A 56,962-nucleotide genomic window follows, 5' to 3' on the forward strand; every position below is an offset into this window, starting at 1 on the left:
GGTGGGGCGTTGCATGAACGCCGGTCGCTGCGGCCTCGCCGATGCGAAGACCCCGATATCGGTCGCGCCCGGAGCTGGGTTCGAATGTTCGCAGTGCCGCAGTGAATTGACCATATTCGGGCCGAGCGTGAAGCTGCCAAAGCCGGAAGTGACCCCGCGCAAGCTGTCCTGGCGCCTGATCGGGTTGACGGCAGGTGTCGCCGTACTGATCGTCGCCGGGCTGTTCCTTGGCCTGTTCACCGGGTCGGGGGGATTTCGGGACGACAATGCCGAACAGAGCGCGTTCGGCGCGATGTCGGCGACGATCCTGCGCGTCGGCGATACCGCCGGCGCCGGCGAGCGGCTGGCATCGGCGTTGGTCGCCGGATATCTGCGCCGCAGCGGCTGTGCCGAGCCGCAGGTCCGCAGCGATACCGGCCACCGTGCGGTCTATGGATGTAGTTTCGGCGATCGCGCCGTCAACATCCCGATCGCGGCGCCGGGATCGAGCGTCGCCATCGCCGGGCTGGTCCAAGACGACGTCGATGTCGCGTTGATGACGCGGCGGTTGAACGACACGGAGGTCGAAAATCTGCGCGCGCGCGGTGGCGATGACATGCTGTCGGCGGTCAACGAGCAGGTCATCGGTATCGATGCCATTGCCATCATCGTGCATCCGTCCAACCCGATCGCGCGGCTTTCACCGCAGCAGCTGGCGGCGGTGTTCGATGGCCGGATCGACGATTTCGGCGCGATCGGCGGCCGGCCCGGCCCGATCCGCGTGGTGGCGCCGTTGCCGGGGATGGCCGACGACGACGCACTGGCCGCGATGGTCCTGGGCGGCCGCATGTTGACGCGTGATGCCCGGCAATATGGCAGCGCGGCGGAGATCGCAGCGGCGGTGGCCGACGACCCGGCGGCGATCGGCGTCGTCGACCCGGTCATGCTGCTCGGCACGCGCGCGGTGCCGATCGGGCCGGAGGACGGGTTGGCGGTGCTGCCGACGCCGCTGGCGATCGCGAGCGGTGACTATGTCCTCGCGCGGCCGCTGTACCTGTACCGCCAGCCGCACAGCGTGCTGCCCGATGTGCCTGAATTCATGGCCTTTGCCGGGTCGGCCGCGGGCCAGGAAATCGTTGCGTCGGCGGGGTTCCTGCCGCTGGTGATCCGGCGCTATGCCGACCCGCTGCCGCCGGGGGCGCCGCCGGAATATGTCGGGCTGGTCATCGATGCCGAACGACTATCGGCGAATTTCCGGTTCAAGCCGGGAAGTATGGATTTCGAAAGCCGCAGCACCGGGGATCTGGACCGGGTCGCGGCGCGGATGATCGGCGAGCGGGTAACGGCGGATCGCATCGTGTTGATCGGGTTCGACGATACGCCGCGCGAGGCCGGCATGGACATGACGCGGTCGACCGGGCTCGCGCGGCAGGTGGCGACGGCGCTGGCCGAACGCGGATTGCGCGTTGGGCTGGTGCGGGGCTTCGGCGGGGCGCTGCCGGTGGCGAGCAATGCGGAAGCGGCGGGACGGAATTATAACCGGCGGGTGGAGATCTGGGTTCGGCGGTAGGTGTTCGGGGCGATGTCTGCTGCTTGTGGTCGGGGCGGTGGGTCCCTCGACTTCGCTCGGGATGAGCGAACTGATCCTGAATGCGCGGGATCAGCGAAACAGGATCGAGCCGCTGGGGCTTGCGAGCGGGGGCTCTGGCACTGCGGGGGACCACCCCCACCCGGGCCGCGTGAAGACGCGTCTCTCGCCTCCCCCCTCAAGGGGAAGGATAAGCTAGACCAGCCGGCTTTGCCGGACTGCCGCGGCGATGAAGCCGGCGAACAGGGGGTGGGGGTCGAAGGGCTTGGATTTCAGTTCGGGGTGGAACTGGACGCCGAGAAACCAGGGATGATCCGGCCGCTCGACGATCTCGGGGAGGAGGCCGTCAGGGGACATGCCGGAGAAGATCAGCCCCGAAGCTTCGAGCTGGTCGCGGTAGTGGACGTTGACCTCGTAGCGGTGACGGTGGCGCTCGGAGATCTCGGTGCTTCCGTACAGGCTGGCGGCGACGCTGTTGCCGTCGAGTTTCGCGTCATAGGCGCCGAGCCGCATGGTGCCGCCGAGATCGCCGTCGGCGGCGCGGGTCTGCAGGCCGGCGGCGCTCATCCATTCGGTGATCATGCCAACGACGGGTTCCGCCGTCGGGCCGAATTCGGTGGTGCCGGCGCCCGTGACGCCGGCCTGGTTGCGCGCTGCCTCGATGCAGGCGAGCTGCATGCCGAGGCAGATGCCGAAATACGGCACTTCGCGATCACGAGCGAAATGCACCGCGGCGATCATGCCTTCGGTGCCGCGCTCGCCGAAGCCGCCGGGGACGAGAATGCCGTGCATCGGTTCGAGCTGGGCGATGATGTCGGCGTCGGGGCTTTCGAACAATTCGCCCTCGAGCCAGCGGATGTTGACCTTGACCTGGTTGGCGATGCCGCCGTGGACGAGCGCCTCGGTCAGCGATTTATAGGCGTCCTTCATGCCGGTGTATTTGCCGACGACGCCGATGGTGACTTCGCCTTCGGGATTGTGGAAACTATGGGTGATCTCCTGCCATTTGGTCAGGTCGGGACGCGGGGCATCGGTGATGCCGAACGCCTTGAGGACTTCGTCGTCCAGCCCTTCGGCGTGATACTGCATCGGCACGTCGTAGATGCTGGCGGCATCGAGGGCGGCGATGACGGCTTCCTTGGCGACGTTGCAGAACAGCGCGATCTTGGCGCGGTCGCTGTCCGGCAGCGGGTGTTCGGAGCGGCAGACCAGCACATGCGGCTGGATGCCGATGCCGCGCAGTTCGGCGACGCTGTGCTGGGTCGGCTTGGTCTTGAGTTCGCCGGCAGCGGCGAGATAGGGCACCAGCGTGCAGTGGATATAGACGGCGTTGGTGCGGCCGACATCGGCGGATAGCTGCCGGATGGCTTCGAGGAAGGGCAGCGATTCGATGTCGCCGACGGTGCCGCCGATCTCGCAGAGGACGAAGTCGAGGCCATCGGTTTCGGCGAGGGCGAACTGCTTGATGGCGTCGGTGACGTGCGGGATGACCTGGACGGTGGCGCCGAGGAATTCGCCGCGGCGTTCCTTGATGATGATGTCCTGGTAAACGCGGCCCGAGGTGATGTTGTCGGTCTGCCGCGACGCGACGCCGGTGAAGCGTTCGTAATGGCCGAGATCGAGATCGGTCTCGGCGCCGTCGTCCGTCACATAGACTTCGCCGTGCTGGTACGGCGACATCGTTCCAGGATCGACGTTGAGATACGGATCGAATTTGCGGATGCGGACAGTGAAGCCGCGTGCCTGGAGGAGGGCCGCGAGCGAGGCGGCCATCAGGCCTTTACCAAGCGATGAGACCACGCCGCCGGTGATGAAAATAAACCGGGTCATGGGAGGATAGCCTTAGCCGCGGTTGGGGCAGCGTGGCTAGGGGGGGGTGGCGATTTTGGTGGGGATAAGGTGGGATTCTGGGGCGGGGTGGTGCTTGTGTTTGGACGGGGAGACACCCCCACCCGGGCCGGCCAAGGGGCCGTCTCTCGCCTCCCCCCTCGAGGGGGAGGACAAGTCAGGTTTCGATTTTGCTGTGTTTCTTGGTGTCGGGGAGGAGGTAGGCGGCGGTCAGGGCGACGGCGCACATGATACTGACATACCAGAAGAAGCCGGATTCGTGGCCGGCGGATTTGAAGGCCAGCGCGACATATTCGGCCGAGCCGCCGAAGATCGCTACGGCGATGCCGTAGGGGAGGCCGACGCCGAGCGCGCGGATGTTGGCGGGGAACATCTCGGCTTTTACCAGGCCGGAGATGGCGGTGTAGCAGCTGAGCACTGTCAGCGCGGCCATGATAAGGATGAAGCCCGACAATCTGTCGGTGGCGCCGCCGATGGCGTGCATGGCGGGGACGGTGAGAATGGTGCCGAGGACGCCGAAAATGATCAGCAAGGGCCGGCGGCCGATGCGGTCGGAAAGCGCGCCGACAAGGGGTTGCAGGCACATGTAGCCGAGCAGCGCGAACGCCGAGATGCGAGTGGCGTCGATCTTGCTCCAGCCGGCGGAGAGGACGAGGTATTTCTGCATGTAGGTGGTGAAGGTATAGAAGGCGAGGCTGCCGCCGGCGGTGAGCGCGAGCACGGTTAGCAGCGGGCGCGGGTGGGCGAGGAGCCGACGCATGAGGCCCTTGTGCTCGGCGGCGGTGACGGCCTTGAAGGCGGCGGTTTCGACGAGGCCGCGGCGCAGGAAGAATACGACGACCGCGCACAGGGCGCCGACGACAAAGGGTACGCGCCAACCCCAGTCCATCAGCTCGGCCTCGGTCAGCACCGCCTGCATGACGATGAGCAGGCCGAGCGCGAGGAGTTGCCCGGCAATGAGGGTGACGTACTGGAAGCTGGCGAGGAAGCCGCGGCGGCGTTCCTCGGCGACTTCGGACATGAAGGTTGCGGACGCGCCGTATTCACCGCCGACCGACAGGCCCTGGACCAGCCGGGCGACGAGCAGGATGATCGGGGCGCCGATGCCGATCTGCGCATAGGTCGGGGCGATGGCGATGAGCAGCGAGCCGGCGCACATCAGGGCGACCGAGAGAGTGAGGGCAGCCTTGCGGCCTTGCCGATCGGCGTAGAGGCCGAGCAGCCAGCCGCCGATCGGGCGCATCAAAAAGCCGATGAAGAAGATGCCGGCGGTGTTGAGTGCCTGGGCGAGGGTGTCGCCCTTGGGGAAGAAGGCGGGGGCGAAATAGAGCGCGAAAGCCGAATAGGCGTACCAGTCGAACCATTCGACGAGGTTGCCGGCTGCGCCGCCGGCGATCTGCCTGATCTGCGAGGGAGCCCCGTCGGCCACCTAGCGGGCGAGCGGGACGCCGGTTTCGACAGGCGGCGCGACTGGGGTCGGCGTCGCGGGCGCGGTACGCGTCGGGATCGAACCGGCAAGGCTGGTGTCGACGGCCTTGGGCTTGTTGGTCCCGGCGGCGAGGACGGCGAGAACGATCGACGAGACGATGAACAGAGCCGCCAAGATGGTGGTCGAGCGGGTCAGCAGGTTGGCTGCGCCGCGCGCCGACATCATGCCGCCACCGGTGCCGCCGCCGATGCCGAGCCCGCCGCCTTCCGACCGCTGCAGCAGGATGACCGCGACCAGCGCAATGGCGATGAGCGTGTGGACGACGAGCAGGAAGGTGATCACGGCGGAACTTTCGGGCGCGGAATGCGGAACTATGGGCGCGATGTAGCGATACGGGGGCGGAAGGGCAACTGCGGGGGGCACAAGCTGATCATATGCCGGTTTATCATTCGAACATTGTTCTGTGATCGAATTTTACTACGGTTCGGTAACCGGCGGATGTCATTGTCCTGACAATCGAACCACCCAGTTGTCGGACTGTGGCGTCGATGATGGACTGTCCCAATCCATCGCGCTTGTTCGGGATTTTAGGTTCGATAGCCTCGACGCCATTGTCTTGCACCGTAAGCAAATACATGCCCTCGGCGGACAGTTCTCCGGCAATTACGATGCTGCCGCTCGTGTCCTTGAACGAGTGCTTTACGGCGTTGGCGATCAGTTCATTGATTATCAGCCCGATAAGGGATGCGACCTTCGCGTTGCTGTCGACATCCTCGAACCGGCCCGTGACGCCGATGGTCTTTGGCACAACGCCCTTCAGCAGATCGGTAATTTCACCAAGGTAGCGACCGAGATCGATCTGCCCCGCGTCGTCGCTGTGAGCGAGCAGCTCGTGCAAGGCGGCGATCGTTCCGATCTGCTGCTCGATGCCGCGCAGCGCCGACACGGTCTCCGGGTTGGCCGATGCCGTTCGTTCGAGACGGACGTACGCGTTGACCGTCTGCAGCGAGTTTTTGACGCGATGGTCTATTTCGCGGCGCAGGATAATTTCGTTCGACAGGGCAGCACGAAGATCGAGCTGGGCGACGACCTGGGATGCCAGAACGCGGAGCGCCTGCCGCTGCACCGTGTCGAGAACACGCGGCTGCATGTCGAGAACACAAAGCGTCCCGACCGGGTAACCGTCATCGCTGCGGAGCTGAATGCCCGCATAAAAGCGCACATGCGGGGGGCCCGTACAAACAGGATTGTCGCGGGTCCGCACATCTTCTCGCAGGTCGGCAATTTCGACGTAATCGTCTTCCAGGATGGCATGGGCGCAGATCGAAACGGTGAGCGGCAGCTCCTGCACCCCGACGCCAACCTCGGCTTTCGACCATTGGCGGACGCTGTCGATAAAGTTGATCTGCGCCGCCGGCGCCGCGCACAATGCGGCCGCGAGCGCGACGATATCGTCGAAGTCCTGCTCGCGCGGCGTGTCGAGAATGGCGTAGTCCTGCAAAGCGGCAAGTCGTGGATGCTCGCGCGGGTGAACAGGCGCTCTCATCGTCCGGTCAACTCAGATGCTCTCGTTGACATCATAGACCTTGATCGCCCGCTTCAAGTCAGAATTGCCCAATTTGCGCGCCTGCCATGCACTATCGCCAGCTACTACAGACAGGGAACGACGCCGTATACAGCCTCGGTGGCGGCGCGTGGGTCTCTACTGGCGCATGGGGCTTTCCTCGAAGGGTACCGCCAAGCCGGCACGGCCATGGCCTGTCGCGAGATGAAGGGGATCTCCGGCCCGGCGGGACAGCGTCGACGGGGCAAGCCTTTTCCGCCGTTGACGATCACCTTGAGGCCGAAGGCTGGGAGAGGACGTTCAGGCGCTTGCTGCTGCAGCTATGGCGAGGAGGCTGGTGGCGATAAGGCTGGCGCCGCCGACGAGGGCGCCGCCGACGTTGGGCTGGCCGAGCAGGAGTGCGGCGTTTTCGGGTTTTACCGAGCCGCCGTAGAGGATGCGGGCGCCCTGCCCTGCTTCGCCGAACCGGGCGACGAGGTTGGCGCGGATATGGGCGTGCATGGCGGCGACGTCTTCCGGGGTCGGGGTGCGGCCGGTGCCGATTGCCCAGACGGGTTCGTAGGCAATGATGATGTCGGTGAGGTCATCCGGGAGCGAGGCGTCGAGTTGCTCGGTGACGGTGGATTCGTGGGCGCCGGCGTCGCGCTGGGCCTCGGTTTCGCCGACGCAGACGATGACCGTCAGGCCGGCGGCGCGGGCGGCGATGGTCTTGGCGCGGACTTGGGCGTCGGTTTCGTGATTGTCGGTGCGGCGTTCGCTGTGGCCGGTGATGACGAATTTGGCGCCGCTGTCCGCGAGCATGGCGGCGGAGATACAGCCGGTGTGGGCGCCCGATGTGGAATGGTGGCAATCCTGGCCGCCGATGGCGATGCGGCCGGCTGCCAGTGAGACAGCGCGGTCGATGAGGGTGAACGGCGGGGCGATCCAGATCTCGGTTTCGGGCCTGGCTTGCGACATGCCCCACAATTCACCCAGTGCGGCGACAAGACCGTTCATCTTCCAGTTTCCGACGATCAGCGGCTGCATTGGGGGGGACATTGAGCGCTCCGGGGGACTATGTTCGCGGTGCCTTGTGACAAGCCCGCGCCGCCGTTACAACCCGCGCACAGCTTCACTGTCTTTGTGTCCGGATATCCATGATCTCTTTCATTCGCCGCTGGTTGACGAGCTGGCCGGTCATCGTCCTGCTCGGCTTGGTGGTGGTCGCTTTTGCCGTGACCGGCGTTGGCGATCCCTTTGGCGGCGGGGCGCCGCAGGGTTCGGTCGCCAAGGTCGGCAAGAAGACGATAACCGAGACCGAATTGCTGTCGGCGTTCGAGCGGGTGTCGCGGTCGGCGCGTGAACGCAATCCGGCGATCACCCAGGCCGAACTGGCGCAGCAGGGCGGCGTCGATGCCGCCGCCGGCCAGCTGATCGGCCAGGCCGCAATGGAACAACTGGGCGCGCAGGCAGGCCTTTCGGTGTCGAACCGCGCCGTCGGGGCGCAGATCGCAGCGATTCCGGCGTTCCAGGTCGGCGGCAAGTTCGACGATGCGACGTATCGCCGGGTGCTGGCGCAGCAGCGGATCACCGACCGCGAATTGAATGACGGCATCCACGGCGACCTGGTGCGCCAGCAGTTGCTGACCCCGGTAACAGCGGCGCTCGGCGTGCCGGCGGGGATGGCGCAGCCTTATGCACAGCTGCTCGTCGACGAGCATCGCGGTGCCGTGGCGCTGGTGCCGCTGGTCGCCGGCCCGGCGCCGACCGAGGCCGAAATCACCAAATTCTATGCCGATAACAAGGGCAAGTTGATGCTGCCCGAGCGCCGGGGCTTCCGACATGCCTTGATCGACAGCGCCGCTGTTGCCGCCAGTGGCGTAGTAACCGATGCACAGATCGCCGCTGCGTTTGCAAAAGATCCGGCCAGATACGGCGGCGCCGCGACCCGGCGTCTGCAGCAGGTCGTCGTGCCCGACGAGGCCAAGGCGCGCGCCATCGCGGCGGCGGCGGCAACCGAGGGTTTTGCCAAGGCGGCCGAGCGGCTGGCGGGTTTCGGCACGGCCGACATCACGCTCGGCGAGCAGTCGCAGTCGGGCTTTGCCCAGGCGACAAGCGCGGCGGTTGCAGCGGCAGCGTTCGCAGCGCCGGCGGGCGGCATCACGGCGCCGATCAAGAGCGATTTCGGCTGGCACGTCGTTCGCGTCGAAAGCGTCGGCGCGGCAGGCAAGTCGCTGGCGGCAGCGCGTCCCGCGGTGGAGGCAGAACTGCGGACTCGCGCCGGCGAGGATGCCGTCGCCGCATTGGTCGCAAAGATCGAGGACGGGGTCGAGGCGGGCAAGAGCTTTGCCGATCTCGCCAAGGAAAACGGGCTCGTGGTGGTGTCGCAGGCGGCGGTTGCCAAGGACGGCACAGCGACCGGTGCTGCGCCCCTGGCAGGGCCGTTGGCGCTGCTGGCGGATCGGGCTTTCCGGCATGAGCCGGGCGAGGGCGCCGCGGTCGAGGACCTGGGTGAAGGCCGGTTGGCGGTGATCGAGACGATGCAGATCCTGCCGTCGGCAGCGCCGCCGCTGGCGCAGGTGCGCGAACTCGTGACTGCGGGCGCGGCGCGCGACAAGGCGTTGAAGACGGCGCGGGTGAAAGCCGATGCCATCGTCGCCGCGGTGAAAAAGGGCGGCAATTTCGCCGAGGCCGTCGCCGCGCAAGGCCTGCCGCCGGCACAGCCGTTGGCGGGTCGCCGCATCGACGTGGCGCAGCAGCCGCAGGTGCCGCCGGTCGTGCAGGCGTTCCTGAGCACGCCTGCCGGGACGGTCAACGTGCTGCCGAGCCCGCAAGGCTGGGTGATGATCCACGCCGATACGGTCACCAAGGGCCAGCTGGCGGCAATCCCGGGGCTGGTCGAAGCCGGCCGCCGCGAGATCGCCAGCCAGCTGCCCGACGAGTTCGCCAGTGCCTTTGCCGCCGCCGCCGAGCGGACGGTGGGCTCGCGGCGCAACGAAGCGGTGATCGATGCCGTGAAACGACGCCTGGCCGGGACCGATGTTGCCCAGTAAATTCGGCGCGATTTCGCCCGACCGCGCGCATTTTACCGCGGAACTGGCGCAGGGCCGCGCGCAATTGGTGTGGACGCGGATCGTCGCCGATACCGAGACGCCCGTATCGGCGATGCTCAAGCTGGGCGCTGCCGAAAGCGGCAGCTTCCTGCTCGAATCGGTCGAGGGCGGGCAGGTTCGCGGGCGACATTCGCTGCTCGGGCTTGATCCCGACCTGGTGTGGCGGGCAGAGGGCGACAGCTCGCAGATCAACCGGCAGTGGCGGCATGATCGCGATGCTTTCGAGGACGTGCCAGGCGGGGCGCTGGCGGCCCTGCGCGCGCTCGTTGCCGAGGCGCGTGCCGAGGTGCCGGCCGAGCTGCCACGGGCGCTGGCGTGCCTCGTCGGCTATATCGGCTATGAGGCGGTGCGGTTGACCGAGGCGTCGGTGCCGGCGAATGCGCCCTCGCCGCTGGGGCTTCCCGACATGGTGTTCGTGCGGCCGACGCTGATCCTGGTGTTCGACCGGTTGAAAGACGAACTGTTCCTGGTGGCGCCGGTGTTCAGCGGCGGCAGCGACGAATATGACGCGGCGGTCGAGCGGATCGAAACGGCGCAGGCGCGACTGGCGCAGCAATTGCCGGGCCGCGTCGCCGTTGCAGGTCCCCTGCCCGATGGCGTGCCGGTGCCGGTTGTCGGCGCCGAACGCTATGCGGCGATGGTGGCGCGCGCCAAGGACTATATCCTTGCCGGCGACGTGTTCCAGGTCGTGCTGGCGCAGCGGTTCAGCGTCGAATTTCCGTTGCCGCCGTTCGATCTTTATCGGGCGCTGCGGCGGATCAACCCGTCGCCCTTCCTGTATTTCCTCGACTTGCCAGGGTTTGCCATCGTCGGTTCGAGCCCCGAGATTCTGGTGCGGGTGCGCGATGGCGACGTTACCATCCGGCCGATTGCGGGGACGCGGCCGCGAGGCAAGGACGCCGTGGAGGATGCCGCGAACCGGGCGTCGCTGCTTGCCGATGCCAAGGAACAGGCCGAGCATCTGATGCTGCTCGATCTGGGGCGGCACGATACCGGGCGGGTCTCACTACCGGGCACGGTGACGGTCACCGACCGGGCGGGAGTCGAATTCTACAGCCATGTCATGCACATCGTCTCGAACGTGCGCGGGCGGCTCGATCCGCGGTTCGACGCCGTCGATGCCTTGCTGGCGGGGTTTCCGGCGGGGACGGTCAGCGGCGCGCCCAAGGTGCGGGCGATGCAGGTCATCGCCGAACTCGAGCCGGAGGCGCGCGGGGCCTATGCCGGAGGGGTGGGCTATTTTTCGCCCGACGGCGCGATGGATTCGTGCATCGTCTTGCGGACGGCGGTGGTCAAGGACGGCGTCATGCACGTCCAGGCGGGTGCGGGTATCGTTGCCGACAGCATCGCGGAATATGAGCAGCGCGAGTGCGAGGCCAAGGCGGGAGCCCTGATCGCGGCGGCAAAGGAAGCGCTGCGCGCGGCGGCGGGGGCCGGGTTCGGGCAATAGGGTTTGCTGACGTAAGGGTGCGCTGACGTGGCCGCTGGCCAAGCGGGCGCGGCCGGCGCAGGAAGGCGTCAAACAAACAGGAGTGCATCATGCCGAAAGCCATCTGGAACGATATCGTGCTGGCCGATACCGACGACACGGTGATCGTCGAGGGTAATCATTATTTCCCGGTTTCGGCGGTCGACCCGGCGCTGTTGAAACCGAGCGCGACGACGACGGTTTGCGGCTGGAAGGGTCTCGCCAACTACTACACGATCGTCGCCGGCGGCGCCGAGAACGTCGATGCGGCGTGGTATTACGCCGAGCCCAAGGACGCCGCGGCCGAGATCAAAGGGCGTCTGGCGTTCTGGAAGGGCGTCAAGGTCGTCTAGGTCTTCGCGAAATAGCGGACGCCGGGCAGGCCGTCGAAATCGGCGTCCTGGGTGTAGAGCATGGCGTCGAATCGCCGGGCGATGGCATAAATGATGCTATCGGCCATTGGGAGTTTATGGGCCTTCGAGAGGCGTGCCGCCGCCAGTGACAGGTCGATATCGAGTTCGACGACAGTGGCAAGGCGCATAACCGAGACGGCCTGAAGCGAAAGATGTTCGCTACGCTGCGCCGACAGTCGTTTGTACACTTCGTAGATCGAAATGGTGGGCACGATAAGCTTCGCGGAATTCTCTATCGCCGACGCGAACCGATCACCGCCGGACCCCGTACCGAAATATTCGAGCCAGCCGCTGGAGTCGACGACGTTGAAGTCGGTCATATTTCGCGATCTGCCTCGCTGGCGATGTCGGTTTCGATGTTGCCGAGAAAGCCTCGCGCGGCCTTGACCGACAGCACCAAGACGAGCTCGATCACCCCGTCACGCTCATACATGTCGAGGCGCTGCCCCACCTTGATCCCAGCACGCTCGCGAAGGCGTTTGGGGATCACGACCTGGAACTTTGGCGAAACTGTCACGAGCTCGGGTTTCTGCATGGACATACTACTTCCTTATCGATAGCCATTTCGTAGCACGAATGCGGCGATGCCGCAAATTGCGAGGCGGGTGACGGACGGGCGATCAGGCGCTAAAGCAGCGCACATGATCCTCGTCATCGACAATTACGACAGCTTCACCTTCAACCTGGTGCATTACCTGCTCGAGCTCGGCGCCGAGACGGAGGTGGTCCGCAACGACCAGATCACGGCGGCAGAAGCGATCGCTCTCCGGCCGCAGGCGGTGTTGCTGTCGCCGGGACCGTGCACGCCGAACGAGGCCGGGATTTGCCTCGACATGATCACGGCTGCGGCAGAGGCGCGCTTGCCGCTGCTGGGCGTTTGCCTGGGGCACCAGGCGCTTGGCCAGGCGTTCGGCGGCACCGTGGTGCGCGCGGCGCAGGTCATGCACGGCAAGACCAGCGCGATGACCCACGACGGGACGGGGGTTTTCGCGGGGCTGCCATCGCCGTTCGAAGCGACGCGTTACCATTCGTTGATAGTACGCGAGGATGACCTGCCGGTTTGCTTTGCCGTCAATGCACGCAGCCCCGATGGCATCGTCATGGGCATGCGCCACCGCGACCTGCCGCTCCACGGGGTGCAATTTCATCCGGAATCGATCGCCACCGAGCATGGCCATGAATTGCTGGCGAATTTCATGCGGATCGCCGGGATGACGCCGAAATCATTGGCTCCGAAGGTTTCCGCAGCCGCGTGAATACTGCCCTGCCCGATCCGTCGGCATCGCTGTCCGCGGATGCCGCCGACGAAGCGTTTGCAGCGATCCTCGATGGCCGGGTCGCGGACGATGTGCTGGCGCGGTTCCTGACGGTGATGGCCGATCGCGGCGAGACGGTGGCGGAGATCGTCGCGGCGGCGCGGGCGCTCAGGACGCGGCAAAGCTTTGCCCCGCACGCCCCCAATGCGATCGACGTGTGCGGCACCGGCGGCGACGGCCAGCACAGCCTGAACGTGTCGACGGCGGTGTCGCTGGTGGTCGCGGCGTGCGGGGTGAAGGTCGCCAAGCACGGCAATCGCGCCGCGTCGTCGAGCAGCGGTGCGGCCGATGTGCTGGCGGCGTTGCAGGTCCCCGAACTGCCGGTCGAGCGACTGGGCGCCTGCCTCGAGGACGTCGGCATCACCTTCCTGCACGCGGCGCGGCATCATCCGGCGATGGCGCGGGTGGCGCCGGTGCGGCGTGCGCTGGGCCGGCGGACGATCTTCAACCTGCTGGGGCCGCTTGCCAATCCGGCGGGGGTCAAGCGCCAGCTGGTCGGGGTGTTTTCGCCGGCGTGGACGCGGCCGATGGCGGAGGCGCTGGCAGAGCTCGGGTCGGAGCGTGCAATGGTCGTCCACGGCGATGGTTATGACGAATTGGCCGTTTCGGGCGAGAGTGGCTTTGCCCTTGCCGAGGACGGCGGCGTGACGACGGGTACGGTTACCCCGGATGCGGCCGGCGGCGGGATGCACCCATCGGAGGCGCTGCGGGGCGGCGACGCTGCCTATAATGCCGGGCGATTGCGGGCGTTGCTGGCGGGTGAAACCGGCGCCTATCATGATATAGTGGTGCTCAACGCGGCGGCGGCGCTGCGCGTCGCCGATCCGGCGCTGGGCTGGCCGGCGGCGGCGGCGCGGGCGCGGACGGCGCTGGCGCAAGGCGGGGCGGCGGATATCCTGGCGCGTTGGAGCGATTTTCGATGAGCGATACACAGCGATGAGCGACACACTGGCTGAAATCATTGCCTACAAACGTGAAGTCGTCGCGGCGGCGCGGGCGCAGCGCAGCCTCGGCGATCTCGAGGCTGCAGCAGCGGCGGCATCCCCGGTCCGCGGCTTTGTCCGCGCCATCGATGCGGCGCACGCGGCGGGCAGGTTCGCGCTGATCGCCGAGATAAAGAAGGCCAGCCCATCGAAGGGCCTGATCCGCGCCGATTTCGTGCCGGCGACGCTGGCGCGGGCCTATGCCGCCGGCGGTGCGACGTGCCTGTCGGTGCTGACCGAGGATCGCTGGTTCCTGGGGTCGGACGCCTATCTGGCCGAGGCGCGCGCGGCGTGTGCCCTGCCGGTATTGCGCAAGGATTTCATCATCGATCCATGGCAGGTGATCGAGGCGCGGGCGATCGGGGCCGACGCGATCCTGCTGATCATGGCGGCGCTTTCGGACGGACAGGCGGCGGAACTCGAGGCCGTGGCGGAAACGCTGGGGCTCGATGTGCTCGTCGAGGTGCATGACACCGAGGAGCGTGATCGCGCCCTCAAGCTGCGGACGCCGTTGCTGGGCATCAACAATCGCAATCTCAAGACCCTCCAAGTCGACCTGAAGGCGTCGTTCGAGATGGCCGACACGCCGGGGCGGACCTTGGTGGCGGAAAGCGGCTTGTCCGATCCCGATGACCTCACACGGTTGGCGGCTGTCGGAATTCGCACCTTCCTGGTGGGGGAATCGCTGATGCGGCAGGCCGATGTGACGCGGGCAACGCTCGACCTGCTGGGAGCGGCGGGGTGAGCCTGACCCATCTCGACCAGGCCGGCGCAGCGCGAATGGTTGACATTTCGGCCAAGGCGGCGACGCGGCGCGAGGCGGTTGCGGAAGGGTATATCGCCATCGGCAGCGCGGCGCTGACGGCGATCCGCGAGCAGGCTGTGGCGAAGGGCGACGTGCTTGCGGTGGCGCGGATCGCCGGCATCATGGCGGCCAAGCGCACCGCGGACCTGATCCCGCTATGCCATCCCCTGCCCATCGATGCGGTAACGGTCGACCTGGTCATCGAGGACGCCGGCGTACGGGTGACCGCCATGGTGGCGACGACCCACGGCACGGGCGTCGAGATGGAGGCACTGACTGCGGTCACCACGGCGCTGCTGACGATCTATGACATGGCCAAGGCGATGGACCGCGGCATGGTGATCTCGGGCGTGCGGCTGCTGCGCAAATCGGGCGGGCGCTCGGGCGAATGGGTCGCCGGGTAATGGCCGGGCTGCTCGATGTCGACGTCGCCCTGGCGCGATTGCTCGACGGCGAGGTGTCGTTGCCGGCGGAGACTGTCGATCTCGGCGCGGCACGGGGCCGGGTGCTTGCCGGCGATCTTGCGGCGTTACTGACCCAGCCGCCGTTCGCCGCGTCGGCGATGGATGGATATGCGGTGCGCTGGGACGATCTGCCTGGGCCATGGCGCGTGGTCGGCGAATCGGCGGCCGGGCGCGGCTGGAGCGGGACGGTCGAGGCGGGCGAAGCGCTGCGGATCTTCACCGGGGCGCCGTTGCCGGTGGGTGCGGATACCGTCGTCGTGCAGGAGGAAATCGAGCGCAGCGGCGACACGGCTCGACTGTCGGGCGAAGGGCCGCCCCGGCTCGGCGCAAATATTCGCAGGGCCGCCCAGGACTTTTCCATGGGCGATGTGCTGGCGGCGACGGGCGAACGGTTGACCCCGGCGCGGATCGGCTTGCTGGCGGCAGGCGGACACGGCTCGGCGCGGGTCGTGCAGCGGCCACGGGTGACACTGATCGCCACGGGCGACGAACTGGTGCCGCCGGGGACGATGCCGGGTGCCCACCAGATCGTCAGCTCGAACGGCGTCATGCTGCGGGCCCTGTTCGAAAGTGTCGGCGGGGCGGTCGATGATCCGGGGATCGTGCCGGACCGGCGCGAAGCGTTGGCGGCGGCGTTGTCGAAGGCGCGGGGCGACGTGGTGGTGACGATCGGCGGCGCTTCGGTGGGTGACCATGACCTGGTCGTGCCGGTGCTCCGCGATCTGGGCGCCGAGATGGATTTCTGGAAGCTGGCACTGCGGCCTGGCAAGCCGATGCTGGCGGGGCGGCTGGGGTCGAAGCGGGTGATCGGCCTGCCGGGAAACCCGGTGTCGGCGTATGTGTGCGCGCTGTTGTTCGTGGTGCCGCTGCTATGCCGCATGGGCGGGCGCGCCGAAGGTTTGCCGACGCGGCGACTGCCGTTGGGCAGCGCGTTGCCGGCCAATGGGATGCGACGTGACTATATGCGCGGGCAGGTTACCGATGGCCGGGCGGACGCATTCTCGTCGCAGGATTCGGCATTGCTTGGGCGGCTTGCGGCTGCACAGGTATTGATCGTGCGATTGCCCGGCGCGCCGGCAGCGGAACCCGGTGAAATAGTTGATTGCATTGCGCTTGACAGTATCGGAGACGTTCCCTAGACGTTCTGCATGTGTTCCCTGACGGAAGGACCGCGATGCTGACGCGCAAGCAACAGGAACTGCTTAGTTTCATCGACACGCGGCTGCGCACCGATGGTGTCTCGCCGTCCTTCGAGGAAATGAAGGACGCGCTGCAGCTGCGTTCCAAGTCGGGCGTCCACCGGCTCATCAATGCCCTCGAGGAACGCAATTTCATTCGCCGCCTGCCCAACCGGGCGCGCGCACTCGAGGTGCTGCACCTGCCCGAAGCGATGCGCGGCAAGCCGGCGCTCAAGCTGGTGCCGCCTGCTGCTGCGCATGCGGCAGCAGCGCCGCGCCCTCCGGTGCAGGCGATGATTGCCGCCAACGACACAATCATCGTGCCGCTGCACGGGCGGATCGCGGCAGGCCTGCCCGTCGAAGCGCTCGAAAGCGATCGCTCGCTGTCGGTACCGGCGGCATTGCTTGGGCCGGGCGATCACTACGCGCTCGAGGTATCCGGGGACTCGATGATCGAAGCTGGCATCTTCGACGGCGACTATGCCCTCATCAAACGCTGCGAGGACGCCCGGGACGGCGACATCGTCGTGGCGCTTATCGACGAGCAGGAAGCGACGCTGAAGTATCTGCGCCGCGAGAAGAACATCGTGCGGCTCGATCCAGCCAATTCGGCGTATGAGCCGCAGCGGTATCCGGCCAATCGGGTGCGGGTGCAAGGCAAGCTGGCGGGGCTGCTGCGGCGGTATCATTGAGGGACACGGGCTGGTCGAGCCTCAGCGCCAGAATTTGGCCGCGCCTTGGGTCGAGCCTAGTTACACTGCTGCAAAATGGGGTCTGGGGCCAAGGCCCCAGCCGTCCGAGGCCCTGCCCTCAACGCCGTATGAAAAGCGCAATCGAGAGAACATGGTTCACGCGCAGGTCGGCGTTGGGGCGGTTGATGGCCTGGTTGAGGTAGCCGGCTTCGATGGTGGATCTGCCCTGGATGGGGATTTCGACGCCGACGAAGCTGCGAAGCTGATCGAAGCCGCTGCGGGCGCCCCAGTCGGTGGTGTTGAGGTTGGCGAACACTTCGACCGTGGCCAGGGCCTTGATCGGGCGCGGGTTGGACTGGATGGGGACGACGGTCCGCAGCAGTTGGCGAAAGCGCCAGCCGGTGTCGCTGCCATCGGAGCGGAAGCGTTGTTCGAGGCGCGAGCGGGACGAGAGTTCGCCGATAGCAGTCTTGCCGAAAGACCAACCGAGCTGCTGGTAGACGCGGTTTTCCGTGTTGGCGCGGTTGTCGTTGATGTCGGTGGGAACATAGACATAGCCGAGATAGGCGCTGACCTGGCTGTTGATGCGCCAGCCGACTGCCGGCCGGACGTTGAGCTGGCGATAGGCGTCGTCACCGATGCCGCCGCGGGCCTGGAATTCGGCGAAATAGAGAAGGTTGCCGCTGACCGGACCCATCGCGGTGACGTTGAGCCAGATTTGTTCGTCGTCGCGCGCGGCAGCGGGGCTTGCGGCAAGGGCAAGCCCGCACGCGAGCAAGCGCGCGAGGTGCCGTAGGGTTTTTGGTGTCCGAGAGTCGTTCATCGCGCTGGCTATGGCGTATCGGGCGGCCTCGCGAAAGCATTGCGGCGTTACTGCAAGTCCGGCTGTGCATCGACCGAAGGGCGTTTCGTGTAGCGCCGCGGCGCCGGATGGGGTCGCCACGGATGGTCGCCGATACGGTCATGAACGGTATCGACGCGCGCCGGATAGAGCCAGACGGCGACGGCCCCCGTGGTCCCCAGCACCGTGCGGTCGAACATTCGCCAGCGCGGCTTGCACCACTTCGGCATCCGCCGGTCGCTGATGACGATGTCGGCGGCGGCGCAGGCGGGCTCGAATTTCTCGCGGTCGACATAATCGCGCGACAGGGTGGCGAGCAGCCGCCATTGCCGGCCATCGGCGGCGCGGACGAGGCTGATGCAGGTGTCGGGGCTGCACGCCATGCCGGGCATATCGGCGAAACTGGCGGCATCGCCCTCGGCCGCCACCGCCTCGCCCCACATGCCGCGCAGGAAATCGCCGGTGCGGGGGCGCAGGAATGCCAGCCGCCCATCGGCAAGGCGGACAGCGGCGTTGCGGCCGTCGCTGCTGATGATGAGGTCGGGCGGCACCGAAAGATGCGCGATGACCAGCCCCAGCCCGGCGACCCCAGCCCCCCACCAGCGCAGCCGGGTCCGCCACAACGCCAGCCAGAGCCCCCCGGCGATGACCAGCGCGAACGCTGCCACGGGCATGGCCGGCATGCCGATGACGGCGCCGGGCAGCGCGGCGGTGGCGCCCGCGAGGGCGATCACCTGGGCGATGCTCCAGCCGACAAGCGGCCAGACCAGCGCGGCGATGCCAAGCAGTTCGGCGAGGAGCGCCAGCATCAGCAGCGGGATGATGACGAAGCTTGTCCATGGAATGGCGATGACGTTGGCGATGACACCGTACAGCCCGGCGCGGTTGAAGTGGAACAGCCCGATCGAGGACAAGGCAAGTTCGGCGACCAGTCCGGTGGCAAGCAGGGCGGCGGCGTGGCGGCCGAAGCGGCGGAGCCAGCGCTCGTTTTCGGATGGCATCGAGAACCAGCGCCCCAAGGGCGATTCATAGAGCGCGACGATGGCGATGACGGCGGCGAAACTGAGCTGGAAACTGGGTCCGAGCAGCGCCTCGGGACGAACCGCGAGGATGATCATCGCGGCGGCGGCGAGCAGGCGGAGGGACAAGGCCTCGCGGCCGATGACCATGCCGAAAAGGACGATCAGCGTCGCCAGGATCGACCGGACGACGGGAACTTCGCCGCCGGCAAGCAGCGTATAGGCGATGCCGACGAGCGCGGCGACGGCGACGGCGATGGTCTTGACGGGACAGCGGAGCGCGATGAACGGCGACAGCGCCAGCAGGCGGCGGGTCAGGAAGATGGCGCCGCCGACGACGACCGCGATATGCAAGCCCGAGATCGAGATGAGGTGCGCCAGCCCCGAATCGCGCATGACCTGGTTGGTTTCCAGCGGGATCGCGCCTTGATCGCCGGTAACAAGCGCGGCGGCCATCGCCCCGGCTTCTCCCGGAACGGCGGCGATGATCCGCGCCGACAGCGCAGCGCGGGCGGCGGTGAGCCACGCCAGCACGCCCGATGGCCGCGGCGCCGGCGACACGATGTGGACCGTCCCCATCGGAAAACCGGTTGCACCGATGACGTCGAACCAGGCGCGGCGGGCAAAATCATAGCCGCCGGGGATGGCCGCGGCGGCGGGCGGGGACAGCATGGCACGCAGTCGCACGCCGGCACCTGGGGCAAGGCCGGGCGGCAGCGCGCCGCGCAGCGTAATGCGAACGCGGGGCGGCAGGCCAGACGCCGCATCGGGAGCGATGATCAGCCGGACCTGGCCGCGACCGGCGCGGATTTCCGTCGTTTTGACGACGCCGGCGAATTCAAGAACCTGCCGTTCGACAAGGATCGGATGCGCTACACGCGCCGATCGCCATTCGGCAGCCCCCATCCCGGCAAGGGCGAGCACCGCCGCCGCCGCGAGTGGTCGCCAACGACCGACAAGCGCGGCGCCGCCGATGTGCCGGCAAGGCCAACAGCGACGGCAATACGCTGGCCCTGCCACGGCAGGAGAAACCACGCAGCGATCCCGGCGGCAAAGGCCACGGGCAGCCATAGCGGGAGCGAATCGCGCTCGTTGTCGACAAACGTCCACCAATGTCGCCGCGCGCGAGTCTGCAGCGCCGCCAATTCCCATGGCGACGGCGCGGTTTGAACCGCTCCGATGCTTCTGCTAGGCACCGCCGAACCTGGCCCCGCCATCCTGGTGTAACGCCCCCGTAACCGACGAAGAGCATTGGACAGATTGACGATGGGCGCAAGCCGGCCGACCGAAGCGTCCGACACGGAAGTGGTGACGCGCTTTGCCCCCTCCCCGACCGGTTTCCTCCATATCGGCGGGGCGCGGACGGCGCTGTTCAACTATTTGTTCGCGAGGGCGAATGGCGGCCAGTTCCGGTTGCGGATCGAGGATACCGACCGGGCTCGGTCGACCGAGCCGGCGGTCGCGGCCATCATCGACGGCATGAGCTGGCTCGATTTCGAGTGGGACAGCGAGATCGTCTATCAATTCGCCCGCAGCGCGCGGCACGCCGAGGTTGCAAATTCGCTGCTCGAGAACGGGCATGGCTATCGCTGCTATGCGACCGCCGAGGAGCTTGAAACGATGCGTGCCGAACAGCGCGCCGCCAAGCTGCCGATGCGGTATGATGGCCGGTGGCGCGATCGCCCGGCCAGCGATGCGCCCGAGGAGGCACCGTTCGTCATCCGGCTGAAGGCGCCGCGCGAGGGCAGCGTGACCATCGCCGACCTCGTGCAGGGACCGGTAACTGTCGCCAATGCCGAGCTCGACGACATGGTGCTGCTGCGCTCGGACGGAACGCCGACCTATATGCTCGCAGTCGTCGTCGACGATCACGACATGGGGGTTACCCATGTCATTCGCGGCGACGACCATCTCAACAACGCCTTCCGCCAGCTGGCGCTGATCCGCGCGTTGGGGTGGCCCGAGCCCGCCTATGCGCACATCCCGCTGATCCATGGCGCCGACGGGGCCAAGCTTTCGAAACGTCACGGCGCGCTGGGAGTCGATGCGTACCGGGACGAGATGGGCTTGCTCCCCGAGGCGGTCGAGAACTATTTGCTGCGGCTCGGTTGGGGACACGGCGACGACGAGATCATCTCGCGCCCGCAGGCGATCGAGTGGTTCGACCTGGCGGCGGTCAATCGCGGGCCGTCGCGGTTCGACATGAAGAAGCTGGAGTCCGTCAACGGGCATTACCTCAGGGCGGCCGACGATGCCCGGCTGGTGGTGCTGATTTCACCGCGCATCGCGGCCGAACTGGACCGGCCGGTGACCGATGGCGACCGTGACATCTTGCAGCGCAGCATGGCCGAACTGAAGAAGCGCGCCAGCAATCTTAATGACTTGGCGATGGCGTCGTTGTTCTACCTTCGCAGTCGCCCAATTCCGATGGACGATGGCGCGGCCAAGCTGCTAGCAATGGCCGCGCCGGGCGTGCTGGCACGGGCGCGGGCGCTGTTTGGCAGCGTCAACGACTGGTCGGCGGCCGCCCTGGAGGAACAGGCACGGGCATTGGCAGAGGCCGAAGGGCTGAAGCTGGGCGCGGTTGCCCAGCCGCTGCGTGCCGCGGTAACAGGGTCGGCACAGTCGCCGGGGCTGTTCGAGGTGATGGCGGCGTTGGGCCGCGACGAGACATTGGGGCGCATCGACGACGCCCTCGCAACCGATACAGAAAGGGCCACTGCATGACTGAAACGGCGCAGATTTCCATCGACAAGAACAGCCGCGACTACCCGGTCCTGGCCGGCACAGTCGGCCCCGAAGTCATCGATATCCGCAAGTTATACGGCAATACGGGGCGCTTCACCTTCGATCCGGGCTTCACCAGTACCGCATCGTGCGAATCGAAGATCACCTATATCGACGGTGACGCCGGCATCCTCCTGTATCGCGGCTATCCGATCGACCAGCTTGCCGAAAAGTCGAGCTTTCTTGAGGTCGCCCACCTGCTGCTCAACGGCAATCTGCCGAATGCCGCCGAGAACGACGAGTTCACCAAGAACATCACCCGCCACACGATGATCCACGAGCAGCTGGCGCAGTTCTACCGCGGTTTCCGCCGCGACGCGCATCCGATGGCGATCATGTGCGGCATCGTCGGCGCGATGGCGGCTTTCTATCACGATTCGACCGACATTCATGATCCCAAGCAGCGGATGATCGCCTCGCACCGGTTGATCGCCAAGATGCCGACCCTTGCCGCGATGGCGTATAAATACTCGATCGGGCAGCCCTTCCTGTACCCCGACAACAGCCTGTCGTTCGCCGGCAACTTCCTGCGCATGACCTTCGGCGTCCCCGCCGAACCCTATATCATCGACCCGGTCGTCGAGGATGCCATGGAGAAGCTGCTGATTCTGCAGGCCGATCACGAACAGAACGCCTCGACGTCGACCGTCCGCCTGGCCGGTTCGTCGGGCGCCAACCCGTTCGCCTGCATCTCCGCCGGCATCGCCTGCCTGTGGGGCCCGGCGCACGGCGGCGCCAACGAGGCGGCGCTCAACATGCTGCGCGAGATCGGCACCCCCGACCGGATCCCCGAATTCATCGCCCGCGCCAAGAACAAGGACGATCCGTTCCGCCTGATGGGCTTCGGCCACCGCGTCTACAAGAACTACGACCCACGCGCCAAGGTCATGGCCACAGTCGCCAAGAACGTGCTCGACAAGCTCAACATCAAGGACCCGATCTTCGATGTCGCCCGCGAGCTCGAGCGCATTGCCCTGAGCGATCCGTATTTCATCGACAAGAAGCTGTATCCGAACGTCGATTTCTACTCGGGCGTCGTCATGTCGGCGATCGGCTTCCCGACATCGATGTTCACAGTGCTGTTCGCTATCTCGCGGACAGTCGGCTGGATCGCCCAGTGGACCGAAATGATGGAAGACCCGGAACAGAAGATCGGCCGCCCGCGGCAGCTTTACACCGGTCCGACGCAGCGGGATTTCGTGCCTTTGTCGAACCGGCCTTAATTTAAGGGCCTCCGGCGGCTGGGGCCTTGGCCCCAGACCCCAATTGGTTGAATGCGCCTCATTCCCGGATCAGGGAGTGGGGCGTAGCTTTTTTAGGTTGGAGAGCGCTTTTGCGTCGGCGGGGGGCCACCCCCACCCGCTCGCGAAGACGCGAGTCGCCTCCCCCCTTGAGGGGGAGGAAAACTTAGGCGACCCAGGCCTCGGCCAACGACAAAGCGCGCGGGTCGTCGATGTCGATCCAGTCATGGGCCGAGATGTCCACGACATGGGCGCGGCCCTTGGCGGCGAGGGCGCGGACGCCGTCGGACAGGCCGGGGGACGGCAGCGGCGCCAGCGCGGCCATGAGTTCGGGAGTGATGAGAAATACGCCGCAATCGTGCGCGTCATAGGTGTTCAGTTGCTTGCCGATTGCAGTGATACGGCCCTGCCGGGTCGCAACGCGGGTGACATCGGCTTCATCGGCCCAAGGATGTCCCATGCGTCGGTCGATGCCGAGAACGAGGCCGGCATCGGGCGTGCCGGCGGCGGCGACGGTGGCATAGACGCCGGGGCTGGCGAGATGGTCGGCCATCAGCAGCAGCGATTGCGCCTCCAGCCGGGGCGCGGCGGCAAGAACGGAGACGCCGTTCGGCTCGGCCCAATCAGGATTGTGGAGCGTTTCGGCACCGGCGGCCTGCGCCACGGCAGCGACCTCGTCGCCGCGATAGCCGGTGATCACCAGCGGGCAGGTGACGCCGGCCGCGCGCAAATTGTCGAGGATGCGGTGGAGCAGCGGCTTGCCGGCAACCATGGTCAGCGGCTTCGACGGGGACACCGATCGAAGCCGGGTGCCCTGCCCCGCTGCCAATATGATTGCCTGCATGCGATCAGGGACCGGGGACGCCGCCCCCGGTCGCCAGAGGCTCTAGTGCTTGGACGTGCCGGCGATAAAGGCTTCGAGCGCGGTGAAGGCTTCGTCGTCGGTCGTCTGCACCGGTGGGTGCTTGCAGAAATAGGAGGATGGCACGAGGATCGGGCCACCTTCGCCGCGGTCGAGCGCGACCTTGGCGCAGCGGATCATGTCGATGGCGACACCGGCGCTGTTCGGGCTGTCTTCGACCGACAGGCGAAGCTCGAGGTTGAGCGGCACGCCGCCGAACATGCGGCCTTCCATGCGCAGGAAGCAGACCTTGTTGTCGTTCTGCCATGCGACATAATCGGACGGGCCGACATGAATGTTGTCGTCGTCGAGGCGGCTGTGCGCGACCGACTGGACGGCTTCGGTCTTCGATTCCTTCTTCGACGCAAGGCGATCCTTGTTGGTCATGTTGAGGAAGTCGGTGTTGCCGCCGGTGTTGAGCTGGTATGTGCGATCGAGCGTCACGCCGCGCTTGGCGAACAGGTCGGTCAGCGTGCGGTGGACGATAGTGGCGCCAAGCTGGGCCTTGATGTCGTCACCCAGGATCGGCACGCCGGCGGCGCGGAAGCGTTCGGCCCAGACCGGGTTCGACGCGATGAAAACCGGGATGTTGTTGACGAAGGCGACGCCAGCGGTGATCGCGGCATCGGCGTAGAATTCCGTGGCTTCCTGCGAGCCGACAGGCAGGTAATTGGTCATCACCTGGGCGCCCGAGCGCTTCAGTTCCTCGACGACCGAAGCCTTGGTAGCCTGCGGCATGTCGGCGAGAACGAAGCGGCGATCTTCGTGATAGGTATTCATGTGATCGGACACGCCGTCGAGAATTCGGCCCATCGAGACCTTGGCGCCGGTCGGGCCGACATGGTCACAGAAAATCGCGGTGCAGTTCGGCTTGGCGAAAATGGCTTCGCTGACGTCCTTGCCGACCTTGCGCGCATCGACGTCCCACGCCGCGACGACCTGGATGTCCTTGGGGCGATAGCCAGCCAGGTCCCAGTGCATCAGGCCCTGCTCGTCGTTCGACCCGCCGTTCGAATAATACGACAAGCCCTGAACCAGCGAGGATGCGCAATTTCCAACGCCAATGATGGCGACGGGGATGGACGTCATAGTCAATAGTTCCTTTCGGGCGGCCCAATTATGGCCGCGACCCAAGTTTGTTTTGTTGCAGTTAGACTACAGACCGGTCGGGGGCAAGAAGGTGTATGCCGTCGCGCGGTAGTTTGCGGCGATTCGATCGCCGTGGGCGCGGCCATATGCCGACAAGCGCTTGTAAAAGCGCCATTGTGCGACGCCGGTGGTGAAGACGCTATAGACGGCCATTGCGACGAAACCCTCGAACCACAGGCCGAAGATGGCAAATGGCAGCCAGGTCCACAGGAACGTATTGCGGCGTCCGGCAATGAGGCGAATACGGCGCTCGGCCGCGCCGGCATCGTCGAGCTGCACCCCGGTCAGGCGCCGGAAGAACTCGCCCTGGACCGCTTCGGCGATAGCCGGCAGGATGATGAAACCGGCGATCGCGAACGGCAATGCCGACCCGGAGACGCTGGTGAAATGCCACGCGATCGCGAGATACCAGCCATATTCCAGAAGCTTGTCGACAAGGTGTTCGAGATCGCCCCACTTGGAAAATTCGACGCGGGTGCGGGCCAGCTTGCCATCGACGCCGTCGAGCGGGCCGGTGATCAGCGCCAGGACCAGCCCGAGCCAGAGGTAGCCAAAGCCGAATGCGAAGCCGGCGGCGATGCCGATGATGCCGGTGCCGAGCGTGACCATGTTGGGGGTGATGCGGGTCGGCGCGAGCAGCTTGACCAACATGTCCTCGGGCCACGGATGGATGAACCGCGCCGGCCAGTCGAGGCAGCCCTTTTGCGCTGCCGAGACCAGGATATCGGTAGCGGCGCGGGCTTCGTCGGGCGATTGCGGCTGCGCCCAGATAAGCGCGACATCGCGCCGGCGCGCCGGCGCATAGAGCGGAAGGCTGGCAAAATCGATACGCTGGGTGGCTGGATCGAGCCAGGCAGCGCGAATCAGCGTCGAGCCCAGGTCCCATTCGCCGATGGTGGCAGCCGTGCCGCGCACGATCTTGCCGGGCAATGCCATCATGCCGGCAGCGAAGGTCGCGGCATCGAGGCGCTCGACGCCGACCGCGCCGGGCCTCGCCGCATCGGCGACCAGCAGCGCCGGGCCGGTAGCCGCGAGGACGGCGGCGATGGCGCGCTCATCGAGGATAACGCCGGCCGCGATGATGACGACGCGGTCCTCGGCGCTGACATGGCCGGGAAGCGCCGCCGCGGTGATCGCCTTGACGCCGGCGGGAACCGGGGTCAGCGGCACCAGGTCGACAGCATAAAGTTCATCGATCCCGGCGCGGCGCAGTTGCCTGGCCTGGCGTTCGAGCACGCCGATACCGCCGGCAACCAGCATGGCCTGGTGTTCGAGCGGCGAAAAAAGCAGTCCAACGGTTCGCATCATACCCCATCGGGCATGTGCCCCAACATCGGATACGCTGGAACGAGACTCCTCGGAACTTTCCAGGGCCGGCGGGATTTCCACGACAGGCGGCAGGCCGTTCAAGACATCTTCGGACGGGAGCGCAAGCCGCTTCATAAACTGCCTCTTAGTGTCCGGACTGGTTAATTCCAAGCCCCGTGAACGCATGAACACATCAAAAAGGGCCTTGTGGAGACGCCAGGTGAATTGCAGAAACAATGCCGGCCGTTCTTGTCGCAATGCACTGGCGCTTGCCAAGACCGCCGACTCCGGACTAGCGCCAAGGCGTGATTGATTTGACGACAACTGCCGCCCGCCCCCCGGTGATCGAGGACCCGACCAACCTGTGGATCGTGCATCCGCTTTCGGAGCGGTTGCTGCCGGCTGCGCTACGGGCCGGCATCCACCCCAATGCGGTGTCGTTCGCCGGCATGGGGCTGGGGATGCTGTCGGGATATTGCTACTGGCACTGGCAGCAAGGCCCGTTGTGGATCCTCGCCGGTTTCGTGCTGATGATCGGCTGGCACATCATGGATGGCCTTGATGGCAAGCTGGCGCGCGCCAGTGGCAAGACCAGTCCGCTGGGCCGTGTCATCGATGGCGTCTGCGACTATCTCGCGTTTTTCTTCGTGCTGGTCCCGATCGTCCTGACCTTGCCGAATTGGCCGGCGGTGCTGGCGCTGGCGACGGTGTCGGGCGTCTTCCACGCCGTGCAATCGGCCTGGTACGAAGGCGAGCGCGAAGCCTGGAAGCGGCGCGCCCGGGGCATTTTCACCACCGAAGCGCGTCCGCCGTCGGGCGCCGGCATCGAAGGCATCTACAATCTGGTCGAATCGCGGCTGGGCAATGCGGCGCGGCCGATCGACGGGGCGCTGGCCGCCGACCCGCGCCGATTGCCGGCGTATCTGGCGGCGACGGCGCCGCTGGTGCGAAGATTATCGGTGCTTTCGGCCAACAATCGCACAATTGTCATCGCGCTCGCTTGCTTCGCCGGGAATCCCCGGCTTTATTGGTATTGGGAGATCATCGGGCTGACTGTCATCGCGGCAGTGATGGCGTGGAATTTGCGGCGGCGTGAAGCCGAGGTTGCCGGCGCCATGACCAGACAGCCCGAATCTGCCAGGGTCGGGGGATGATGACCGAATATTATGAAGTGACGCCGCCGCAGCGCTGGCCTTTCGTGGTGGCAGCCGTGGCCGGGGTCGTGTGGCTCGGGCTGGCGATACTGGCGGCGATGCCGTTGCTGGGCAATGCTGTGCCACCGGAAGCACGATCGGCAGGATCGGTCGCGGGTGCCGTGCTCGGCATATTGGCGCCGGTCGCGGTCCTGTGGCTGGCGGCGGCGCAATTGCGCGAGCGGGCCGGTAGCCGGGCGGCGCGGACGTCGTTGATGGAAGAGCATTCGCGGTTGACCGAGCAGCGGATCGACCATGGCGCGAGCGCGCTGATCCTGCTCGAGGACCGGATGACGGCACTGGTCTCGCGGATCGAAGCGGTTTCGGCGCCGGTCGAGCGGCAGCACCAGACGCTGCTGGCGGCGGTGGCGCAGCTCGAAGGCGCCGGCGTGCGGTTGAGCGAGGCGACCGGGCGCACCGAGGCGGCGACGGTAACGCTGGGCGCGGCGACGCCGGATGCGACGGCGCAGGCGGAGCGGCTGACGGCGTTGCTGGCGCGCGCCGAGGATGATTTGCAGCGGCAGCTGGTGCAGACCGAGACGATGCTGGTGGCGCTGGGCGAGCGCGCGGCGGAGGCCGAAATCCAGGCCCGCGCGACGACGGCGGAGACGGTGACCAGCCTGGCGGCGATCAGCGATTCGGCGGTGCGCGCGACGCAGGCGGTGGCGATGCCGCTGGCGGACCTGGTGGCGGGCGTCCACAATGCATTCGTGCGGACCACCGAGGCGATGGATGCGACGCGCGACGGCGTCGATGCACAAACCAGCGCCATGCTGGCGAGCATCGAGCAGGCGCGGGTGACGCTCGATCAGATCGGCGGCGAGGCTTCGAGGCAGATCTCCGAGCGGCTCGAGATGATGCTGGAAACCGCCGGACGGGTCGGCAGCGAGCTCGACGACCATGCGATGCGGTCGACGGCGCTCATCGACGATGTGACACGCGGCTTCGGCGTGCTCGATGCCAAGCTCGATAATTCGATCACGGTCGGCAACAGCGCGATGGAGAGCGTCACGGCGCGGATGAACGAGGCACGCGATGCCATTCACCGGCTGGGCGAACCGATCGGCGCGACCGAGGTGGTGCTGGGCCATGTCGAGGTGCGGCTGGCGGAAATCGGCACGGCGGCGGCGGAGACATTGGGGCAGCTGGGCACCGCCCTGCCCGCAGCGATTCCGCATCTGGTCGATATGTTGGCGCGGCTGAGCGAGCTCCACGACCGTGCCGACCAATTGAGCTTGCCGTTGACGGCGGGCGGCGACAGCATCGCGGCGGCGCAGACGCAGCTCGACCGGGCGCGGGAAGCCCTCGATAAGGCGGCGTTGAAGCTGGCGTCGGAGCTGGTGCAGGCCCGCGATGCGTTGAACGAAATCGAGACGTTAACCGGCAGCACGTCGCTGGCAGCGTCGGCGCAGTTGATCGAGGTGTTCGCACGCGTTCGCGAGATCGCCGTGCAGACTGCCGGCACGATGCGCGAGACGCTGTCCAACGTGGTGGCCGAGGCCGAGGCAGCGCTCGACCAGGCCGGCACGACGCGCGCCGAACTGGCGTTCGCGAGCCCGATCCGCAGCCAGTTGGCCGAAGTCGGGGCGCTGCAGGAGCGGGTCGCGGCGGCCGGACAGGCGGCGGGCGAGCGCATCACGCGCCGGCTGCTGACGCTGGCGGAATCGGTGGCGACGGTCGAAGCCCGCATCGACGAGGTCGACACGCGGTTTGAAGTCCGGTCGCGCAGCACGTTGGCGAAGCGGTCGAGCAAGTTGCTCGAATCGATGCAGGCGGCGGCGATCGACATCGCCGGGCTGATGTCGTTCCAGGTCGAGGATACCGCCTGGGATGCCTATCTGAAGGGCGACAAGAGCATATTTGCCCGGCGGATCGTGGAGCAGCTTGACGGCGACATGACGCGGGCGATCAAGCGGCATTTCGAGCACGATCCCGAATTCCGCGGCCAGGCGACACATTATATCGAGGAGTTCGAGGCGCTTATCTCGCAGGTGCTGCCGGATCGCGAAGGCAAGACGCTGGCGGTGACTTTGCTATCGTCCAACATAGGCCGGGTCTATGTGGCGCTGGCGCAAGCGGCGGGGCACTTTGGCTGAGGCCCGCCGAAAAATGCAGATAAAGACGTGCTGCATGGCGTCTGTCGCCGAGATGCGGCTGGCAGTAGCGGCGGGCGCCGATGCAGTCGGGCTGGTCGGGCGGATGCCTTCGGGGCCAGGGCCGATCGGCGATGACCTCATTGCCGAGATCGCCGCCGCAGTGCCGCCGCCGGTTGCCGCCTTCCTGCTGACCAGCGAAACCGACGCCGAGGCGATTGCCGATCATGTCCGGCGCACGGGCGTGCCGGTGGTGCAGATCGTCAGCCATATCGCGCCGGCGGAATCGGCGAGGCTGGCGCGATTGATCCCCGCCACGCGACGCGTCCAGGTCGTCCATGTCGAAGGCGCCGGAGCTATCGACATGATCGCCGACTACACGCCGCATGTGCACGCCTTCCTGCTCGATTCGGGACGCCCGGGGGCGGCAGTGCCGACATTGGGCGGCACCGGCGATGTCCATGACTGGGATATCAGCGCTCGATTCGTGGCCGCGAGCAAGCTACCGGTGTTCCTCGCCGGCGGGTTGACGGCGGCCAACGTCGGCGAGGCGATCGCGCGGGTGCGGCCGTTCGGGGTGGACCTGTGCTCGGGGATCAGGACAGCCGGCGCGCTCGACTCGGTAAAGCTCGCTGCGTTCGTCGCGGCGGTCCGCTAGCGGGGACGATAAGGGCCGGTGTCCTCCCAGCCGGGAATATCGTTCAGCTTGATCCAGCCGGCGTTATAGTTGGCGTAGAAAAGCAGGAACAGCGCCGTCGAGATGATCGTCGTCCATACCAGCTTCTTGCCCAACATCGGGTTGGTCGGGGCTGAATCGGCCTGGCCGGGAACGGGGTCGCTACCGTCCTCGTGCGAGGTCCGTACGCCGAACGGCAACACTGCAAACAGCGTCAGGGACCAGAACAGCAGATAGATGGCAGCAACAGAAGCAGGTTTCATACCAGACCCATCGATTGGGGTGGAGGGGGCGCCGCCCCCTCCCCACCGGAGGCCCTAGAGCCGAACCACCTGCACATCGGTAACAGGCTTCTTGCCCGTCCATTCGCGCGCAATGCGGCGAACGGCGACGCGGACGGCTTCGGCGTATTTCTCGTGGTTCTTCGCGTCGGCCTTGCGGGCGACGGTTTCGGCGGCGTCGGCGCACTGGCTGAGGAAGTCGGCCTTGTCCTCCTCGACAGGCACGCCCTGCGCAGTGACGGTCGGCTTGGCAGCAACGCGCCCGTCGCGGTCGAGCACAACGGTAACGCCCATATGGCCGTTCATCATCAGGCGGCGGCGTTCGACGATGGTGATGCCATCGGCAGGCAGGATGACATCGCCGTCGAGGATCAGGCGTCCAGCTTTCTCATGGCTGAGCAGGGTCGGGCCGTTGGGTGCCAAACGAATGCAGGCACCATTGACCGGGACCATCGCACGCGGCACGCCGGCCTCGAGCGCCAGTGCGGCATGGGCTTCCATGTGGCGGCGTTCGCCGTGGACGGGGATGGCGATTTCGGGGCGGATCCAGTCGTACATGGCCTCGAGCTCGGGTCGGCCAGGATGGCCGGAGACGTGGACGTGCGCCTGCTTCTCGGTGATGACCTCGATGCCGCGCGTGGCCAGCGCGTTCTGGACATGGCCGATGGCGAGCTCGTTGCCGGGGATCTGCTTCGACGAATAGACGACGACGTCGCCCTTTTCGAGCTTGAGCACCGGATGCGAGCCATTGGCGATGCGGCTGAGCGCGGCCATCGGTTCGCCCTGTGCGCCGGTGCAGAGGATGAGGATCTTCGACGGGTCCATGTTGCGCGCGGCCTCCCACGACAGTGTCGGCGGCATGTCCTTGAGATAGCCGGTGGCCTTGGCGACCTGGGTTATGCGATCCATCGAGCGGCCGGCGAGGACGAGGTGACGGCCGGTTTCCTTGGCGACATAGCCGAGCGTGGCAAGGCGCGCGGCGTTCGAGGCGAAGGTGGTGACCACCACGCGGCCGGTCTTGCGCGCCTTGACGACCTTGAGCAGGCCCTCGCGGACGTCGGTTTCGCTGCCCGAGGCTTCGTTGTTGAAGACGTTGGTCGAATCGCCGACCATGGCGAGAACGCCGCTGTCGCCGATGGCGGTCAGCTCGGCAGCAGACGCTGGCGTGCCAAGCAAAGGACCGTCATCGAGCTTCCAGTCACCGGTGTGAAAAACGCGCCCGTAAGGCGTGTCGATGACCAGCGCGTTACCTTCGGGGATCGAATGCGCCAGCGCGACATAGCGGAAGTGGAAATCGCCGAGCTGGAGCGTGCCGCCCATCGGGATGATGTTGAGCTTGACCTCCTTGGTCAGGCCCTCCTCCTCGAGTTTCTTGGCGATCAACCCAGCGGTGAACGGCGTTGCGTACAGCGGCACGCCGAGGTCATTGGCGAGGTAAGGGATGGCGCCGATATGGTCTTCATGGCCGTGGGTGAGCACGACGCCAAGCAGGTCCTTGGCGCGATCCTCGATGAAACTGAGGTCGGGCAGGACGAGGTCGACGCCGGGATAGGATGGGTCGGCGAAGGTCATGCCGAGATCGACCATCACCCATTTGCCGTTGCAGCCATAGAGGTTGACGTTCATGCCAATCTCGCCGGACCCGCCAAGAGGCAGGAAAATCAGTTCTTTACCGGGTTTCATTCAGTGAGTTTCTTTTCGTTATGCCAGAGATTCTGGGATTCTGAGGTTTCGGGCGTGAATGCGGATCAATCCGCGAATGGTGAGGTCGCCATCGACGCTATCGATGGCCGAAGTATGTCTGTTGAATAACGTGGCGAGGCCGCCGGTGGCGATCACGGTGACAGAACCGTTCAATTCCAATGTAATGCGCGCGACCAAACCTTCAATGAGGCCGACATAGCCCCAGAAGACGCCCGACTGCATGGCGTGGATGGTGCTTTTGCCGATGACGCCGGCGTTGCCCGAAGGCGGCTCGACGGCGATGCGCGGCAATTTGGCGGCGGCCTGGTACAGCGCGTCCATGCTGAGATTGATGCCCGGCGCGATGACGCCGCCGAGATAGGTGCCGTCGCCGGCAACGACGTCGAAGGTGGTTGCTGTGCCGAAATCGACGACGATGAGGTTGCCGGGGTGATCGTGATGCGCGGCGATTGCGTTGACGATGCGGTCGGCGCCGACCTCGCTGGGGTTGGGCAGGTCGATCCTGAGGCCGAGGTCGAGTTCACCGACAGCGACGACCAAAGGCTCGATCTTGAAATATTTGCGGCACAGATGCTGGAGGTTGAACAGCGCCTGCGGAACGACGGTCGCGATGATCGCTGCATCGATATGGGTGCGCTCGACGTCTTCGAGCTGCATGAGCTGGTGGAGCCAGACGGCGTATTCGTCGGCCGTGCGCTGCCGATCGGTCGAGATCCGCCAGCGCCATTTGATCGCCTCGCCGTCGCAGATGGCGAAGACGATGTTGGTGTTGCCGACATCGATGGCTAGCAGCATGGATCGCCTCCGCTCATAGCGCGAACACTTCGCCGGCGTGGACGGGACGCAACTGCCCGTCATCGAGGCGCAGGGCAAGCGCACCGTCCGGCTCAAGGCCTTCAAATACGCCCTCGAGGGTCTCAGTGCCTAGGCGGGCGGTGATGCGATCGCCGACACCGGCAGCGCGGGCAAGCCAGCGGGTGCGGATGGGGTCGAAGCCCTGGGTCTGCCACAGGCCGCGATATTCGGCGAAAGCGGGCATCAGCCGGGCAAGCAGGTCGAGCGGCGCGGGGGCAGGCAGCCCGGCAGCGGCAAGCGAGATGGCCGGGCGTTCGGTGGTGTCCGGGGACGAGGCGATATTGACGCCGAGCCCGATGACGAGTGCCTCACCCGATCGCTCGAGCAGGATGCCGGAAACCTTCAGCCCATCGAGCAGAAGGTCATTGGGCCATTTCAACAGAAAGCGGGGTACAGGGGGGTCACCCCCCTGCCCGCCGGAGGCCGCCAATGCGGTGTGGAGCGCCAAGGCAGCCACAAAGGAAAGCTGCTGCATCGGCCCCTCTGCACGGACAAGCACAGACGCCATCAGATTGCCGGCGCCATCTCCCCAGGCGCGGCCGCGGCGGCCGCGTCCGGCGGTCTGCCGATCGGCGATGACCCAGTGCCCATCGGGAAGCTCCGAAGTGCGGGCGAGCAGCCAGTCGTTGGTCGACCCCACCTCGGCGAGGTGGGTGAAACCGGCGCCGATCAACCCGCGACTGCGAACAGCGACGCCGACGCACGCCCGGCGGCGGCGACGAGCGGCGTGATCGCCAGCATTCCGATCGGCGAGCAGAACAGCGCGGCGGCGGCGATCATGGCTCCGTTGGTCAGGCCGCCGTCGCTGGTCACCGGCGTACCGGGCTCATCGAAATACATGATCTTGATGAGGCGCAGATAGTAGAAGGCGGCGACCACCGAGGCGATGAAACCGATGATGGCGAGGGGCAACAGGTCACTCACCACGGCGGCCTGGAACACGGCGAACTTCGGCCAGAAACCGAGCAGTGGCGGGATACCGGCGAGGCTGAACATGNAGAAACCGAGCAGTGGCGGGATACCGGCGAGGCTGAACATGAAGATCGTCATGGCGGCGGCGAGGCCAGGGCGGACTTTCGACAGCCCGGCAAGATCGGACAGGAGTTCCACGGGCTCGCCGTCGGTGCGGCGTAGCTGCAGGACGACGAGGAACGTGCCGAGCGTCATGGCAAGATAGACGGTGGTGTAGAACAGCAGCGCCTCAATGCCCTGCGGCGTGGCGGCGGCGAGGCCGACCAGCGCAAAGCCGATATTGGCGATCGACGAATAGGCAAGCAGGCGCTTGATGCTGGTCTGGCCGACCGCGCCGACGGCGCCGAGGATCATCGAGGCGACCGACAGGAAGATGACGATCTGCTGCCAGTCGACCGCCATCGGACCGAAAGGCCCGACAAGGACGCGGACGAGCAGGCCGAGCGCCGCGGCCTTGGGGGCGGCCGAGAAAAAGGCAGCGACGGGTGTGGGGGCGCCCTCATAAACGTCTGGGGTCCACATGTGGAACGGCACCGCGGCGATCTTGAAGGCGAGCCCCGCCATGATGAACACCAGGCCGAAGAGCACGCCGAGCGAGCGTTCCGACTGGCCCGCGAGAACGTCGCGAATGGCGCCGAACTCGGTGGCGCCGGCAAAGCCGTACACCAGCGTGACACCGTAGAGGAGGATGCCCGAAGCGAGTGCGCCGAGGACGAAATATTTGAGGCCGGCCTCGGACGAGCGCGATTCGCCGCGGTGGAAAGCGGCGAGGACATAGGCCGCAAGCGATTGCAGCTCGAGCCCGACGTACAGCGACAGCATGTCGTTGGCGCTGATCATCATGCACATGCCGAGCGTCGAGAGCATGATGAGCACGGGATATTCGAAGCGACCGGTTTTCGCATCGGCGAGATAGGGCAGCGCCAGCAGCATCGATGCGGCGGCGGCAACCAGGATCAGGACTTTGACGAAATTTGAGAATGCATCGACGATATAAAGCCCACCGAACGCGATCTGCGTGCCCCCGGGCGCATTGAAGACGGCGAACAGCGCGATGCCGAGGATAAGCACGGCGACCCAGGTCAGCGGGCGAAGCGCCTTGTCCTGGCCGAGGAACGTGCCGAGCATCAGCGTCAGCAGCGAACCGATGGTAAGCACGAGCTCGGGGCCGGCTGTGAGGATCGATGCGAAAGTCGGGTTCATGGGTGAACGCCCTGGTGCTCGGCGGCGGGTAACAGGTCGAGCGGCGAGCCCGGCGAAATTGTCATGTCGGTCGGCAACGTGGCCAGCACGCGCCCATCGAGGCGGGTCATGATGGTGGCGATCGCAGGCTTCATCGGATCCTGGAAGCTTTTGGGATAAATGCCCATCCACAGCACGGCGAGCGTGATCGGAAGGAGAATGGCGACTTCACGGACGCTGAGGTCGGGCATGGCGCGGGTGTCGTCGCCCGCCGTCGTTCCGAACGCGACGCGGCGGTACAGCCACAGCATATAGGCGGCGCCGAGGATGATCCCGGTCGTCATCACGAAAGCCGCGGCGCTCGAGGTCTTGTAAAGCCCGATCAGTACAAGGAATTCAGCAACGAAGCCGCTGGTTGCCGGCAGCCCGACGCTGGCCATGGTGAAGAACAGGAAGAACAGCGCGTATTTCGGCATCGTGTCGGCAAGGCCGCCATAGCGCGCGATTTCACGTGTGTGGAGACGATCGTAGATGACGCCGACGCACAGGAACAATGCCCCCGAGACGAGGCCATGGCTGAGCATCATGACGAGGCTGCCCTCGATGCCCTGGGTGTTCAATGCGAAAAGTCCGGCGGTGACAAACGCCATGTGCGCGACCGACGAATAGGCGATGAGCTTCTTCATGTCGGTCTGCACAAGCGCGACGAGCGAGGTATAGACCACCGCGACCATCGAGAGTGCAAAGACCAGCCAGATCAGCTGCGCCGAGGCATCGGGGAACATCGGCAGCGAAAAGCGCACGAAGCCATAGCCGCCGAGCTTGAGCAGCACGCCGGCGAGGATGACCGAACCCGCGGTGGGCGCTTCGACGTGTGCGTCGGGCAACCAGGTGTGGACGGGCCACATCGGCATCTTGACCGCAAACGACGCGAAGAAGGCGAGGAACAGCCAGAATTGCGCGCGCGGGTCGAAATCATAGACCGAAAGCGCGCCGATGTCGGTCGTGCCCGCTTCATTGACCATGTACAGCATGCCGACGAGCATCAGCACCGACCCGAGCAAGGTGTAGAGAAAGAATTTGTAGCTGGCGTAGATCCGGCGCGCCCCGCCCCAGATGCCGATGATGAGGAACATCGGGATCAGGCCGGCTTCGAAGAACAGATAGAACAGGAAGATGTCGCGTGCCGCGAAGGTACCGATCATCAGCGATTCCATGATCAGGAACGCCGCCATGTATTCGGGGACGCGCTTTTGCACGCTTTCCCAGCTGGCGAGAATGCACAGCGGCATCAGGAAGACGCTGAGCATGATCAACATCAGCGAGATGCCGTCGATTCCGAGGTGCCAGGCGAGGTAGGGCGCGAACAGCGGGAGGTTCTCGACATGCTGGAACGCGGCGGTCGTACTGTCGAAGCTCGACCAAAGCAGGATGCCAAGGCCGAACAGCGCCAGCGTGGTGACGAGCGCGGTGGTGCGCGCCACGCCAGCAGTGACACCTGGCAGCGCGACGATGAGCACGGCGGCGAGCACCGGCAGCAGGATCATCAGGGAAAGGATCATCGGCCGGCAGTTCCGAACGGCATGAACCAGGCGGCTGCGGCTGCAAGGCCGATCAGCATGACGAGCGCATAGGAATAGACATAACCCGATTGAAAGCGGCGTGCGAGACTGGCGCCGCCGGCGACAAGGGTGGCTGCGCCATCGGGGCCGAAGCGGTCGATCGTCCGTTGGTCACCGCGGACCCACAGGAAACGTCCGATGGCGAACGCCGGACGCACGAAGACGGCATCGTAAAGCTCGTCGAAATACCATTTGTGAGTGAGGAAGCGATACAGCGCGGGGACGGCGGCGGCGATCCTGCCCGGCAGTTCGGGCGCCTTGAGGTAGGCGTACCAGGCAGCGCCGAGACCGAGGAAAAAGGCCACCGCAGGCGCGTGGACGACCCAACTCGGAACGTGGTGCATGGCTTCCATCAATTCGGCGCGGAAGGCGAGGCTACCGCGCCAGAAGTCCGCACCGTGCTCGGCACCGACGAACTGGTGATGCCAGACATAGCCAGCCCCGAGCGCGCCGGCGCCGAGCAGGAACAGCGGCAACAGCATCGACCAGGGGCTTTCGTGCGGGTGATAGCCTGCGGTCCCGGTGGCGGCGGGGTTGCCATGGGCATGCTCGTCGCTGTCGGTGGTACCCTCGGTATCGTGATGGTCGTGGTGCATGGCGTGCTGGATATGCTCCGACCCGGCCCAGCGCGGCGCACCGTAGAAGGTCAGGAACACCAGCCGCCACGAATAGAAGCTGGTCAGCAGCGCAACGAACGCACCCACGAAGAAGGCGAACTGCGAGGCGCTCGAGCCATTAGCGAAAGCCGCCTCGAGGATGGCGTCCTTCGAATAATAGCCGGCGGTGAAGTAGAAACCGGTCAGCGCCAGCGTGCCGACGGTCATCAGCGCGAAGGTGATCGGGATGTGTTTCCGCAAGGCCCCGTAAAAGCGCATGTCCTGCTCATGGTGCATGGCATGGATGACCGAGCCGGCGCCGAGGAACAGCAACGCCTTGAAAAAAGCGTGGGTAAACAGATGGAACATCGCCGCGCCATACGCACCCGACCCGGCCGCGAAGAACATGTAACCGAGCTGCGAACACGTCGAATAAGCGATGACGCGCTTGATATCGGTCTGCACCAGCGCCACCGAGGCCGCGAACAACGCGGTCGCGGCGCCGACATAGGTCACGACGGTCTGCGCGGTGACGCTGGCCTCGAACATCGGCGACAGGCGGCAGATCATGAAGACGCCGGCGGTGACCATCGTTGCGGCGTGGATCAGCGCGGAGACCGGCGTCGGGCCTTCCATGGCGTCGGGCAGCCAGGTGTGGAGGCCGAGCTGAGCCGACTTGCCCATCGCGCCGACGAACAGCAGGAGACAGATCGCCGTCATCACGTCCATGCGCATGCCGAGGAAGGAGAAGCTCGCGCCGGCCTGTCCAGGGACAGCGGCGAGGATGGCGTCGATCGAGACGGTGCCGAAGACCATGAAGGTCGCGAAAATGCCGAGCGAAAAGCCGAAATCGCCGACGCGGTTGACGACGAACGCCTTGATCGCAGCAGCATTGGCACTGGGTTTCTTGTACCAGAAACCGATCAGCAGATACGACGCTAGCCCGACGCCTTCCCAGCCGAAGAACATTTGGACGAGGTTGTCGGCGGTAACCAGCATCAGCATGGCGAAGGTGAACAGCGACAGGTACGCAAAGAAGCGCGACTGGTCGGGATCCTCCTCCATATAGCCCCAGCTATAGAGGTGGACGAGCGCCGAGACCGAGGTGACGACGACGAGCATGACGGCGGTCAGCGTGTCGACCTTCAAGGCCCAGCGCACGTCGAGATCGCCCGACTGGATCCAGCTCAGCAGCGGCACTTCATAGCCGGCGGCACCATCCAGCCAGAATTGCGCAAAGATCACCCAGGCCAGCGCGGCCGAAACAAACAGACCGCCTGTGGTGACGATCTTGGAGGGGACATGGCCGATGATGCGGCCGCCAAGGCCGGCGACCAGCGCAGTCAGCAGCGGCAGGAAAACAAGGAGCTGGATCAACGGCCTCAGCCCTTCATCATGTCGGTGTCGTCAACCGCGATCGTACCGCGGTTGCGGAAATACAGGACCAGGATGGCCAGCCCGACTGCGGCTTCACCGGCGGCGACAGTCAGCACGAACATCGCGAAGATCTGGCCGTGGATCTGGTGGAGATATGCCGAAAACGCGACGAAATTGATGTTCACCGCGAGCAGCAGCAGCTCGATCGACATCAGGATGACGATGACATTCTTGCGGTTGATGAAGATGCCGAGCACGCCAAGGACGAACAGCGCCGCCGACACGACGAGATAATGTTCGAGCCCGATCACAGATCGACTCCCTGGCCGACGCCGGGCTGCGCCTTGCGGACCGATTTAGCCGGAGTCATCTGGACCTGCTTGCCGATATCCTGGCGCTTGGTGCCGACACGCTGGCGGTGGGTAAGGACGATGGCGCCGATCATCGCGACCAGCAGCACGAGGCCCGCCGCCTGGAAGACGTAAAGATAGCGCGTGTACAGCACCGAGCCGATCCACTGGGTGTTGGTCATCCCGTCGGGGGTGCCGGCGAGAACGTCGAACATCTGGATACCGTCACCGGCGCGCCAGCTGCCGACCGCAAGCAGGATCTCGGCCAGGATAACGCCGGCGACCAGCAGCCCGAGGGGCAAATAGCGCGACAGGCCGGTGCGCAGCTCGGCAAAATCGATATCGAGCATCATCACGACGAACAGGAACAGCACCGCGACGGCGCCGACATAGACGATGATCAGCAGCATCGCGAGGAACTCGGCGCCGACGATGACGAACAGCCCGGCGGCGTTGAAGAACGCCACGATCAGCCAGAGCACCGAATGCACGGGGTTGCGCGACAGGATCACCATCACGGCTGATGTCAGCAGGATCGTCGCGAACAGATAGAAGGAGAAAACGGCGGTGGTCACTGGAATACTCGGGTGGCGGGCCGGGCGAGATTGTGCGCCTGTGCCTCGACATTCAGGTGATGGGCCCCGGCCTTCGCCGGGGTGACGGTGAAGAGCGAGCAATCGTGCAAGGCTGTTACCGCCACGGTGCATCTGCCGCAAGGTTCGCGGCGAGGACGCGTTCCCATTTGTCGCCGTTGGCGATCAGCTTGGCCTTGTCGTAGATGAGTTCTTCGCGCGTTTCGGTCGAAAATTCGAAGTTCGGACCCTCGACGATGGCATCGACCGGACAGGCTTCCTGGCACAGGCCGCAATAAATGCACTTGGTCATGTCGATGTCGTAGCGCGTCGTCCGGCGGCTGCCGTCCTCGCGCGGTTCGGCCTCGATGGTGATCGCCTGCGCCGGGCAGACCGCTTCGCACAGCTTGCAGGCGATGCAGCGTTCCTCGCCATTGGGATAACGGCGCAGCGCATGCTCGCCGCGGAAACGCGGGCTGATCGGACCCTTTTCATAGGGGTAATTTAGGGTCACCTTGGGCTTGAAGAAATACTTCAGCGTCAGCGCCAGTGCCGAGATGAACTCGAGCAACAGCAAGGACTTGGCGGCGCGGAATACGGCGGTCACAGCGGCAAACTCCCCGGCGCGGTCGCAAATTTATCGGTGAAGAACATCAGCCAGCCCGAGACGACGACAACCCAGAACAGCGACAGCGGCAGGAAGACTTTCCAGCCCAGCCGCATCAGCTGGTCATAGCGGTACCGCGGCACGGCGGCCTTCACCCAGGCGAAGCAGAAGAACATGAACGCCATCTTCGACAACATCCAGACAAAGCCGGGGATGTAATACAGCGGCGCCCAATCGAGCGGTGGCAACCAGCCGCCCAGGAACAGCACCGGGATCAGCGCGCACATGAACAGGATGTTCGCGTATTCGCCGAGGAAGAACAGCGCGAAGGTCATCGACGAATATTCGACCTGGTAGCCGGCGACAAGCTCGGCTTCGGCTTCGGGAAGATCGAACGGCGGCCGATTGGTCTCGGCCAGCGCCGTGATGAAGAACATGATCGCCATCGGAAACAGCAACGGGTTGAAGATGTTGCCGTTGAGCAGCCCGAGCACGTTGCCCTTCTGCGCCATCACGATCTCGCTCAGGTTCAGGCTCTGCGCATAGAGCATGACCGAGACCAGGATGAAGCCCATCGAGACTTCATAGCTGACCATCTGGGCCGCCGAGCGCAGCCCGCCAAGGAATGGGTATTTGGAATTCGAAGCCCAGCCCGACATGATGATGCCATAGACACCCATCGACGAGACGGCGAAGACGTACAGCAAGCCGACGTTGAGATCGGACAGCACCAGTCCGGCGTCGAACGGCATCACCGCCCAGATCGCCAGCGCCAGCACAAAGCTGATCATCGGCGCGATCAGGAAGACGCCGCGGCTGGCGCCCGACGGGATGATGGTTTCCTTGAGGAACAGCTTGGCGGCGTCGGCAAAGGTCTGCAGCAAGCCGAACGGCCCGACGACGTTGGGACCGCGGCGCATCTGCATCGCCGCCCAGATCTTGCGATCGGCATAGACCGCCATCGCCACGCCGACCATAACCGGCACGATAATGGCGAGGATGAGCAGCAGCGTCGCGACCAGATAGCCGGCGTCGACGCCGAGCAGGTCCTGGAACCAGCCGGTGAAGGTCATTCCGCGGCCTCCTGCATCGGCGTCAGGATCTGCGCGACGCATTCGGCCATCGTGTCGCTGGCCCGCGCGATCGGATTGGTCAGGTAATAGTTCGAGATAGGCAGCGCGATCGGACCCGATGGCGCGGCGGCTGCGGCGAGCACCGGCCCAGCCGAGACGACGACCGTGTCGGAGCCGGCGAGATGCGGCCATTCACCCGAAATGCGCGCGCGCAGCCCGGCGATATCGTCATACGGCAACGGCGTGCCGAGCACGGCGGAAAGCGCGCGAAAGATCGTCCAGTCCTCGCGGGCCTCGCCCGGCGGGAAGACGGCGCGGAGACCACGCTGGACACGGCCTTCCATGTTGACCCAGGTGCCGGCCTTTTCGGTATAGGCAGCAGCCGGCAGGATGACATCGGCATGGCGGACGCCGTGGTCGCCGTGGGTGCCGATATAGACAGTGAAGGCCCCTGCCCCGGCCGTTATTTCGTCGGCACCGAGCAGGAACAGCGCCTTGACCGACGTATCGGCGGCGATCGCGGCGACGCCATCGGCAACCAGCCCGAGATCGAGCGCCCCGACGCGCGCTGCGGCGGTGTGGAGCACGTTCCAGCCGTTCCAGCCTTCACGCACCAGGTTGATGTTCGCACCCAGTGCCTGCGCCGCGGCGTACATTCCCGGCTGGCGCAAGGCGCCCATGCCGATGACGATCGCCGGCCGCTCCGCCGTGGCCAAGGCATCCGCGACTGCTGCCGGCAGATTCGCCAACTGCGCCGCATCGTCGCCGAGCCATTCGGTCTTGTAGGTCAGGTCGAGCGTCGGGCCGATGCCGTAAACCTTCGACAGGCCGCGGACGGCCTTCTTGCGCAGCCGGACATTCACCAGCGGCGCTTCACGGCGCGGATCGACGCCGACGAGCAGCACGACATCGGCGTCCTCGATGCCCGACAGCCCCGAGTTGAACAGGTAATTCGCCCGCGCAGACGTGTCGATGACGGCGCCGTCCTGGCGCGATTCGATCCGTGCCGACCCAAGCGTCCCGAGCAAATCCTTGAACGCCACCATGTCCTCGACGGCGCAAAGATCGCCGGTGATACCGGCGATCGCCGACCCTGGCATTCCATCGAGCCCGCGCCGGATGGCGGCGAACGCCTCGGTCCAGGTCGCCGGCTCCAGCTTGCCATTCGTCCGCACATAAGGCCGGTCGAGGCGGCGCTCGCTCAGGCCATCATGCGCAAAGCGGCCCTTGTCGGACAGCCATTCCTCGTTGACGTCGTCGTTTATTCGCGGCGTGACGCGCAGCACGGCGGGCCCGCGCGAGCCGATGACGATGTTCGACCCGACCGCGTCCATGACGTCGATGCCGTCGGTCTTCTTCAGCTCCCACGGCCGCGCCTGAAACGCATAAGGCTTCGACGTCAGCGCACCGACCGGGCACAGATCGATAATGTTGCCCGAGACTTCGCTGGTGATCGCCTTTTCGAGATAAGAGGTGATCTGCATGTTCTCGCCGCGTCCGACCGCACCGATTTCCTCGACGCCGGCGACTTCCTCGGCAAAACGCACGCAGCGGGTGCAGTGGATGCACCGGGTCATGATCGTCTTGACCAACGGCCCCATGAATTTCTCGGTGACCGCGCGCTTGTTCTCCTGATAGCGCGTGAAGCCCTTGCCATAGGCAATGCTCTGATCCTGCAGGTCGCATTCGCCGCCCTGGTCGCAGATCGGGCAATCGAGCGGGTGGTTGATGAGCAGGAACTCCATCACCCCCTCGCGCGCCTTCCTGACCTTGGGAGTCGTCGTGAACACGACCTGGCCGTCCGCGGCGGGCATCGCGCAGCTGGCGACGGGCTTTGGCGCCTTTTCGATCTCGACGAGGCACATGCGGCAGTTGCCGGCGATGCTCAGCCGCTCATGATAACAGAAGCGCGGAATCTCGGCGCCGGCGGCCTCGCAGGCCTGGAGCACGGTGGCGCCGGCGGGAACTTCGACTTCGATGCCATCGATGGTCAGTTTCGGCATGGTTCAACGCGCTCCCGAAGTCGGGAAGCGGGCCGAAGTGAAAGCGTGATGGCGACTGGCCATGGTTCAATCCAACTGGGTCGTGGGCGCCATTCGACGCTGCGTCGAGCGGGCTATAACGAGTGCATCGCAACATGGGAAGGCGGCAGAGCAAGGCTTCGACAATGATGTGTCGAAACGCCCTTTCCTGCCTTGGTCGCCGACGCAAAAAGGCCCGGGCATTACCCGGGCCTTTCGCGACCCGGCAGTTGCCGGATCAAGTGAAGCGTCAGTTGCGCTGCGACGACTGCTTAGGCAGCGACGACTGCGGTGCGGCGCGAACGAACGGTCATGCCGACCATTCCGAAGCCGATCATCAGCATCGCCCAGGTGGCTGGCTCGGGAACCGTCGAGCCGGCACCGCCGCCGTTATCGATGACCGAGACGTTGTCGAGCGCCGGGCCGAATGGCGTGTAGTCGGCGCTGGCGAAGACCAGGCGGCTCGTCGTCGTGAACGCCGTGAAGTCGTAGCTGTAGGTCTGCCAGTTCATCGATTCACGGCTGTTCGAAGGCGCGACGACATAGGACTTGATCGAAGGCAGCGAGCCATCGATGCTGACAATCGCCGTGCGCGTGCCGACGCCGCCGTCAGGATTGCCCGACAGGTCGAAGGTGACAGTGTAATTGCTGCCGATGGTGGTTGCAAAAGCCTGGGAGACGCTGCCGGCGTTGAGTCCCGAAAGGTCAACCGAACGCACGCCGTCCGAAGCCATCCAATAGCTGCCGACATAGTCGACGCCGAAACCACCGACCGTCCAACCGGTGATTGCCGAGCTGCCGGCAGTCGCGGTCTCGAACGGTGCCGACAGGCTGCCGGCTTCGAAGCTGCCGTTGACCAGCGTTACGGCGCTGGCACCGGATGCCGCACCGGCGATCGCCGCTGCCGCTACGATCTTAAGGATGTGATTCATTACGCAACTCCACTCTACAAGGCCCCCACGACAACAGCCATGCAAATGTCGTGCCAATATACATTGTTCAATGTTTTCAGCGATACAACAATTCGTTACGTTAACAGAATGTAAACTACACCTTACAACTGGCGCATGAAGCACATGGTTACTTGATACGATGGTGTCACAATCTTGCCGACTTAATCACATTTACTTAAAATGAATGTTCGTTACACTACCGCATCGTTCATTCGGTTCCAGGTCATCTAAGATTTATTTTCGTTATGGTTACGAATTTAGTAATTTAATAACGGGTTCGGTGTCATGAAGGCGTCGCAGGCAGTGTCGGGGGACACGGGCCATTTCGGCTTCAGCCGCCTGCACCGGGGGTCACAAGCATGATTCGACTAGCATTGACGGCGGCTGCAGTTCTTGCGGCCGCAGCACCAACGGCGGCCGCCACCACACAGTCGTGGAACGGATATCACTGGGCTCGGACCGGCCAGCTGCAGATCGCAGTCGGCAACAATCTCTCCGCAACATGGAGTCCGTATCTCGCCCCGGCGGCGGCGGCGTGGTCGGCCGATCCGGTCATCGACATGGTCGGTGTCGCCGGCAGCAGCAATTCGACATGCGGGCCCGTATTCGGCGGCGTCCAGATCTGCAGCGGCAACTATGGCGCCAACGGCTGGCTCGGCTACACCAACGTCTGGCTCGGCGGCGGCTTCATCGTGCAAGCGACGATCCGCCTCAATGACCATTATTTCGCCACGACAAAGTACAAAACTGCAGCGTGGCGCCAAGCGACGATTTGCCACGAACTCGGTCATTCGCTTGGTCTCGCCCATGCCGACACCTCACGGTCCAACGCCAATATCGGCAGTTGCCTCGATATTACCAACGACGTGTCAGGCCTTGCTGGTGGCATCAACGGCACATTGGCCAATACCGGCCCGGGTGCCAACGACTTCGCTGCACTGGCCACCATCTATGCCAATACCGATTCGACCCAGCTCTACTCGACCAAGCCGCAGTACCGGGCCGGCGCCGGGCTGTTTATCGACGGCATCGATCGTGACACGGCGATGATCGCTGTGCCCGAGCCGCAAAGCTGGGCGCTGTTCATCGTTGGTTTCGGCGCAGTCGGGGCGGCATTGCGGTCACGGCGGCGCGCCTTCGCCTGATCGATATCAGCCCGGGGCGTTGCCGCCAGCGCCCCGGACCGGCATAGACGGCGCATGACCAATCCGATCCACATAATCGGCGGCGGCCTCGCCGGTTCCGAGGCCGCCTGGGCCGTCGCTCGCGCCGGCCTGCCCGCCGTCCTCCACGAAATGCGCGGGGTTCACCGCACCGACGCCCACCACACCGACCAGTTCGCCGAGCTCGTCTGCTCGAACAGCTTTCGCAGCGACGATCCCGACAACAACGCCGTCGGGCTGCTCCACGCCGAAATGCGCGCCATGGGCAGCCTCGTCATGCACGCCGCCGACGCCGCGCGCGTCCCGGCCGGGTCGGCGCTCGCGGTCGACCGCGACGATTTCGCCGGCCGTGTCACCGCCGCGATCGAAGCCGAACCGCTGATCGAAATCCGCCGCGAGATGATCACCGCGTTGCCGCCGGCCGATTGGGACAATGTCATCATCGCCACCGGGCCATTGACGGCAACGCCGCTCGCCGAAGCCATCCGCGCCGTCACCGGCGAGGACCAGCTGGCATTCTTCGACGCCATCGCCCCCGTCATCCATCACGATTCGATCGACATGGATGTCGTGTGGGCACAGTCGCGCTGGGACCGCCCCAACGAGAACGGCGACACGAAGGATTATCTCAACTGCCCGCTCGACAAGGACCAGTATAACGCCTTCGTCGACGCGATGATCGCCGCCGAAAAGGCCGACTTCAAGGACTGGGAGGCCAACACCCCGTATTTCGACGGCTGCATGCCGATCGAGGTGATGGTCGAGCGCGGCCGCAACACGCCGCGATTCGGCCCGATGAAGCCCGTCGGCCTGACCAATCCGCGCACCGGGCGACGCGCCTGGGCGGTCGTGCAACTGCGCCAGGACAATGCGCTCGGCACGCTGTGGAACATGGTCGGCTTCCAGACGAAGATGAAGCACGCCGAACAGGTCAAGGTGTTCCGCATGATTCCCGGCCTCGAAAAAGCCGAGTTCGCGCGGCTTGGCGGCCTGCATCGCAACACTTTCATCAAGTCGCCGGTGCTGCTCGACGAGACGCTGCGACTGAAGGTCGACCCGCGCATTCGCTTCGCCGGACAGATCACCGGATGCGAAGGCTATGTCGAATCGGCCGCCATCGGCATCGTCGCGGCCCGCTTCGCCATTGCCGAGCGCCGCGGGCTGGTCGCCGTGCCGCCGCCGCCGACGACAGCGGTCGGCGCATTGCTGTCCCACATCACCGGCGGCGCCGACGCGAAGCACTTCCAGCCGATGAACGTCAATTTCGGCCTGTTCCCGCCACTGGTCCCGCCGCCGCTCAGCAAGGACCAGCGCAAACCGGCACTTGTCGCCCGGGCACGGACACATCTCGCCGAATGGATGGCGGCGTAAATCACCAGGAACGTGCGACGACCAGTATATTGGCGATCTGATTCCCAAGATCCGTCGGTATAGCCTTCGCCAGGACGCCAGCGAATGCCTCGAAGCCTACTTTCGAACTCGGTCTCGTGCCCTAGCTCTCCTCCGGCACGCACGGCGGCGGCGCGGCCTTGGCCCTGCGCTTCACCGCCGTCGCCGCGAACTCGGTCGCCGCCAGCGTGCCATCGCCATTGCGATCGGCGCGCTTGAACTTCTTCATCGTCGCCGCGGTATACTCCGCAAAATCGAGCCGACCATCGCTGTTTAGATCGAGCCTGCCGAACGATTTCCGCCGGTTGGCCAAATATTCGCTCTCGTCGATCGCCGCGTCGCTATCCTTGTCATAGCGCCCGAACCGCCGCGCCTCGCGGTCGGCGGGCGTGACATTGCTCGCGGGCGCCACCAGCACCGTTTCCGGCTCATCCGCGGTTTCAGCCGGCGGCGCGGCTTCGGTCGCAATCGCGGTAGGGGTGTCGCGCGTCCACAAAAAGCCCGCTGCGATCAACGCCACCAGCGCCAGCCCAAGCGCCAGAAATCGCCGCATTCCGCCTGCTCCCCCAAGACGTTACGGCCCCGCGAGCCGTTGTGCCGGGTTCACCGGCCAAAGGCAATCGCCCGCAGCATCCGCAATTGTCGCCCCGCACTCCCGCGTGGCTCACGCGGCTGACCGGCGCGCGCCTGGGCCGCATCGCGCGCCGACAGCCGCACCAGCGCCAGCAATGGTCGCAACGCCGTCGGCACCCGCCCGAAATCGCTCGCCTCGCCAAGCGCCCATGCCGTCCCCAGCAGTTCCCCCAGCGCTGCCTCGCCGCCCAGCAACCGCGCCGCCAGCGCAAACAACAGCCCGCCGCCGCCGACATGTTCCGCGGGCACATCCTCCGCCCCGATCAACCCGATCCAGCGATCCTCGAGCCCCGCAAGTTCGGCGCCGGTGACGCCGCGCGGCAAGACCTCACCCGCCAGCAACTGCAGCAGCGGTTGCGCCGGCACCTTGCCTTGATCGAGCCCCTCGAGCGCCTCGCGCCACCACGCCAGCCGGATCTCGCCGATCATCGGCTCGGTCGTCCCGGCCACCACCTGGCCGAGTTCGAGATCCAGGCCGTGCAGCGCCATCAACGCCGGGCGCACCGACGCCGGGGCATATAATATGCTCAAATAGCGGTCGCGGTCGCGCTCGCGAACCTCCGCCGTGACGATATCGAGGGGGCTGGTCAGGGTGTTCTCCGGGGGCAGTCGGTACCGACCCTTACCGCCGCGCCGGTGTCGCCGCCAGTTCCAACAAAAGCTGCTCCTCTATGCCGCTGACCGCCGATGTCCGCGCCCCCTTCATCGGATCGTCCCTGGTCCCGGTGACCACATACGCCATCACCCGCCCCTTGCCGCGATCGATCCACAGTCCGCTGAGCAACCCATAGGCCTCACCGAAATGCCCCCACCAGGCAGCGCCCGGCACCGGCTGGTCGCTCGCCCCGGCCCGTCCCGACAGGCAGTGCAGCCCCGGCCCATAGCACAGCATCTGGCCATGATAATCATCGTCGGTCGCCCGGCCGCCATCGCGCCAAACCGGCGTCATCATCGCCTTCACCGAAGCCCGCGACAACAACCGCACGCCATCCACCTCACCCCCGCGCAGCAACATCCGGCCGAGCTTCGCCAGCCCCAGCGCCGAAATCCGCAGGCCGCCCCGCGGGCTGAAGATCGTCCCGTTCCGCCCCGGCACATACGCGGCAATATCGCATCCCGCTTCGCTGCGCACCGGGCAAGCCGGCCGCCCCCCACGCAGATCGTCGATCTGCGCCACCCAAGGCCCATCCGGATGCCGGTCGCTTTCGTCCTTGCCGGTGCGATACAGTACCCCCGCCGCCACCACCGCCGCATCGCTGGCGCCGCTCCAGTTATACCCCCCATCGATGCCGAGCGGCCTCAGCACCAGCTCGGTCATCAACCGGTCGAACCGCTTGCCGGTCGCGCCCTCCATCGCCGTGCCGATGATGCCATAGTTGAGATTGGCATATTCGAACCGCTGGCCTGGTGCCTGAGGTGACCAATGCTGCGGCGTCATCGACCCCATCAGCGACGCCTCCAACGGAAACGCATAGCCCGGCCCGTCGACGATCCCCGATGTATGCGACAGCAATTGCCGCAACGTCACCGGCACCGCCGGAAACCCCGGATTGCGCAGCCGCGCCCCCAGCCACCGCGACACATCGCCATCGAGATCGAGCTTGCCCGCTTCGACCAGCCGCATCACCGCGATCGCCACCACCAGCTTCGACACCGAAGCCACCCGTACCGGCGTCGACGCCAGCATCGGCCGCTCGCGCTGCACATCGCCGGGATCGATCACCGCGCGGCCCAGCCCCTCGGCCCGCAACACGCCGGCACGATCGGCAGCCACCATCGCCATGCCGGCGACCTCGCTGCTCGCCGGTGTCCGCCCCGCGAACAGATCGTCCAGCGGCGCCGCCCCCGCCGGAACCGCCACCATCAGCGCAAAGATCATCCGCAACATAAGCTCTACGCTACCACCAAGTCGCGATTGCGAAACCCCATGCCCTTCCCCATTATCGAATGATGAGCGTAGCCTTCACCAAAGAATCCGATGCCGAAAGCGTCGCCGCCGACCTGCCCGACCGGCCGGTCCCGGCGCATGCCAACCTTGTCACCGCCGCGGGCCTTGCCGCCATCGACGCCGAACTCGCCGCGGCGCGCGCCGCCTATGCCGAGGCCCAGGCCGGCGACGCCATCAGCGCCGACCGCAGCGCCATGGCGCGCGCCACCCGCGACCTGCGCTACTGGTCGTCGCGCCGTGCCAGCGCGCAACTTGTCGAAGGTCGCCCCGCCGACGGCAGCGCCGGCTTCGGCAGCGTCATCACCTTCGAGCGCGAGGACGGCCGCCGCCAGACCTATGCGATCGTCGGCGACGACGAAGCGGACCCGCACGGCGGCAGCGTGTCGTATGTGTCGCCGCTGGCGCGCGCCATGACCGGCAAGCAGGTCGGGGAAATGGCGACCCTCGCCGGCGCCGACGTCGAGATTGTCGCGATCGCCTGACACCGCCATATTGACGAGCCGGCACCGATGCCCGCAGGGAGGCGTTGCCCGCCCATGCGCTTTTCCACCATCACCCGCGCCGTCCTCGGCTTCGCCGTCCTGCTTGTCCTGTTCGTGGTCATTCGCGACCAGGCGCAGCGCCATCCCGAAAACATGCCCTGGACACCGCTGTCCCTGGCCCAGCCGATTGGCATGTTCACCGGCCGCAAGCTGGTCGCCCTCACCGACGACGCACCGCGCTGCCTGGCGCTGCTCGACAGTGCCGGCGTCGAATATACCGCGCTGCCGCCGCTGGTCGTCGGCAACGCCTGTGGCTATTCGGACGGCGTCCAGGTCAAGCCCGGCCCGTCGGGCATCGCATCGGCAACCGGCGCCGCCTGGCATCCGGTAACACCCAAGATCGCCTGCCCGGTCGCCGCCGCACTCCATATATGGGAGCGCGATATCGTCGGCCCCGCCGCACAGCGCTGGTTCGGCAAGGCCGTCGTCGGCGTCGATCACCTCGGCAGCTACAATTGCCGCCGTATCGCCGGCAGCCAATCCATGAGCCAGCACGCAACCGCCGACGCCATCGATGTCGCGGGGATTCGCCTCGCCGGCGGCGAAAATGTCACCATCCTCGCCGACTGGAACGGCACCACCGAAAAAGCCGCCTTCCTGCGCGAAATCCGCGACGGCGCCTGCCGGGTTTTCGGCACCACGCTATCCCCCGACTACAACGCCGCCCACGCCGACCATCTCCACCTCGACCAAGCCAACCGCGGCATGTCCGGCGGCACCTGCCGCTAGCGCACCCCATTCTATTCGTCACCCCGGCGAGCCGCAGGCGACCGAAGGTCTACGCCGGGGCCCATCTCCCGCACTACCCGAAGACACCCCCCCACTAACGCAGCGCCGTAATCCCCAACCCATCGAGCTTCGCCCGCGCCTTCGTCGATTCCTCGCTCCGCGTCAGCGCCTTGGCAATCGCGCGCAGCGGCATGCCCTTCTTGGCCAGGATATGCAGTTTCTGCACTTCCTCGCTCGTCCACGCCTGTTTGTGCCGCTCGAAACGCTCGCCCATCGATCCTGTCCTGCTGCCGATATGTCGATGTCGGCAAATCCGGCGTCGCTGTCAAACAACACCCCCTAGAACAAAACAAGCCCCTGCCCCATATTGGCGCCATGGCCATCCAGATTCGCACCAGTCTCGCCGAGCCCGAAACGGCGGCGGACTTCGTTCCCCACCGCCCGGTCCGCCCCGACAAGTCCGAAGGCGGCCACCGGTTCGAGCTGGTCAGCGACTATACCCCCGCCGGCGACCAGCCGACCGCCATCGCCGAGCTCGTCGGCCAGGCCAACCAGGGCGAGCGCGACCAGGTGCTGCTCGGCGTCACCGGATCCGGCAAGACCTACACCGTCGCCAAGGTCATCGAGGCGGTCCAGCGCCCGGCGCTCATCCTCGCCCCCAACAAGATCCTCGCCGCGCAACTGTATGGCGAGTTCAAGAGCTTCTTCCCCAACAACGCCGTCGAATATTTCGTCAGCTATTACGACTATTACCAGCCCGAAGCCTATGTGCCGCGCTCCGATACCTACATTGAAAAAGAATCGAGCGTAAACGAAGCTATCGACCGGATGCGCCACTCGGCAACCCGCTCGCTACTCGAACGCGACGACGTCATCATCGTCGCCTCGGTATCGTGCATCTACGGCATCGGCTCGGTCGAAACCTATTCGGCAATGACCTTTACCCTCAAAAAGGGCGAGAGCGCCGACAGCCGCGAGATCATCCGCAAGCTCGTCGCGCTCCAGTATAAGCGCAACGACGCCGGTTTCGCGCGCGGCAATTTTCGCGTCCGCGGCGACAATCTCGAAATCTTCCCGTCGCACTACGAGGACAGCGCCTGGCGCGTCAGCTTCTTTGGCGACGAGATCGAAAGCATCACCGAATTCGACCCCCTCACCGGACAATCGGTCGCCAAGCTCGAATACGTCAAGGTCTACGCCAACAGCCATTACGTCACCCCCGGGCCAACGCTCAAACAGGCGTCGGAAGCGATCAAGTTCGAGATGACCGAGCGCCTCAAGGAGCTCAACATCGAGGGCAAGCTGCTCGAGGCCCAGCGCCTCGAACAGCGCACCAACTTCGATCTCGAGATGATCGCCGCCACCGGATCATGTGCGGGAATCGAGAACTACAGCCGCTTCCTCACCGGCCGCCTCCCCGGCGAGCCGCCGCCGACCCTGTTCGAATACCTCCCGGAAAACGCCATGCTGTTCGTCGACGAAAGCCACGTCACCGTCGGCCAGATCAACGCCATGGCCAAGGGCGATCACCGCCGCAAGCTGACCCTCGCCGAGTACGGCTTCCGGCTGCCATCGTGCATCGACAACCGGCCGCTGCGCTTCGCCGAATGGGAAGCGATGCGCCCGCAGACGGTCTTCGTCTCCGCCACCCCCGGCCCCTGGGAGATGGACAAGACCGGCGGCGTCTTCACCGAACAGGTCATCCGCCCGACCGGGCTGATCGATCCGCCGATCGAGATCAAGCCGGTCGAGGACCAGGTCGAGGATCTCATCCAGGAGGCCAAGAAGGTCGCCGCCGCGGGCTATCGCACCCTCGTCACGACGCTGACCAAGCGCATGGCCGAGGACCTGACCGAGTTCCTCCACGAAGCCGGATTGCGCGTGCGCTACATGCACTCCGACGTCGAGACACTGGAACGCATCGAGCTGATCCGCGACCTGCGGCTCGGTGTGTACGACGTGCTCGTCGGCATCAACCTGCTGCGCGAGGGCCTCGATATCCCCGAATGCGGCTTGGTCGCCATCCTCGACGCCGACAAGGAAGGCTTCCTGCGCTCCGAAACCAGCCTCATCCAGACCATCGGCCGCGCCGCGCGCAACATCGACGGCCGCGTCATCCTCTACGCCGATCACATCACCGGCAGCATGGAACGCGCCATGCGCGAGACCGACCGCCGCCGCACCCGGCAGGAAGCGTACAACATCGAACACAACATCACGCCCGCCAGCATCAAGCGCGACATTTCCGACGTGCTCGCCGATGTCTCGCAGCGCGACGGACTGATCGTTGAAACCGGCGATTCCGACACGCCCAACCTCGTCGGGCACAATCTGAAGGCCTATATCGCCGATCTCGAGGAGCAGATGAAGCGCGCCGCAGCCGACTTGGAGTTCGAAACGGCCGCCGCCATCCGCGACCAGATCCGCCGTCTCGAAATGGACGAACTCGGCATCCCGGATGCCGACCGTGTCGCCCCCATAAAAGGCCGCAGCATGGGTGGAGCGCCCGGAACAAGAACGACCCGCTTCGAGAAGATGAAGAAAAAGGCGATGGGCGGAAAACGACGGCCCAATTAGGGCAAAGCGGGCATCGCGGTAGCGCGCTATCACTGTGCGTTGTCCGGCAGTATTTTGGCGGTGTCAGATAATCCAGAGGCACCAGTACGATCCGCAGCTACCGCGAGAAAGAGACCGAAAAGCTTGTCGACAGTCAGCGCTGCCACCCGATATCCAGTCCACCGCACGCCGCAAGCTGCGCCAACTCGAAATCGTCTCACGCCTGGACGAATTGCGCGCCCAGATCGGCAATCGGCTCGAAGAATTGAAAGGCGACCGCAAAGGGACATAGAGTTTGCAGATCACCAACCAATGGCGAATCACGTTCGACCGGGTTGATGGGCCCGGAAAATGTCTGTATCGAAGACTGTCGTCGCTGACGCCGAACGGTTGGACAACATCCGTCCCCGCGTCCCGCACGCCGCCTGATCGGTAGGGCGGGTTACTTGGCCGTGTCCCCGCCGGGCTGCGCGGCCTCGGCGAGGTCGCCAGCACCAAGACCGGCGTCGGCAAATCGGGCAAGCTCGTCACCCGTCCGCTTTATCTTGAATATCGCGGCACTCGCATCGGCCTCGCCGGCGAAATCCGCAACGCCGGGGCCGGCGGCACCGATCAGGTCGTCCTCGCCTCGCTGGCGCTCACCCCCTGGGGCCTGTTCGCCCGCGGCAACAACGGCAAGCTCAAGGCCGGCGAAATCGTCGAAGCCGTTGCCGCCGGGGATTACACGCCCGCGCGCCCCGCCGCACCCCCGGCCTAAACCAGACACCCCACACCGGCGCGCAGCACTTCCGCCACCAATGCCTCATCACCCGGCCTGTTCAGCGCCGCTGCTACCTGCACCGCGCTCACCCGGCCTCTGTCGTTGCGGCCAGCCTCGCCAATCTGGCCGATCCGCTGCAGCTGCGAAATCGTCAGCCGCTGCTGCAATCGGTCCCCCATGCAAACCGCCTGCGACTCCCGCACACCGTATCCGATCAGCGCGCTGGACACCCGCTGCGACGGCGTCGAGCAAGCGGCGAACGCAAGGCAAGCAACGACCAGAAACGGTCTGAGCACGACAAACTCCCTTGTATCGCGTTCCGCCATGCCACAAACCCTGACGCACCTCAACGTCGGCGAGAGATCAAGACCGCCGAAGCGAAGGCAACCGCCACCAGGGCGTCCCGGGGTTGAGATGATGCTCGTGGTGATAACCGCCGAAGTGAAAGCAGCTGATCAGCGAGACGATCCCGCCGGCGCCGCTTCGCGCGCGATGATGATCGGCAAACTCATCGTCGCCGTGACGGTGCGGCAGGTAAGTACCAAAGACAAACAGCTGGGCCAGAGCCAGCAGCGCCGGCACCGCCCAGAAGACTGCGATGTCGAGAAAACTGGCCCCCAGAGCCATATAAACCAGCGCCATCGCCGTGATCCGCACGAGCTGAACATGCGAATAGTAATTGCCGAAAAAACGCAGGAACCACGTGGTGGCGCGGCGTGGACTGGCCATGCAAAAATCGGGGTCTGCTGCGGTGCCGGTATGGCGATGGTGTTGATGGTGCGCGGGCAGCATGCGGTCGTAATCGAGGCCGGCATACATCATCAGCACAAGACGACCGATAGCGCGATTGCGGCCCGGCCGGCCGGGCACAAGCGAGCCATGCATCGCGTCATGGGCGATGATGAACAGCCCAGCCGAGAGCCAGGTCTGGACGGCAACGATCGACGCTATTGCCGCCCACCCCAAACCGTCTGCCGAATGCCCGAGGATTGTCGTGAAATGGATGCCCGCCCACGTCGCAACGATGGCCGCCGCCAGGAATTGGCTGACGATGGCATCGCTGCCGGAGGAAACTGATCGATTGCGCACCGGAAGGGGATGCGGCAAAACGCTAAGGATGCAAAGCCCCTGCGACATTGTACCAAAATTTCACGTACTCCGGAGTATTTGATGCAAATTTGGATTAACGCTGGCGTGTTTCTGCTGGCGCTCGCCACCATGGAGGGTGTCGCCTATGTCGGCCATCGCTGGGTGATGCACGGCTTTTTGTGGTCGCTGCACAAGTCTCACCACGAACCCCGTCGCGGTGTTTTCGAAAGGAACGACTGGTTTGCAGTGATGGGCGCGGTTCCGGCGATGGTCCTCATCATATGGGGATCGCTCAACGGTTTCGGACCGGCGTATTGGATCGGCATGGGGATCACCGCCTATGGCGCCATCTATTTCGGGTTTCATGACCTTCTGGTGCACCGCCGCGTGCGCCATGGATGGAACCCCGATTCTGTCTACCTCAAGCGCATCATCCAGGCGCATCGCCTCCACCATGTTGTCGAATCACGCCAAGGTACAGTCAGTTTTGGCTTCCTGATCGCACCGCCGGTCCGTATCCTGAAGGCGCAGCTTGCCGCCAATGGCACAGGCAAGATCCGCTCGTCCGCCAAGGTGCGCGCCGAGATGGACATGATCGACAACGCCGAACACTGGGCGCGCTAGTCGGGGCGTTAGTCGGGGCGCTAGTTCTTTTCCCACCAATACGGCAACCGCGTGCGGCTCCCCGTCCCGGTTTCATCGAGCGTCGCCGAATCGTACAACCGCCCGCCCAGCATCACCGAATTCACCTTGTCGCTGTTGCGGATATCCACCGTCGGATCGGCATCGAGAACCACGAGGTCGGCAAGCTTGCCGACCTCGAGCGACCCGACATCCCTGGCATAGCCGAGCGATGTCGCCGGCGTGATCGTCCCCGCCCTCAGGGCCTCGATCGGGCTCCAGCCACCGCGCGCGAACGACCACATCTCCCAATGCGAGCCCAAGCCCGCCTGCTGGCCGTGCGCGCCGATCGAAACCTGCACGCCGCGATCCGCCAGCTTCTTCGACTCGCGCGCGCTCCAGGCGTCGACGTAATCATCCTCCGGCGCCATCGTCCGCCGGACGTTCTGCGCCGCGAGCAACCCCGGCGGCGCGTGCTTCGTCAGCAACGGATGCGTCCACACGTCCATATGCTGCCGCCAGTACGGATCGCCGGCCAGCCCGCCAAAGGTCACCACCAGGGTCGGCGTATAATTGGTCTTCGTCTGCGACCAGAAACTCACCAAATCGTCATAGAATACCGCCACCGGGACATTGTGCTCGACCGTCGAATTGCCATCGGCCACCAGCGTCACACCCTGCGCGTACATCGACCCACCTTCGGGAACGACCTCCATGCCCTCGCGCTGCGCCGCCGCCACCACCATCTGGCGCTGGTCACGTCGCGGCTGGTTGTAATTCTTCACGCTATGCGCGCCCTGCGATTTCAACCGCCGGACATGTGCCAGCGCGTCGTCGATGCTGTTGATCTCGGCGTAAACGTCCGCAGCCTTGGCGCCATAGATGATCTCGCCGGTCGAAAATGTCCGCGGCGCGAGGATCTTGCCGGCCCGCTGCATCTCGCCGGCGACGAAAATCTCCGCCGCCCGCGATGACGGATCATGGATCGTCGTCGTCCCCATCGCCAGATTGGCCATCGACGACCAGTTCTGCTGCGGCACAATATCGTCGTCGCCCTGCGGCCCATGCGCGTGCGCATCGACCAGCCCCGGGATGATCGTCTTGCCGGCCACGTCGATGACCTTAGCCCCCGACGGCACCGCCACCTGCGCCCGTGGCCCCACCGCGACGATGCGGTCGCCGCGAACCACGATGACCCCATCGTCGATGATGCCGCCATCCTTGCCGCTCATCGTCACGATCCGCGCGCCCGTCAGCACGACCACCCCCGTCGGCTTGTCGGCCGCCACCGTCATCGCCAGCGACACCCCCGTCACCGGCGGCTTGAACTTCGCCGCCCC

General features: G+C 65.5%; 56 protein-coding genes (1 of these 56 only partly in view). 21 read left to right on the forward strand and 35 right to left on the reverse strand.

The window, feature by feature from the left end:
* Positions 1-148: 148 nt before the first annotated feature.
* Positions 149-1,549: a substrate-binding domain-containing protein gene (locus IEW98_RS06260; protein ID WP_188762066.1), complete on the forward strand. Its 1,401-nt coding sequence runs from the start codon at positions 149-151 to the stop codon at positions 1,547-1,549.
* A gap of 213 nt (positions 1,550-1,762) precedes the next feature.
* On the opposite strand, the gene pyrG is transcribed toward IEW98_RS06260, so the two are convergent.
* The 5 genes from pyrG to tpiA all read right to left on the reverse strand — a co-directional run bounded on the left by pyrG (position 1,763) and on the right by tpiA (position 7,434).
* Entirely contained in the window at positions 1,763-3,397 is a 1,635-nt protein-coding gene (pyrG, locus tag IEW98_RS06265; protein WP_188762067.1) for a CTP synthase, read from the reverse strand.
* Positions 3,398-3,572: 175 nt separating this feature from the next.
* Entirely contained in the window at positions 3,573-4,844 is a 1,272-nt protein-coding gene (locus tag IEW98_RS06270) for an MFS transporter (protein WP_243450581.1), read from the reverse strand.
* Positions 4,845-5,186, reverse strand: coding sequence for a preprotein translocase subunit SecG (secG, locus tag IEW98_RS06275; protein WP_188762068.1), 342 nt, complete (start codon positions 5,184-5,186; stop codon positions 4,845-4,847).
* A gap of 103 nt (positions 5,187-5,289) precedes the next feature.
* On the reverse strand, positions 5,290-6,390 hold the full coding sequence (locus tag IEW98_RS06280) for a sensor histidine kinase (RefSeq protein WP_188762069.1): 1,101 nt from the start codon (positions 6,388-6,390) through the stop codon (positions 5,290-5,292).
* A 318-nt stretch (positions 6,391-6,708) separates the two neighbouring features.
* Positions 6,709-7,434 carry a triose-phosphate isomerase gene (tpiA, locus tag IEW98_RS06285; protein WP_207792518.1) on the reverse strand — a complete coding sequence of 242 codons (726 nt, stop codon included), beginning with the start codon at positions 7,432-7,434 and terminating at the stop codon, positions 6,709-6,711.
* 110 nt (positions 7,435-7,544) lie between these two features.
* Here tpiA and IEW98_RS06290 point away from each other — a divergent pair, with 110 nt between their 5' ends.
* The 3 genes from IEW98_RS06290 (at position 7,545) to IEW98_RS06300 (ending at position 11,321) form a co-directional block, all read left to right on the forward strand.
* A complete protein-coding gene (locus tag IEW98_RS06290; protein ID WP_188762071.1) occupies positions 7,545-9,440 on the forward strand; it encodes a peptidylprolyl isomerase in 1,896 nt (631 codons plus the stop codon).
* Positions 9,427-10,950 (forward strand): anthranilate synthase component I family protein, encoded by a 1,524-nt coding sequence (locus IEW98_RS06295; protein ID WP_188762072.1) that lies wholly within the window; start codon positions 9,427-9,429, stop codon positions 10,948-10,950. The genes IEW98_RS06290 and IEW98_RS06295 overlap by 14 nt, the downstream gene beginning before the upstream one ends.
* Before the next feature lie 89 nt (positions 10,951-11,039).
* Entirely contained in the window at positions 11,040-11,321 is a 282-nt protein-coding gene (locus IEW98_RS06300; RefSeq protein WP_188762073.1) for a DUF427 domain-containing protein, read from the forward strand.
* Here the strand turns inward: IEW98_RS06300 and IEW98_RS06305 are convergent.
* Together IEW98_RS06305 and IEW98_RS06310 are read right to left on the reverse strand one after the other, a co-directional pair.
* Positions 11,318-11,701, reverse strand: a complete 384-nt coding sequence (locus IEW98_RS06305) for a type II toxin-antitoxin system VapC family toxin (RefSeq protein WP_188762074.1) — start codon at positions 11,699-11,701, stop codon at positions 11,318-11,320. The genes IEW98_RS06300 and IEW98_RS06305 overlap by 4 nt on opposite strands.
* Positions 11,698-11,922: an AbrB/MazE/SpoVT family DNA-binding domain-containing protein gene (locus IEW98_RS06310; RefSeq protein ID WP_207792519.1), complete on the reverse strand. Its 225-nt coding sequence runs from the start codon at positions 11,920-11,922 to the stop codon at positions 11,698-11,700. Before IEW98_RS06310 ends, IEW98_RS06305 begins: the two co-directional genes overlap by 4 nt.
* A 100-nt stretch (positions 11,923-12,022) precedes the next feature.
* Between IEW98_RS06310 and IEW98_RS06315 the strand changes: the two genes are divergently transcribed.
* From IEW98_RS06315 to lexA, 6 genes are read left to right on the forward strand one after another with little or no spacing between them, the layout of a single operon-like run.
* Positions 12,023-12,637, forward strand: a complete 615-nt coding sequence (locus IEW98_RS06315; protein WP_188762075.1) for an anthranilate synthase component II — start codon at positions 12,023-12,025, stop codon at positions 12,635-12,637.
* Positions 12,634-13,620 (forward strand): anthranilate phosphoribosyltransferase, encoded by a 987-nt coding sequence (trpD, locus tag IEW98_RS06320; protein ID WP_188762076.1) that lies wholly within the window; start codon positions 12,634-12,636, stop codon positions 13,618-13,620. The genes IEW98_RS06315 and trpD overlap by 4 nt, the downstream gene beginning before the upstream one ends.
* Before the next feature lie 13 nt (positions 13,621-13,633).
* Positions 13,634-14,425: an indole-3-glycerol phosphate synthase TrpC gene (trpC, locus tag IEW98_RS06325; protein ID WP_188762077.1), complete on the forward strand. Its 792-nt coding sequence runs from the start codon at positions 13,634-13,636 to the stop codon at positions 14,423-14,425.
* A complete protein-coding gene (gene moaC, locus IEW98_RS06330; protein ID WP_188762078.1) occupies positions 14,422-14,889 on the forward strand; it encodes a cyclic pyranopterin monophosphate synthase MoaC in 468 nt (155 codons plus the stop codon). The genes trpC and moaC overlap by 4 nt, the downstream gene beginning before the upstream one ends.
* Positions 14,874-16,088, forward strand: a complete 1,215-nt coding sequence (locus IEW98_RS06335) for a molybdopterin molybdotransferase MoeA (RefSeq protein WP_243450582.1) — start codon at positions 14,874-14,876, stop codon at positions 16,086-16,088. Before moaC ends, IEW98_RS06335 begins: the two co-directional genes overlap by 16 nt.
* Before the next feature lie 35 nt (positions 16,089-16,123).
* Positions 16,124-16,819 (forward strand): transcriptional repressor LexA, encoded by a 696-nt coding sequence (lexA, locus tag IEW98_RS06340; protein WP_188762079.1) that lies wholly within the window; start codon positions 16,124-16,126, stop codon positions 16,817-16,819.
* Positions 16,820-16,937: 118 nt separating this feature from the next.
* Here lexA and IEW98_RS06345 read toward each other — a convergent pair whose 3' ends face one another.
* Genes IEW98_RS06345 through IEW98_RS16370 form a run of 3 tightly spaced genes read right to left on the reverse strand, consistent with a single transcriptional unit; the run spans position 16,938 to position 19,875 of the window.
* On the reverse strand, positions 16,938-17,642 hold the full coding sequence (locus IEW98_RS06345) for a DUF2490 domain-containing protein (RefSeq protein WP_188762080.1): 705 nt from the start codon (positions 17,640-17,642) through the stop codon (positions 16,938-16,940).
* Positions 17,643-17,689: 47 nt separating this feature from the next.
* Complete coding sequence (locus tag IEW98_RS06350) at positions 17,690-19,603, reverse strand: ComEC/Rec2 family competence protein (RefSeq protein WP_371870755.1); 1,914 nt, start codon at positions 19,601-19,603, stop codon at positions 17,690-17,692.
* Positions 19,552-19,875 carry a hypothetical protein gene (locus tag IEW98_RS16370; protein ID WP_243450599.1) on the reverse strand — a complete coding sequence of 108 codons (324 nt, stop codon included), beginning with the start codon at positions 19,873-19,875 and terminating at the stop codon, positions 19,552-19,554. Before IEW98_RS16370 ends, IEW98_RS06350 begins: the two co-directional genes overlap by 52 nt.
* 70 nt (positions 19,876-19,945) lie before the next feature.
* On the opposite strand from IEW98_RS16370, the gene gltX reads away from it, so the two are divergent.
* On the forward strand, positions 19,946-21,406 hold the full coding sequence (gltX, locus tag IEW98_RS06355; protein ID WP_188762082.1) for a glutamate--tRNA ligase: 1,461 nt from the start codon (positions 19,946-19,948) through the stop codon (positions 21,404-21,406).
* A complete protein-coding gene (locus IEW98_RS06360) occupies positions 21,403-22,689 on the forward strand; it encodes a citrate synthase (protein WP_188762083.1) in 1,287 nt (428 codons plus the stop codon). The genes gltX and IEW98_RS06360 overlap by 4 nt, the downstream gene beginning before the upstream one ends.
* Positions 22,690-22,873: 184 nt before the next feature.
* On the opposite strand, the gene IEW98_RS06365 is transcribed toward IEW98_RS06360, so the two are convergent.
* The 3 genes from IEW98_RS06365 to IEW98_RS06375 form a co-directional block, all read right to left on the reverse strand.
* Positions 22,874-23,551, reverse strand: coding sequence for a phosphocholine cytidylyltransferase family protein (locus IEW98_RS06365; protein WP_188762084.1), 678 nt, complete (start codon positions 23,549-23,551; stop codon positions 22,874-22,876).
* A gap of 42 nt (positions 23,552-23,593) precedes the next feature.
* Positions 23,594-24,697 (reverse strand): inositol-3-phosphate synthase, encoded by a 1,104-nt coding sequence (locus IEW98_RS06370; RefSeq protein WP_188762085.1) that lies wholly within the window; start codon positions 24,695-24,697, stop codon positions 23,594-23,596.
* Positions 24,698-24,763: 66 nt separating this feature from the next.
* Positions 24,764-26,065: a CDP-alcohol phosphatidyltransferase family protein gene (locus tag IEW98_RS06375; RefSeq protein ID WP_188762086.1), complete on the reverse strand. Its 1,302-nt coding sequence runs from the start codon at positions 26,063-26,065 to the stop codon at positions 24,764-24,766.
* A gap of 305 nt (positions 26,066-26,370) precedes the next feature.
* Here IEW98_RS06375 and IEW98_RS06380 point away from each other — a divergent pair, with 305 nt between their 5' ends.
* The 3 genes from IEW98_RS06380 to IEW98_RS06390 are packed head-to-tail and all read left to right on the forward strand — an operon-like array spanning position 26,371 to position 30,009.
* Entirely contained in the window at positions 26,371-27,219 is an 849-nt protein-coding gene (locus tag IEW98_RS06380; RefSeq protein ID WP_188762087.1) for a CDP-alcohol phosphatidyltransferase family protein, read from the forward strand.
* The gene (locus tag IEW98_RS06385; RefSeq protein WP_188762088.1) at positions 27,216-29,354 is read left to right on the forward strand and encodes a hypothetical protein; all 2,139 of its coding nucleotides are present in this window, start codon (positions 27,216-27,218) and stop codon (positions 29,352-29,354) included. Before IEW98_RS06380 ends, IEW98_RS06385 begins: the two co-directional genes overlap by 4 nt.
* Positions 29,355-29,388: 34 nt before the next feature.
* Positions 29,389-30,009, forward strand: coding sequence for a phosphoribosylanthranilate isomerase (locus IEW98_RS06390; RefSeq protein ID WP_243450583.1), 621 nt, complete (start codon positions 29,389-29,391; stop codon positions 30,007-30,009).
* On the opposite strand, the gene IEW98_RS06395 is transcribed toward IEW98_RS06390, so the two are convergent.
* From IEW98_RS06395 to IEW98_RS06455, 14 genes are all read right to left on the reverse strand, one after another.
* Entirely contained in the window at positions 30,006-30,290 is a 285-nt protein-coding gene (locus tag IEW98_RS06395; protein WP_188762090.1) for a DUF1467 family protein, read from the reverse strand. The genes IEW98_RS06390 and IEW98_RS06395 overlap by 4 nt on opposite strands.
* A 54-nt stretch (positions 30,291-30,344) precedes the next feature.
* Positions 30,345-31,991, reverse strand: coding sequence for a ribonuclease J (locus IEW98_RS06400; protein ID WP_188762091.1), 1,647 nt, complete (start codon positions 31,989-31,991; stop codon positions 30,345-30,347).
* An 18-nt stretch (positions 31,992-32,009) separates the two neighbouring features.
* Entirely contained in the window at positions 32,010-32,807 is a 798-nt protein-coding gene (locus tag IEW98_RS06405; RefSeq protein WP_188762092.1) for a type III pantothenate kinase, read from the reverse strand.
* Positions 32,808-32,820: 13 nt separating this feature from the next.
* Positions 32,821-33,540 carry a biotin--[acetyl-CoA-carboxylase] ligase gene (locus tag IEW98_RS06410; RefSeq protein ID WP_188762093.1) on the reverse strand — a complete coding sequence of 240 codons (720 nt, stop codon included), beginning with the start codon at positions 33,538-33,540 and terminating at the stop codon, positions 32,821-32,823.
* Positions 33,537-35,042 (reverse strand): NADH-quinone oxidoreductase subunit NuoN, encoded by a 1,506-nt coding sequence (nuoN, locus tag IEW98_RS06415; protein ID WP_188762094.1) that lies wholly within the window; start codon positions 35,040-35,042, stop codon positions 33,537-33,539. The genes IEW98_RS06410 and nuoN overlap by 4 nt, the downstream gene beginning before the upstream one ends.
* The gene (locus tag IEW98_RS06420; protein ID WP_188762095.1) at positions 35,039-36,583 is read right to left on the reverse strand and encodes an NADH-quinone oxidoreductase subunit M; all 1,545 of its coding nucleotides are present in this window, start codon (positions 36,581-36,583) and stop codon (positions 35,039-35,041) included. The genes nuoN and IEW98_RS06420 overlap by 4 nt, the downstream gene beginning before the upstream one ends.
* Complete coding sequence (nuoL, locus tag IEW98_RS06425) at positions 36,580-38,616, reverse strand: NADH-quinone oxidoreductase subunit L (RefSeq protein ID WP_188762096.1); 2,037 nt, start codon at positions 38,614-38,616, stop codon at positions 36,580-36,582. The genes IEW98_RS06420 and nuoL overlap by 4 nt, the downstream gene beginning before the upstream one ends.
* A 5-nt stretch (positions 38,617-38,621) precedes the next feature.
* A complete protein-coding gene (gene nuoK, locus IEW98_RS06430) occupies positions 38,622-38,927 on the reverse strand; it encodes an NADH-quinone oxidoreductase subunit NuoK (RefSeq protein WP_188762097.1) in 306 nt (101 codons plus the stop codon).
* On the reverse strand, positions 38,924-39,541 hold the full coding sequence (locus IEW98_RS06435) for an NADH-quinone oxidoreductase subunit J (RefSeq protein WP_279380351.1): 618 nt from the start codon (positions 39,539-39,541) through the stop codon (positions 38,924-38,926). Before IEW98_RS06435 ends, nuoK begins: the two co-directional genes overlap by 4 nt.
* Positions 39,538-39,666, reverse strand: a complete 129-nt coding sequence (locus tag IEW98_RS16735) for a hypothetical protein (protein ID WP_279380352.1) — start codon at positions 39,664-39,666, stop codon at positions 39,538-39,540. Before IEW98_RS16735 ends, IEW98_RS06435 begins: the two co-directional genes overlap by 4 nt.
* Complete coding sequence (nuoI, locus tag IEW98_RS06440; RefSeq protein WP_188762099.1) at positions 39,657-40,145, reverse strand: NADH-quinone oxidoreductase subunit NuoI; 489 nt, start codon at positions 40,143-40,145, stop codon at positions 39,657-39,659. The genes IEW98_RS16735 and nuoI overlap by 10 nt, the downstream gene beginning before the upstream one ends.
* Positions 40,142-41,218 carry an NADH-quinone oxidoreductase subunit NuoH gene (gene nuoH / locus IEW98_RS06445; protein ID WP_188762100.1) on the reverse strand — a complete coding sequence of 359 codons (1,077 nt, stop codon included), beginning with the start codon at positions 41,216-41,218 and terminating at the stop codon, positions 40,142-40,144. Before nuoH ends, nuoI begins: the two co-directional genes overlap by 4 nt.
* Positions 41,215-43,221 (reverse strand): NADH-quinone oxidoreductase subunit NuoG, encoded by a 2,007-nt coding sequence (gene nuoG / locus IEW98_RS06450; protein WP_188762101.1) that lies wholly within the window; start codon positions 43,219-43,221, stop codon positions 41,215-41,217. Before nuoG ends, nuoH begins: the two co-directional genes overlap by 4 nt.
* A 290-nt stretch (positions 43,222-43,511) precedes the next feature.
* Positions 43,512-44,171, reverse strand: coding sequence for a choice-of-anchor C family PEP-CTERM protein (locus IEW98_RS06455; protein ID WP_188762102.1), 660 nt, complete (start codon positions 44,169-44,171; stop codon positions 43,512-43,514).
* Positions 44,172-44,551: 380 nt separating this feature from the next.
* Here IEW98_RS06455 and IEW98_RS16375 point away from each other — a divergent pair, with 380 nt between their 5' ends.
* On the forward strand, positions 44,552-45,337 hold the full coding sequence (locus IEW98_RS16375; RefSeq protein ID WP_188762103.1) for a PEPxxWA-CTERM sorting domain-containing protein: 786 nt from the start codon (positions 44,552-44,554) through the stop codon (positions 45,335-45,337).
* A 54-nt stretch (positions 45,338-45,391) separates the two neighbouring features.
* Complete coding sequence (trmFO, locus tag IEW98_RS06465; protein WP_188762104.1) at positions 45,392-46,726, forward strand: methylenetetrahydrofolate--tRNA-(uracil(54)-C(5))-methyltransferase (FADH(2)-oxidizing) TrmFO; 1,335 nt, start codon at positions 45,392-45,394, stop codon at positions 46,724-46,726.
* Positions 46,727-46,847: 121 nt separating this feature from the next.
* On the opposite strand, the gene IEW98_RS06470 is transcribed toward trmFO, so the two are convergent.
* Genes IEW98_RS06470 through IEW98_RS06480 form a run of 3 tightly spaced genes read right to left on the reverse strand, consistent with a single transcriptional unit; the run spans position 46,848 to position 49,265 of the window.
* Positions 46,848-47,297 (reverse strand): EF-hand domain-containing protein, encoded by a 450-nt coding sequence (locus tag IEW98_RS06470; RefSeq protein ID WP_188762105.1) that lies wholly within the window; start codon positions 47,295-47,297, stop codon positions 46,848-46,850.
* Positions 47,298-47,347: 50 nt separating this feature from the next.
* A complete protein-coding gene (locus IEW98_RS06475; protein WP_371870758.1) occupies positions 47,348-47,968 on the reverse strand; it encodes a squalene/phytoene synthase family protein in 621 nt (206 codons plus the stop codon).
* A gap of 31 nt (positions 47,969-47,999) precedes the next feature.
* On the reverse strand, positions 48,000-49,265 hold the full coding sequence (locus IEW98_RS06480) for a serine hydrolase domain-containing protein (RefSeq protein ID WP_188762107.1): 1,266 nt from the start codon (positions 49,263-49,265) through the stop codon (positions 48,000-48,002).
* Between the two features lie 59 nt (positions 49,266-49,324).
* Between IEW98_RS06480 and greA the strand changes: the two genes are divergently transcribed.
* Together greA and IEW98_RS06490 are read left to right on the forward strand one after the other, a co-directional pair.
* On the forward strand, positions 49,325-49,807 hold the full coding sequence (gene greA / locus IEW98_RS06485; RefSeq protein ID WP_243450584.1) for a transcription elongation factor GreA: 483 nt from the start codon (positions 49,325-49,327) through the stop codon (positions 49,805-49,807).
* Between the two features lie 54 nt (positions 49,808-49,861).
* Positions 49,862-50,596, forward strand: coding sequence for an extensin-like domain-containing protein (locus tag IEW98_RS06490; protein ID WP_188762108.1), 735 nt, complete (start codon positions 49,862-49,864; stop codon positions 50,594-50,596).
* Between the two features lie 94 nt (positions 50,597-50,690).
* Here the strand turns inward: IEW98_RS06490 and IEW98_RS06495 are convergent, their stop codons facing one another.
* On the reverse strand, positions 50,691-50,870 hold the full coding sequence (locus IEW98_RS06495; protein WP_188762109.1) for a hypothetical protein: 180 nt from the start codon (positions 50,868-50,870) through the stop codon (positions 50,691-50,693).
* Positions 50,871-50,971: 101 nt separating this feature from the next.
* Here IEW98_RS06495 and uvrB point away from each other — a divergent pair, with 101 nt between their 5' ends.
* Entirely contained in the window at positions 50,972-53,173 is a 2,202-nt protein-coding gene (gene uvrB, locus IEW98_RS06500; protein WP_188762110.1) for an excinuclease ABC subunit UvrB, read from the forward strand.
* 421 nt (positions 53,174-53,594) lie between these two features.
* Here the strand turns inward: uvrB and IEW98_RS06505 are convergent, their stop codons facing one another.
* The 3 genes from IEW98_RS06505 to IEW98_RS06515 are packed head-to-tail and all read right to left on the reverse strand — an operon-like array spanning position 53,595 to position 55,049.
* Entirely contained in the window at positions 53,595-53,918 is a 324-nt protein-coding gene (locus tag IEW98_RS06505) for a hypothetical protein (RefSeq protein ID WP_188762111.1), read from the reverse strand.
* Positions 53,906-54,238, reverse strand: coding sequence for a hypothetical protein (locus tag IEW98_RS06510; protein ID WP_188762112.1), 333 nt, complete (start codon positions 54,236-54,238; stop codon positions 53,906-53,908). The genes IEW98_RS06505 and IEW98_RS06510 overlap by 13 nt, the downstream gene beginning before the upstream one ends.
* 37 nt (positions 54,239-54,275) lie before the next feature.
* Positions 54,276-55,049 carry a fatty acid desaturase gene (locus IEW98_RS06515; RefSeq protein ID WP_188762113.1) on the reverse strand — a complete coding sequence of 258 codons (774 nt, stop codon included), beginning with the start codon at positions 55,047-55,049 and terminating at the stop codon, positions 54,276-54,278.
* 33 nt (positions 55,050-55,082) lie between these two features.
* Here IEW98_RS06515 and IEW98_RS06520 point away from each other — a divergent pair, with 33 nt between their 5' ends.
* Positions 55,083-55,625, forward strand: a complete 543-nt coding sequence (locus tag IEW98_RS06520; protein WP_188762114.1) for a sterol desaturase family protein — start codon at positions 55,083-55,085, stop codon at positions 55,623-55,625.
* A gap of 20 nt (positions 55,626-55,645) precedes the next feature.
* On the opposite strand, the gene IEW98_RS06525 is transcribed toward IEW98_RS06520, so the two are convergent.
* Positions 55,646-56,962, reverse strand: partial view of an amidohydrolase family protein gene (locus IEW98_RS06525; protein ID WP_188762115.1) — the 3' portion only. The gene runs 1,896 nt beyond the window's last position; only the last 1,317 of its 3,213 coding nucleotides appear in the window; the start codon falls outside the window, past its right edge; it ends in the stop codon at positions 55,646-55,648.

Origin of the sequence: Sandarakinorhabdus glacialis (assembly GCF_014643455.1) — a bacterium.
Classification (GTDB): Bacteria; Pseudomonadota; Alphaproteobacteria; order Sphingomonadales; family Sphingomonadaceae; genus Sandarakinorhabdus; species Sandarakinorhabdus glacialis.

Coding starts and splice junctions, on each gene's coding strand:
- pyrG (WP_188762067.1), bottom strand. CDS start 3,397: ATGACCCGGTTTATTTTCATCACCGGCGGCGTGGTCTCATCGCTTGGT.
- IEW98_RS06280 (WP_188762069.1), bottom strand. CDS start 6,390: ATGAGAGCGCCTGTTCACCCGCGCGAGCATCCACGACTTGCCGCTTTG.
- tpiA (WP_207792518.1), bottom strand. CDS start 7,434: ATGCAGCCGCTGATCGTCGGAAACTGGAAGATGAACGGTCTTGTCGCC.
- IEW98_RS06290 (WP_188762071.1), top strand. CDS start 7,545: ATGATCTCTTTCATTCGCCGCTGGTTGACGAGCTGGCCGGTCATCGTC.
- IEW98_RS06295 (WP_188762072.1), top strand. CDS start 9,427: ATGTTGCCCAGTAAATTCGGCGCGATTTCGCCCGACCGCGCGCATTTT.
- IEW98_RS06300 (WP_188762073.1), top strand. CDS start 11,040: ATGCCGAAAGCCATCTGGAACGATATCGTGCTGGCCGATACCGACGAC.
- IEW98_RS06305 (WP_188762074.1), bottom strand. CDS start 11,701: ATGACCGACTTCAACGTCGTCGACTCCAGCGGCTGGCTCGAATATTTC.
- IEW98_RS06310 (WP_207792519.1), bottom strand. CDS start 11,922: ATGTCCATGCAGAAACCCGAGCTCGTGACAGTTTCGCCAAAGTTCCAG.
- IEW98_RS06315 (WP_188762075.1), top strand. CDS start 12,023: ATGATCCTCGTCATCGACAATTACGACAGCTTCACCTTCAACCTGGTG.
- trpC (WP_188762077.1), top strand. CDS start 13,634: ATGAGCGACACACTGGCTGAAATCATTGCCTACAAACGTGAAGTCGTC.
- IEW98_RS06335 (WP_243450582.1), top strand. CDS start 14,874: ATGGGTCGCCGGGTAATGGCCGGGCTGCTCGATGTCGACGTCGCCCTG.
- lexA (WP_188762079.1), top strand. CDS start 16,124: ATGCTGACGCGCAAGCAACAGGAACTGCTTAGTTTCATCGACACGCGG.
- IEW98_RS06345 (WP_188762080.1), bottom strand. CDS start 17,642: ATGAACGACTCTCGGACACCAAAAACCCTACGGCACCTCGCGCGCTTG.
- gltX (WP_188762082.1), top strand. CDS start 19,946: ATGGGCGCAAGCCGGCCGACCGAAGCGTCCGACACGGAAGTGGTGACG.
- IEW98_RS06360 (WP_188762083.1), top strand. CDS start 21,403: ATGACTGAAACGGCGCAGATTTCCATCGACAAGAACAGCCGCGACTAC.
- IEW98_RS06365 (WP_188762084.1), bottom strand. CDS start 23,551: ATGCAGGCAATCATATTGGCAGCGGGGCAGGGCACCCGGCTTCGATCG.
- IEW98_RS06370 (WP_188762085.1), bottom strand. CDS start 24,697: ATGACGTCCATCCCCGTCGCCATCATTGGCGTTGGAAATTGCGCATCC.
- IEW98_RS06375 (WP_188762086.1), bottom strand. CDS start 26,065: ATGATGCGAACCGTTGGACTGCTTTTTTCGCCGCTCGAACACCAGGCC.
- IEW98_RS06385 (WP_188762088.1), top strand. CDS start 27,216: ATGATGACCGAATATTATGAAGTGACGCCGCCGCAGCGCTGGCCTTTC.
- IEW98_RS06390 (WP_243450583.1), top strand. CDS start 29,389: ATGGCGTCTGTCGCCGAGATGCGGCTGGCAGTAGCGGCGGGCGCCGAT.
- IEW98_RS06395 (WP_188762090.1), bottom strand. CDS start 30,290: ATGAAACCTGCTTCTGTTGCTGCCATCTATCTGCTGTTCTGGTCCCTG.
- IEW98_RS06400 (WP_188762091.1), bottom strand. CDS start 31,991: ATGAAACCCGGTAAAGAACTGATTTTCCTGCCTCTTGGCGGGTCCGGC.
- IEW98_RS06405 (WP_188762092.1), bottom strand. CDS start 32,807: ATGCTGCTAGCCATCGATGTCGGCAACACCAACATCGTCTTCGCCATC.
- IEW98_RS06420 (WP_188762095.1), bottom strand. CDS start 36,583: ATGATCCTTTCCCTGATGATCCTGCTGCCGGTGCTCGCCGCCGTGCTC.
- nuoH (WP_188762100.1), bottom strand. CDS start 41,218: ATGACCTTCACCGGCTGGTTCCAGGACCTGCTCGGCGTCGACGCCGGC.
- nuoG (WP_188762101.1), bottom strand. CDS start 43,221: ATGCCGAAACTGACCATCGATGGCATCGAAGTCGAAGTTCCCGCCGGC.
- IEW98_RS06455 (WP_188762102.1), bottom strand. CDS start 44,171: ATGAATCACATCCTTAAGATCGTAGCGGCAGCGGCGATCGCCGGTGCG.
- IEW98_RS16375 (WP_188762103.1), top strand. CDS start 44,552: ATGATTCGACTAGCATTGACGGCGGCTGCAGTTCTTGCGGCCGCAGCA.
- trmFO (WP_188762104.1), top strand. CDS start 45,392: ATGACCAATCCGATCCACATAATCGGCGGCGGCCTCGCCGGTTCCGAG.
- IEW98_RS06470 (WP_188762105.1), bottom strand. CDS start 47,297: ATGCGGCGATTTCTGGCGCTTGGGCTGGCGCTGGTGGCGTTGATCGCA.
- IEW98_RS06480 (WP_188762107.1), bottom strand. CDS start 49,265: ATGTTGCGGATGATCTTTGCGCTGATGGTGGCGGTTCCGGCGGGGGCG.
- greA (WP_243450584.1), top strand. CDS start 49,325: ATGATGAGCGTAGCCTTCACCAAAGAATCCGATGCCGAAAGCGTCGCC.
- IEW98_RS06490 (WP_188762108.1), top strand. CDS start 49,862: ATGCGCTTTTCCACCATCACCCGCGCCGTCCTCGGCTTCGCCGTCCTG.
- IEW98_RS06495 (WP_188762109.1), bottom strand. CDS start 50,870: ATGGGCGAGCGTTTCGAGCGGCACAAACAGGCGTGGACGAGCGAGGAA.
- uvrB (WP_188762110.1), top strand. CDS start 50,972: ATGGCCATCCAGATTCGCACCAGTCTCGCCGAGCCCGAAACGGCGGCG.
- IEW98_RS06510 (WP_188762112.1), bottom strand. CDS start 54,238: ATGGCGGAACGCGATACAAGGGAGTTTGTCGTGCTCAGACCGTTTCTG.
- IEW98_RS06515 (WP_188762113.1), bottom strand. CDS start 55,049: ATGTCGCAGGGGCTTTGCATCCTTAGCGTTTTGCCGCATCCCCTTCCG.
- IEW98_RS06520 (WP_188762114.1), top strand. CDS start 55,083: ATGCAAATTTGGATTAACGCTGGCGTGTTTCTGCTGGCGCTCGCCACC.